Here is a 57,671-nt window from a genome sequence, read left to right as displayed (position 1 = left end):
TCATAAGATCTAAAACCGGCCAGAGAGGGGGCGTTATGAGATACAAGATGCTTGATTTGCTGAGGGTAGGGCTGCTATTTACCCTGATCGGGTTCAGCGGCATCGGGGTTGCCGGCACGGACAACCCCGATTTTGAACAACTCAAGAAGAATTACTATGATTCACATCCGGGCAAGGGATCGCACGGCGCCTATTGGGCGCCGATCCCGATCCAGAAATACTGGAATCCCAAGGACTTCTATAAACCGCCCAAAACCGTGCAGGGCGAATTCGGCCGCAACGACTGCATTAGCTGCCATGAAGCGGCTACGCCGGGCGCGTTCCATGCCTGGAAAAATAGCGTGCACGGCGATCTGGCCGCGATCCGGAACCTGCCCGACAGCGATGTGCGCGCCTACAAGAAGCAAAAGCTGGCCGAGGTAGAGGCCAACCTTGCCAAGCAGGGCCTTTTAAAGCAAGGCCAGCGGCTCGACCAGGTCGGCTGTATCGATTGCCACGGCGGCGTCGGCAAGGAAACCGTCAATCATGCAGAGAATCTGGTGATGCCGGACCGTGCCGCCTGCGGCACCTGCCATGTGGGCGAGTTTGCCGAAGCGGAATCCGAAAAAAACCAGGAATGGCCGCAGAAGCAGTGGGGCAAGGGTCATCCTTCCCATGCGGTCGACTGGGAGGCGAACGTCGAGAACACGGTTTGGGCAGCCATGCCTCAGCGCGAGGTCGCGCAAGGCTGCGACATGTGCCATTACCAGCAAAACAAGTGCGACGGCTGCCATACCCGGCATTCCTTTTCCGCCGCCGAAGCCCGGCAGCCGGAAGCCTGCTCCACCTGCCACAACGGAGTGGACCACAACGAGTTCGAAAATTTCATGATGTCCAAGCACGGTACTCAGTACCAAACGTTGGGCAAAGCCAAGTGGAATTTCGAAGTGCCCTTGAAAGACGCGATCGCCAAGGGTGGCTATACCGCGCCGACCTGCCAACTCTGCCATTTCGAATACCAGGGCGACTATTCGCATAATCTGGTGCGCAAAGTGCGCTGGGCTTTCAACCCGACCCCGGCGATTGCCGACAACCTGGGCCATTCCTGGTTCGAAGACCGCAAGACAGCCTGGGTCGATACCTGCAGCCTGTGCCATTCGGCCAGCTTCGCGAAGGCGTATCTGGATGCGGCCGACAAGGGGACGATTCAAGGTCTGCAAGTCGAGCAGGAAGCCAAAAAAGTGGTCACCCAGCTCTACGAGGACGGCCTTCTGGTCGGCCAGAAAACCAACCGGCCTGCGCCGCCTCTGCCTGAAAAAGACGCTCCGGCCGGATTCTTCCAACTGTTCTGGGCGAAGGGCAACAATCCGAGCCACATTGAACGCATCCATGCCGATATGTGGGAGCATGACGTGATCAAGCACTACAAAGGCATCTTCCACGCCAATCCGGGCGGCTTCACTTACACCGAAGGCTGGTCGAATCTGATGAAGGACTATAGCGAGATCATGGACGAAAATACCCGTCTGCGCGAATCTGCCGCTCAAGCGAAAATTGCGAAAGCCAATGTGAACAGCACCGCCACTGTGCCTGCGAGCGAATCGGGCGGCAGCGGGCTGGGCCTGACGGGGCTGCTGCTGATCGCGTTGGGCCTGGGCGTAGCGTATAAAATCTTCGGTCCTTTCGGCAAAAAATCCGAAGCCGACGAAGCGAGCGAAGAAGCGAAGTGATGCGGCGAACACTCCGGAAGGGATTTCTGTCGGCATTGAGCGTCGCGTTGCTGGCAACGGGCGGCACGCTGCTTTCCCGGCAATGGATCGGACCTGTCGAGCTCAAGGCGGAGAGCGGCCAAAGCGAAACGCCGCTCTCCGTCCGGCGCGCCCAGGAATCCGCTAACGCGGTGCAGGGACATTTTTCGGCGCAATCGGTGGAGCGTCATGCCTTCAGCCAGGACGGCAAGGCGCTGTTCGACCTGCTGGCCGTCCGGTACGCGGACCGCGACGGCGCTCGACAGAGCGCCGTCCTGTTTCCCAAGGAGGCGCAGGCCCTGGCTTCCACTCCGACCGGTATGCGTTACGAACTGTGGCAGGCTGCGGCCGAGGTGATCGCCCGCAAGGCGCCGGATGACGCCTTATTTCTGAGCTGGTGGGACGACGGCCAGCGTCTCCACTTTCTGGCCGGCAAGGAGGCCTGGCTGCGGAAGCCCGGCATGAAGACTTTTACGAACCCGGTCTGGAAGGCGCTAAAAGACACTCTGCCTTTGGCCTCGGACGAAGAAAGCAGGCACTTGGCGCAGATGGCGCGCTGGCTGACTATGGACAGCGACAAGGCGATTGCCGAGATCGCCGCGCATTTCGGCCCGTCGCGGCCCGTTTATCTGCTGGTCGACAATGATCTGCTGCTGCATCTGACCGAATTCGGCGCTTACGGCGGCGCGCCGTTGAAGTTCGAAGCGCAAAACATTCCCGTCGGCGACGACCTGCATGGAGACATTGCCCGGGTCAAGCGTTGGGCCGGCGAAACCGGAGACGGCAATTACCTGGCGCAGAAAGAGGGCACTTATTACCGCGTCTGGTCTACGCCCGATCCGAAAGTCAGAAATACGCTGCTGGTCCGGCTGCTTCCTTTCGTCGATTCGCTGAAACAACTGCCCGAGGGCGTCAGCCTGGTTTACCAGAGCCATTGGGGCGGTTTTCTGTCCGTTTATAAAATCGACGGCCTCCGCCCGCCGCCTTAGGCATTTCCGGTTCGGGTGCTCGCCATGCCGCCATGCCGTCATGCCGTCATAAGGTATCGTTATACATATCTCGGGCGCTTGGGTTGGAGCGACAGCGGAAACCCGACACAACCCTATCAAAAACAAAGTCAAGCGGAATTAGCGTAAGCCGTAACCCAACCTGCCCGGGGCGTTCTGGGCGGAATTTGGCTGTTTGCATATAACCGCAAGACGGGTTAAAGAATAGGGCAAAAACTCAATCGCCATAATGCGCGTAGATAGGGTTATCCGTGTCAAGCGTTATGAAAAGCAGCGTTGTAGGGCGTTTTCGCGATAGCAAAACGCCAACAGGCTTCAAAGTAGTGATGGCGGATTGCTTGGCGGCGAATCCGCCCTACAACGACAGCCGTAGAATGAGCGAATGTACCCGCTTCTACTGTACGAGTTTTAAAGATCTGAATAAGCCGTCGTTTTGCGGTTTTCTTTGGGGTTCAATCTCCAGGACTTCCACTTTGCAATAATTTTTGATGGATTTCAGTCCCAGTTCTTCCCGTGCGTGTATCTGATGAGTGACCGTGGCTCTCAGAGCCTCCAGGGCTTTTTCCGCCGTTGCTTCATGGGCTATGCAGCCGGGAATATCCGGACAATAAGCCGAAAAACGTTTGGTCAAGCCTTTATACGTCGGTTGTACGACTGCTACTAATCTCATTTTCAGGTTCTCTTCTTAATGTTGACAGTTACGGATCCCTTGTCCAAAGGGTATGGCGAGATGCTGCATTAAAAGCTAAAAGTCTACATTTATGAGATAGACGCTGTAAATGTCGGATAAATGATAATAAAAACGTAGAAAATGGTTAACATCCCTATCCATTCAAGGACTGACGTATCGGCATTTTTCCGGACGCACGATTACGCCGCCTTTAGCGGCAATTCATCATTCATAGAAAACCTGTCACCGTTGGCGGAATGAATCTCGCGGTTGTAAAACACTTCTCGACTCCGAAAGGCCGGCTGTGAACCTCCTCGGTTCAAGGTACGGAAGCAGCTTTCTGAAACCCTATGATCCCGGCTATTGCCCTTACGGCTTATGGGTAGAGACAGAGGCGATTCGGAGCCGAAACGTCCCGCCAGGCTCCATGAAGAAGCCAGCCGATGGGTTACGGCGTTACCGTGCAGGAGCCTGCGGCCGTCCGCGGGCCTCTATCCGGCAGCCGCCTTCCGAAATGGAAGTGAAGCAAGGTCAAAAAACTGCGTTACCGGTCGGGTAGCCTCCTGCCGAATCCCGACCCGGCTCCACTCGACCAGGCTACGGCCTGGCAGCGGCACCTTCTGTGGGTCAACGACCGGCTGTTGTCCGAATTGCTCGAAAAATTGGGCCGTTACCGCAGCGGGCGTATTTTTCTGCGCGATGACGGACTGGAAAAACTGCGTATTACCGGCGTGTTTGCACTGGATAATCCGGACAAAGTACCGGATTCGGTCTGCCGGGCGTTGGATCTGCGGCAAACCCGCGTCGGCCCGTGATGGGTGTGGCTGCAGCGTTAGAATGGGCTGACTCAGGCAGCCCATCGTTCGCGATCGGTACCTTGAGGGGGCCGCAGAGCGGTGGCGGATTGCCTTCGGAGAATCCATTCTACAAGTTGAAGGAAATGACTCTAGACCCGTCAACATTGCGAACCCGGGCCATTCCGGTCCCCCATCCTCTCGCAATGGAGAATTTAATGGTAAACCGCAAGCTCCGTAACTGTTTTTCAGCTGTAGGGTACTCTGTGCGTACCTTTTCAACCCTCATGGCACGCACAGCGTACCCTACAGCGAGGGATTACCCGACGCGCAACGCGTGTAGCGTTGTGTAGATAGGATGATTGCGCCATCAAATAGTGATGGAGTTCTGCCGTCTATGGTCATTCGGGTATCGACCCGGTATTTTCGCTGTAGCCAAACCTCAAACGATGTAATCGGCAGCCCGGCCAATACGGTGGTTGCCGTATAGGCCCACAGCAGAAGCAAACCGATACGCATGCCGGACAAGATAACGCCGCCTTACGAGATAACGGATATGGGTCGAAACCGGACGATTGTCGGCGAGAAACGGCCTATTGATGGCTATTTTCTTCCTTCGTCGCGGTTTTCGGGAGAATTGCCGGCCGATGACGACTCTAATCCGGCACATCAGCCAGTCATGGGAACTTACCGGATGAGGGGATCATGAGCAGAAAGTCAGAAGTGTTTAAACGCCACAACGGCATTATCGAGCTCAGCCGTAAAATTTCCACACGCATATCCGATGCGGAAGGCATTAAAGACCCGAAGGCCATCGCCGCGCTGGCGGAAGAAATCGAGAAGGAGACCCGGGCCGCGCTGGAACTCACAAGAGAGATTCTGGAAGAATACGAATTCGATGATTTCGGTCCTACCGAATAAACGGCATCAAAATCGATTTATCCACTTGAGGTCGTCTGATACGGTTTTATTCCGGTTGATAGCGGGCTTTTCGTTGCCGGGGAAATGGCATTGAGCGGAATAATCGCCTGGATTGGGTTTCTTTACCTCGCGGACTCGATCTGGAATGCGGTTTCGCTTCATGCCTGGCTTTATCTTTCTACCGCCATTGCGGCATTTTATAGTCGGCGAGGGATCAGGGAGGGTGTTTCTATGCAGCGTACCTTGAAATGGGTCGGGATTGTTTTTCTGGTCATCGTCGCCGCGGCCGCGCTGCTGCTGGCTTTCCTCGACTGGAACTGGCTGCGCGAGCCGATATCGTCCAGGATCGGCACTGCATTGAACCGGCGCTTTGCCATTCAGGGCGACCTGGACGTCGACATGGGCTGGGCGCCGCGCATTACCGTCGACAAAATCGATCTGGAGAATGCCGACTGGGGCAGTCAGCCGGAGATGCTGAGCGTGGACCGCCTGCAATTCAGCATCAGCCTGCCGGATTTATTGAAAGGCGATGTGGTACTGCCGGAGATCAGTGTATCCAGGCCCCGCGTGCTGCTGGAAAAGAACGCGAAGGGCCAAGGCAATTGGGAATTTGATACGGACAACAAAGAAGCCACCGACCGCACCGAATTTCCCAGAATCGGCCGCCTGACGCTCGAAGACTGCCAGCTCGATTACCGCGATCCGAACACCAGGACGGAGCTGGCAGTAAAGGCCTCGGCGGCGGGTGCCGCGAAAGAGCAGGGCGTGAACCTGCAAGGCCGGGGGCGCTTCCAGGGTGATCCTTTCAGCTTGAAGATGGAAGGCGGCTCGCTGCTGGAACTGTGGGAAAAGCACAAGCCTTATCCTGTCGATCTGAGGATGGTGGCCGGCGAGACTCGGGTAACGATCGAGGGGACCTTCGCCGACCCGGTGCAACTGAAGGAGCCCAATCTTCAGCTCGATCTGCAAGGCGGCAGTCTCGCCAAATTGACGCCTTTTATCGGTGTGCCGCTGGCCGAAACGCCGCCTTATCGATTCAGCGGCCGGGTGACGCGCGCCGGCGAGCGCTGGCTCATCCATGATCTGAAGGGAAAAATGGGCAGCAGCGATATGGCTGGCGACGTTGAATACAGCGCACCCGAAAAGCGGCCTTTTCTGAAAGCCGATATCAAGTCGCATCGGCTCGACTTCAAGGATCTGGCGGGTTTCATCGGCGTCGATCCAAAGGAAAAAAAAGAACAGGAACGCATCTTTCCCGATAATCCCTACGACCCGAAAGCGATCCGTTCCGCCGATGCGGACGTAAACTTTTATAGCGACAATATCATCACGCCGCATCTGCCGATAGACGCGTTCAAGACGCATCTGAAAATGGACCACGGCCGGATCGCGCTGGAACCGTTGAATTTCACGATCGATATCGGCCAGATCGCGTCCGTGATCAGGCTCGACGCGCGCAAGGACCTCATCGCCACGAAAGCGGACATCAAGATTCGCAAAGTGCCCCTGAAACGGCTTCTGGCCGAGACGCGGTTCGAGCCGGAAAGCGACGGCATGTTCTTCGGGCAGATTCTGCTCGACACGACCGGCAACTCGGTGGCGGACATGCTCGGACGCGGCAACGGCGACATCACTCTGCTGATGGATCAGGGGCGCGTCAGCAATCTGCTGATCGAGCTGGTGGGCCTGGATGTGGCCGAATCGCTGGGTTTTCTGCTGACCAAGGATAAAAGCACCCGGATACGCTGCATCATCGGCAATTTCAAGGTCACTGACGGTCGGATGAAAACCGCGCCGTTCGTGATCGACACCGTCGACACGAATATCAAGATCACAGGCCGGATCGACTTGGGCGAAGAGAACGCCGACCTGCGGCTGGATGCAAGCCCAAAAGATGTCAGTGTCTTGAGTGCTCGCGTACCCCTCTATGTGAAAGGGCGGCTTAAATCTCCGGATGTCTCGCCGGATAAGACCCGCCTGGCTGCCAAAGGCGCGGCTTCGGCCGTTTTGGGGGTATTGCTGACGCCGGTCGCCGCGATCATTCCCTGGATCGATTGGGGACTGGGTAAGGACAGTGCCTGTTATGCGATGATTAATCAGGCGATGGCCGACGACGCGGCGGCAAAGAAAAAAATGTCTCAGAGCACAACCGGCAGGAAATTGCCGGTAAAGCGCAAAGCCAAATGAGCGGTTGTTATGTGTCATTCAAAATGCCCGAACTGGAGCATTTTCATATCGTGTGCAAGGGGCGAATTTGTTCGCCTTCAAATCCGGTCCACGAGGCAATTCAGCTCTCATCCCTGTAGGAGCGGCTTCAGCCGCGATCAAAGTCTTATCGCGGCTGAAGCCGCTCCTACACAGGTTGCACGGCAAGGATGTTACGGCACAAGCGGACGATTAAGCTCGGTCCGCCAGGTGGCGGGATCGGGATTCGATTCCGGGCCTGAAACATAACGTTCCCATAAACAATCCTGCGGGTTCAGCCCCTCGGCGTCTATCCACGCGCAGAACTGGCCCCAGGCGGTGCCCAGCCCTTCATAACCGCCGCGGTACACCGTGCGGGCGACCTTGGCGGCCGGCAGTTTGCCCATCCTGACGCGGCCGGCCGGATTTAGGGGGCGGTCGACCGGAAAGCCTACCTCGAAGTCGAACGTATCGGTCGGTCTTCTCCTGTGGAACGAAAAACAGGGGCCGGCGGGAGAGAGGCCCTGAGCGGCGAGCGTGGACAGCACTTCGGCGATGGCGGAATCCATCGCCTCGACGATTTCCGCGCAGGAGACGACCAGATGAATCACTGCGGCGGGCTGTTCGTCCGTTTGTACGATTTGGGGAGTGTCGATCATGGTAAAGTCTCCGAGAAGTCAGGTTATATGGAATGTTTTATAAGCTTGCCATCAGCGCGTCAAGCCGATCGTCGCTTTTGACCGGCCTTTATGGAACTCCTTTGTTCGCGGGTTTCGCGATCAGTGTCGTAGAGTACGCACCGCGTACCCTACGCGGCTGTGCACAGTAGGCAACATCAATTGTTGGCTATACACTGGAACATAGCCCGTAAGGCGGAACACGATAGTGGTTCCGCCGGATGACATTTATATAATCAGAAAATAAGTTCGTTTATGGCAAATGTCAGAAGGTATTGGCCTAACCCGACACTCCAGCGGGTTCCGCTAACGCTCCTCCGCTGACGTTACAGGAGACAAAAAATGAATAGCGCACTCCGTTTTCGCGAAGCCTCGAAGCCGGATTTACCCGAGGTGCTGCAGCTCTATGCTCAGCCTGACCTTGACGATGGAAAAGTGCTTACCCCATTTGAAGCGGAACGCATCTTCGAGCGCATGGCGCGCTATCCCGATTACAAAATTTATGTCGCAGTCCAAGATACCCGCATCGTGGGCACATTCGCGCTGCTCATGATGGACAACCTGGGACACCTCGGCGCTCCATCGGCAATCATCGAAGATGTTGCGGTCCACCCTTCTTTTCAGGGGCAAGGCATCGGGAAGAACATGATGCGCCATGCAATCCGGCTTGCCGCCGAAAAGGGTTGTTACAAGGCGGTGCTGTCGTCAAATCTAAAACGCAATCGCGCGCATGCTTTCTACGAGTCACTGGATTTCGAGCGTCATGGCTTTAGTTTTCGCATCGCCCCCCGGCAAGACGCTCAAGAAGGACGCGCGATAGAACGGTAAAATCGCGCGCCTCTTGGCTTTATCATTAACAGAGTAAAGCCATGTCATTTTTCGTTCAACTCGATCAAATCGCCGCTTCGGTTCGCCTGTAGACGCCGCAGATGGAAGGCGACCAGCGCATCGTCCGGATAGGCGGCGCTCAGGCGTTGAAAGGCGGTAAGCGCATCCGGGCATTCCGAGCTCAACAGGCGATAAGCGGCTTCGTAGTCTTGCCGCGGCGCGCGAGGGGGCCGTCCGTCCGTTAACGGCTCGTAAACCTGTAACGGGATGGATTTTCCTTTCACGCGCAAGCATCCGATCGGGCGGGCGGGAATGTCGCGGCAGCCGGACCAGGTGGCTTCCGATACGCAGATCGTCGTGCCCAGGTATTTGTTGGCGCCTTCGAGCCGGGAGGCGGTGTTGACGGGGTCGCCGAGCGCGCGGTAATCGAAGATCGTGCTGCCGCCGAAATTGCCGACGATCACTTCGCCCGTATGCACGCCGAAGCGGGTTTGGCCGAACGCTATGTTTTGGGCGTTGAGCGCTTTCCGGTAATGTTCGGCGAAGCGCTGCATCGCGAGCGCGCAGTGCAGGGCGCGGCGTTGGTGGTCCGGTTGCTCTATGGGCGCGGAAAACATGATCGCGACCGCGTCGCCCACGATACGGTCCAGGGTGCCGTGGTGAGCAAACGCGATCGCGATCATCTCGTCCAGATAGCGGTTCAACGCACTTACCGCCGCTTCGGGGTCCATGCTTTCCATCAAGCCCGTAAAATCGGCCAGGTCGCTGAACACGAAGCTGCATGTCCGGCGGCGGCCGCCGAGTTCGAGTGCTTCCGGATGCGCGAGCAGATGTTCGACCCGGTTCGGTGAAATGTAGCGCGCGAAGGCCGCTTTGATCCAGCGCTGCCGGCGCTCGCTGTAAAGATGCCGGCAAATGCCGGCGGTCATGAATGTCCACAGTATAACCGCGCTGGGCAGCATCGGGTCGATCAGCAGGCGGTGAGCGGCATAAGCCTGCCAGGCGCCGGTCCACAGCGCGGCGAGGGCGAGCAAAAACAGGCCGAACGCGCGCAATGGGCCGGTATTCAAGGTGAACAGGCCGATGCCCAGGCTGCAGGCGATTGCGATCACCAGTTCCAATGCGCCGGACCAGGACGGCCGCAGCAAATAGTGGCCGCTCAACATTTGTTCGAGCGCTTGCGCATGGATGTCGATGCCGGGCAGGATATGGCCGAGCGGGCTGAAGCGCAAATCCATCAGGCCTTGCGCGGACGTGCCGACCAACAGGATCGCGTTTTGCAAGTCGGCAGGCGGCGCGCGGCCGGTCAAAACTTTCCAGGCCGGAAGATAGCGCATTGGTTCCGGCGGCGTGTAATGCAGCCAGATTTCTCCCCGCGCCGTGGTCGGCAGGACGAGCTTGCCGATCCGGATGGCGCCGATGCCGCCGCTGTTTTCGCTTTCGGCAACGAGCGTGATGTTTTGCGTTCGTTGCGCAATGCGCAGCGTTTCGGCGACGAGGGTCGGTACGATTTGGCCGCGATTATTCAAGAGCAGCGGAATTTTGCGGATGACTCCGTCGGCGTCGGGGGTGAAGTTCAAGGCGCCGTTGCCGGCGGCTGCCGCGGCGAGCGGCGGCAGGGGCGCCAGGATGCCGTCGATGTACGACAAACGTTCGGTTGCGAGCGGGTTGCCCAGTTCGATGAAGCGGGCCCGGATCGGCAGCGGATGCGCGTCGGCAGGGTTGGGGCCGGCCGCGGTAAAGCCGAGCACGACGCCGCTGCCTTTGAGGGCATCGGCCAATACCCGGTCATGGTCGGGCAAGTGCGCGAGGGTTTGGCGAAGGCTCTCGGAAACCGGCCAGAACTTCAGCATCGCTTGCGGGGAAGTACGGTCCGCTTCCGCGAACAGGATGTCGAAGGCGATCGCTTGCGGTTTGGCCGCTTTCAACAGGCCGATCAATTCGGCGATGCGCGTGCGCGGCCAAGGCCATTGGCCGAGCCTGGTCAGGCTGGCATCGTCGATATCGATGATTTTGACCGGCGAGATTTGGTAGTCGCGCGGTTTGAGGCGTTGAAACTGGTCGAACGTGGCGTTGCGCACGATTTGCGCAGGGACGGGGTCGGCCGCTTGCAAAGCCGCTGCGCATGAGACGGTCAGCAGCGTCGCCCAAACGCCGGCGCGCGTGTTAATGGGCGTTCCCGCCATGGCGGCTGCTCGATAAATGGCTTTTGAGACGTATCACGTTGGGGATGAAGCGGTCGCGGAGCATAAAAAGGGGTTGCGTATGTTCGATGAAGCGCACTTTGTCTTCGATACCCAACGGTTTGCCCATTCTTGCGCGAGTTTCTCCTGTAAATACAAGGCATGCTCGATCGTGAGGCCAAGCGAAGGCAACACGTCGGCCAGGCAAAGGGTCAATGCCGGCGTGGCGTTGTCGATGTTGTCCAATTCGGCCAGTTCCGGCGCATAGGCAGGGGCTTCGGGATGCGGTTCTTGCCGACGATGGTGGCGGCATTGCATTGGGTCAAGGCCGGCGGCCAGTAAATACGGTCGCGCCAGGTTAATCGAATGGCGTTCGAGCCGGAAGGGAATAGGGCTGCGGTTGTTGCCGTCGTGCCGGTAGTCATGGAACAGGGCGGCCAGGATGATTTCGATCGTGGTCTGCGGGGCGAGGTCGAGCGCCAGGCCGAGGTAACGGCAGCACCACATGACCTCGCAAACATGCTGCCTGTTATGGTAGGGCAGATCGAAGCGCGGGCCGTCGCGGTCGATGGCTTCGGCGAGGCGCAAACCGACTTGCCTGTGGACATTGTTGGGCGCGAGGGCGAGACAGTCGACGAGCGTCCGGAGAACCAAGCCGACTTTATTCGGCAAAGGGTCGATCGACCGGAAAAAATGCACGATTTCGACCGCGGCCGCATCGGTGCTTTGGCTGGAGTCGATGCGGAAAGGGGCGTGCGCGGTGTCCAAAAATTTTCCTTACTCAGTCGGTCGCCGGACGCAAAAAAACCGGGATGTCGATTTCATCGATTTGTTCGGGCGCCAGAAATTGTTCGGCAAATTTACGGTACGTGCCGGAGCGTAAAAATAATTCGAACAAGTCGGAGTCGATCTGCCGTTTCTGCTTCATGTTGTACAGAATATGCACGGCTTCAGACAGTTTGTAGGGCTTTTTATAGGGACGGTCGGCCGAAGTTAGCGCCTCGAAAATGTCGGCGATGGCCATGATGCGGGCCGGAATCGACAGCTCGGCGGCGGTGAGTTTACGAGGATAACCGCATCCGTCCAGGGTTTCGTGATGAGTGGTCGCATATTCCGGAACGCGTTTCAACGTGTCCGGAAACGGCATTTGTCCGAGCATTTTGATCGTTTCGATACTGTGTTCGTTGATTTTGTAACGATCTTCGGGGGTCAAGGTGCCTTTTCGAATACTCAGGTTATAGATTTCGCCGAAATTATACAAGTGTTCGGGGACGTCCATTTTGATGCCGAACCGGCTTTCGTCCTGTTTCGGGAAGGGCCTCGGGATGACATGATGGGGTTTGTCGCTCAGCAAACGCTCCTCGACCGGCAACGAGAGCGCGGCTTCGTCTTGCCGGCGCAGTTGTTCTTCGCGCGACAGGCCCAGGCAATCGTCGAAATGGCGTAGCCATGTTTTTTGTGCAATCCGGTTAATCCGTTCGATGTGGGCATCGTCCATCGTTTCTTTGCCGACGTTGCAGTCGGCGAGAAAGGCGAAATCGTCGAGCAATTCGGCCTTTTGTCGCGCGAAGCGAGTTTGCGCGCTTTCAGGGTCTTCACCCTGAAGGCATGCCTTCAGGCTTGCGATTTCGGCATCGCGCAGCAACACTTCGAAACGTAAGCGGATTTCGTGGATGCGGTTATAGAGCATGTCCAATTTGGTGGCTTTTTCGATCCTTAGCGTTCATGATAACTCCTAGAGTTTGCTAGTGTTATAGAGCATGTCCAATTTGGTGGCTTTTTCGATCACATATTCCGGCGTGGTGATCTTGCCGCAATCGTGCAGCCATGCGCCGACCCGGAACTCGAACCATTCGTCGTCGGAAGCAAAATTGAATTCGGCCAGGGGGCCTTCCGTTTCGAGACAGGCGGCTTCGGCGAGCATGAACGCCAGTTTCGGGACGCGCACGCAATGATGGCCGGTATGCGGGCTTTTGCTGTCCAAGGCGTTGGCAATGATGCGAATGATGTTTTCGGTGGCGTCTTTCTGGCTTTTTACCAACTGCAAATTATCCAGTGCGACGGCGGCTTGCGCTGCCAATGCTTCGACCAGTTCGACCGTATCGGCCGCAAAAGGTACGAATTCGCCGGTTGCGGCCGATTTGACGTTGAAAAATTGCAGGATGCCGATCACTTTGCCGCCGCGCGGCGCCATCGGTACGGTCAGTAAAGAAGTCGTGTGGTAACCGCTGCGCGCATCGAAATCGCGCGTGCCGCTGCAATCGAAGCGTCGCTCGCGATAGACGTCGTCGATGACGACCGTTTTATTGTACAGGGCGGCATAAGTGGACGCATAGGTGTCGTTCGGGCGGCCGGTCGCGGCGTCATAGAGCGCGATTTCGGTTAACGGCAGGTAATCGGCGCGGGTTCTTTCGGCAAAACGTAAAGTTTTGGTTTCGGTCATCAAATACATCGTGCCGCCGTCGCAGTTCAGCAAGCGTTGGCCTTCGACCAGAATGTGCCGCAATAATTCGGAGCGGTTCTTTTCCATCGCCATCATCAAACCGCTTTCGATCAGCATGTCCAGTTTCGAAGTGCGTTTCCGGATTTCCGCTTCCAAAAGATTTTGCAGATGGTTGTTGGTGTGCAGTATGTGGCCCAGGCGCAGGCAGTGTTGGATTCTCTGCGCGATGTCTTCATCGTCGCTTGCGGTGCAGAACCAATCGGTCGCGCCCGCGGCGAGTGCGGCATTGCGTTGCGCACGCGCGGCCGGGCCGTGTCCGATCAATATCGGCAAGGTGCTGGCCGGAAAGTGCTCTCTGATCGAGACGATCAGGTCTACGGCGGCATTCGGCATGCCGTCGGCCTCGATCAAGACCAGGTCGTAATGTTTGTCCAATAAGGCCGTGAAGATTTGCTCGGGCTGGCCGAGCACGGTGAAGTCGAGAGCGAGCGCGGCGATGGAGGGTGTTTGCTGCAGGCGAAGCGCGCGGCCGGCCTCGGCGCAATGCAGGACCGCAGGGCGTTTGGAAGAGGGGGTGCGATTGGGTTGAAGGTTCGAGTGCATCGATGACGGCATAGAACAAGGCGTGTCGAATTATCTGGCCGTGATTTCTACGCGCCGATTGCGCGGTTCGGCGGTGTTGTCGGGGGTGGGGACCAATAAGTTTTTTTCGCCGTGCGAATCGATGGTGATGTTGATGACCTGCGGCAGATTTTTTTTCAACAGCTCGGCGGTCGCTTTGGCTCTGCCCAGGCTCAACCGCTCGTTGTCTTGGGCGCTGCCTACGGTGTCGGTATGTCCGATGACCGAAATGTCGGGGGCCGGACGTTGCTTGATTTCGGTAAAAAATTTCGGAATTTCCGCCGCAGAGGCGGCAGTGAGTTCGGTTCCGCCTTGGTTGAAATACAGATTGAACGATACGGGTTTTTGGGGCGCCGAAGCCAGGGCGGCGCCGAAATCGCGCTCGATCCGCTGCGGATCGGCGACGAATGTTTTACCGGGCTGACCGCTGATTTCGATGCCTTCCGAGGCTTTGTCGAGCAAGGTCGTGCCGGCGGGCGTGGTTACCGAAACTTGGCCGACGCGGCCGTCGTCTTCGGCGAGCAGTACGACGTACGATTGCGAACAAGCCGCCAGAAAGAGGCTGAGCACGAGAGGGAGCGTCGAACGGAGCGGGGGCGCTGAGTACGTGGTCATCTGTTTCAGTCCTCGACTTTGACGGCAAAGCGCGTGCCTCTAACGCCGATAATACCGGTTGGCGTGTTGATCGATACCGCTTCCGGTTTGAGTTTGGCGATGATGCCGGAGAGGTAATGCAAAGTGCCTTTGGCAATGCGGGCGGCGAGCTTTAAACGATCCTGCGCCGGTTTGTAGAGATAGTCGTCGATGCTGACTTCGGTGTCGGGCCCGAACGACATGACCGTATTGTCTTTCAAGGTAATGCCCAGGCTGCCGTCGCTTCCGGTCGTTAGCGTGCTGCCTTGGTAAATGGGGGTTCCGGGTTGCGCGTCGACGGCGATTTGCCGGGTCGATACGAAAGCCTTGCCATGCGCGATTTTGACGTAGCCGATGGCGTCCGAATCTGCGCTCCAGCTTCTGAATGCGCACGACGACAGTAACAGGATAAGGACTAAAACCCGGCAAGAGGGTAATGGCATGCTCATTTCCTGAAGTATTTTTGAGAGTGACGCAACTCGAAAGCAGGTTGGATTCGACGCTATCTACCGGCGTCATTCGACCCGGCCGAAAATGCAGATTCAACCGAAATGCAACTCAAGTGATAATTTAATCATAATCAACATGACGATTCAAATCAGTGAACTGCATCTATCTTTCAAGGTAACGTCCCGGATGAGTCCTATCTCCGGGTGAAAATCCCGTACCTGCGTTATCCAGGGCGACGCGGAGGCGTGCTTTTTCGACGGCGAGCCGCCGTTCTTTATCGCGCCGCGCCAGCTCATTGGCCAGATCCAGCCATCCGGCCCCACTGCCCAGGCGTTCGCCGCTGGGGTCGATGATTGGGGCGGTCACCTGCAGGATGCGGCCGCCGAGTTTATTAAAATTGACGCAAAGAATACGGATCTAAAGTGAAAACGTCCTCGATGATTCCATAGGTTGACCGGCCACGAGGGCCGATGGCTTTACCGATCCGGCCGGGTGGTGCTTTAGCTCCGCATGGGCCGAGCCCTTTTTTGCAGATTGACCTTTCGAAATGTGCAAGCGGGCTGTTTCGAATATCCGGAGCCGGAATCGATCCTATCGGTGGAAACGGGATTGGGCATTTGAATCAGTAATGTTTCGGCCACGATCCCGTTGCGTTTTAGCGGAAGAAAGCCCGCCTTATTGTTCTACCGTCACGAATGCCAACTTGGTAATGCCGGCATGCTGAGCGGCGGCCATCACTTCCGCGACTTTCGAGTAGATCACGCCCTGGTCGGCGTAGAGATGGACGGCCGTCTCCGGGTTGTGCTGAAGTTCGGCGGTCAGTTCGGCTTCGAGCGTGGCGAGGTCGGCGAGCGGCTTCTTGTTCAGCGTGACCAGTCCCAGCGCGTCGATGCCGAGTTGCAGCGGCTGGTCCTTCACGTCCGGCGTCGTTTCGGCCGTTTTCGGCAGATTGACTTTGACCGATTGGGTCAGCAAGGGGGCGGTGACCAGCAAGATAATCACCAGCACCAGCATCACGTCGACCAGCGGCGTGACGTTGATTTCGCTGATCGCGTCCTGTTCTTCGGAAGATTGCGTATTGAAGGCCATGACGAATTATCCTTGTTTGGCTTCGGTGTTGAACACCAGATGCAGAAAGCTGCCGGCGAAATTGTCCAGCGCTTGCCGATGCTGTTTGGCGCGCCGTCCGAAAAAGTTATAGGCCAGTACCGCCGGCACTGCGACCGCAATGCCGATCGCGGTGGCGATCAACGCGTCGCCGATCGGCCCCGCCACTACGTCCAGGCTCGCCGAGCCGCTTTGGCTGATTTCGTGCAAGGCGTGCATGATGCCGAGTACGGTGCCGAACAGGCCGACGAACGGCGCCGTGCTGCCGATGCTGGCGAGCAGCGTCAGGCCGCTTTCGAGCGCGTGTTGTTCTTTCTGGGTTTGGATGCGCAGGGCCTGGCCGAGCAGTTCTTCCGGCGAGCCGTGGAATTTGAGCATCCGGCCGGAAGTCGCCTGCATTTCGTTGAGCCAGCCGAACCCGCGCTGGGCGATGCGTGCCTGCGGTCCGCGGGCTGTCATGATCGGCAGCGCTTTCGCGCTTTCGACGTCGGATGCTTCCCAGAACGCGTCGGTGAAGCGCCGGTTCTGATAGCCGTGGCGGGCGAACTGCCAGATTTTGAATACGATCAGCGACCAGGTGGCGATCGAAAACGCCAACAAAGTGTAAAGGGTGCCGTCGACGATGACGGTCGGGGCGATATGATTGGGCATTGAATCTCCTGCTATCAATTGTTTAACGTAAAAATGATCGGCACGATTACTGAGCTGGCGACCGGCGTGCTGCCGCGCATCGCCGGAACGAATTTCCACTTTTTGACTGCGGTGGCCGCCGATTCGTCGAGGATGTCATGGCCGCTGCTGCGGTAAACGTCGACACTGTCGCTGAGGCCTTCGGCGGATACCTGCACCTTCAGCAAGACTTGGCCTTCCCAGCCGCGGCTGCGGGCCAGGCGCGGATATTCCGGTTTCGGGTTGAAGCCGTAGTTGGCGCGGAAATTCGCGTCGGTAAAGGTTTCCGCGGGCGGTGCGGTGGATTTTGTCGGCGCAGGCGGAGCAGGCGGAGCCGGCGGCGCTGGCGGCGCTGGCGGGGTTTCGGCTGCCTCGGCTTCGGCTTCCGCCTGCTTGGATAAAGCCACCGCATCTTTCGGCAACGGTTTCTTCATGACCGGCTTTTTCTTTGCAACGGTTTTTTTCTTCGGCTTCGGTTTAGGCGGCTCCGGCGGTTTCGGCGGCGCGGGCGGAGCGGCATGGGGCTCCTGTTTCGGCGCGGCGACCAGCGAGACTTCCATCATCAACGGTTTGGCCTGGGCGATCGGTTCGGCCGGCGCGAACAGCCAATGCAGCGCCAACACGTGCAGCAGAAAAACCGCCAGCACGATTTCGCCGAACAGATAGCCGGGACGTTTTTCGCGGCGCAGGCGATCGAGCAGCGCTTGCCAGGAAGACAACGGATGGGAACTCGTCCCGCCCGGATACACGAAATCCGGTGTTGACGGTCCGCCATCCCGGCTATTGAAGAGTTGCATGAGAATTTTTTCCGTAGCGTGTGAAGTTGTTTTTGAGTTTGGCTTGTCCGAAATAAGACGTTTCAGAGCGCAAAATTCCCCACCTCTGCGTGCAAAAAATGCGGTATTTGCCACATCAGCCTCCGATTCGAGAAGGAAGCCCGATGGTTTTCGGTCTCAGGATGGGGCCAGAATGACTTTTGTTTATTGCCCAAAGCAAGCTTCGGACTTTTGGGTGCCACAGAAAAACCCAAGCCCTGGCGTTCAAAACTTGCTTTGGATCCCTCCTTTTTTCAAGGAAGTGGTTTATGGCGAAATCCTTATTTTTTTTCGAGTTTCTTTTTGGCGGCTTCGGCTTGCTGGCCGATGCTTTCGACCGTGGAGCGGTATTCGGCTTGCGCCGCGTTGGCGGTATCGGCGATGACCGAGTTGTCCGCGTTCGCTTCCTTGACCAGGCATTCGTAATACACCTTGGCCTGCTGTTGCCAGGCGTTGATTTTAGCGACGCTTTGGTTGAAGGCTTCGACGTTGGTTTGATTTATCGCCGGCACTTCGGGCTTGTTGCCGCAGTCGGCGAGCGACCATTTGCCGTTCGCGAGGGTGCCGGCGTTGACGTACAAAGGTGCCGCCAGGGCAAGGGTCAGAAAGCGAAAGGTGTTTTTTGTCATAGTTTTTTCCTGTTTTCAAGTTTTGCAGGTACGTTATGCGCACCATTTTTTAAGAAATCGTAGGATCGTAGGTTGGGCTGAGCGAAGCGAAGCCCAACGATGATCTTTGGCCACGCTGTTAGGCTTCCTGACGTCAGCCCAACCTACCGAGGGCAGATTTTTGATCGCCTGCGCCCGGGAACGGATCGGATCGCGCCGGCAGTTCGTGCAACATAAAGCATTACGGTTTAAAATCCGCCGCCCAGCGCCAGATACAGGTCGATCCGGTTGTTCAGCAATTGCCGGCGCGCGGTCAGGTGCGCGCTTTGCGCATTCAATGTGCTGCGGTAGCTGTCCAGCAGCGTCAGAATTTCGATCAGGCCGTGCTGATAGGAATAGATGGCGAGCTTGCGGCTGGCGTCGGTTTGCCGGACCGCTTCCTCCAGGGCTTGTTCCTGTTCGCGCAAGCGGTCTTCGGCGGCCAGGGTCTGTTCGACTTCGCGAAACGCGTTCAATGCGGCGCTCCGGTAGCCGTTCAGCAATTCCTCGACGCGCGCTTGCTGCAACTGAATTTCGCCGCGCAGCCGCCCGCCGGTGAAAATCGGCTGCACGAGGCCGAGCGCCAAATGCCAGGCCGCCGCGCGCGGATCGATCAATTCACTCAACGCGGCGCTGCCGGCGCCGCCGCTTGCGGTCAGCGCAAAGCGAGGCAGTAAAGCCTTGCGGGCGCTTTCCAGGCGTTTATCGACCGCGCAAAGGCGTTCAAAGGCGGCATTGAGGTCCGGCCGCCGTTCGACGAGAGCCGAAGGCATGCCGGCCGGCACCGCTTTCGGCAGCGCAGGCAGCGCTTCGCCAACGGCGAAGTGTCCGTCCGGATAGCGGCCCAATAAGACTTGCAACGCGCGGGTCAGGTTCTGCACGCGGGTGCGTTGTTCGGCAAGCTGGGCTTCGGCGTTCGCCAGATCGGTCAGGGCCAGGCGCAGGTCCAGGGCGTGGGTCAGGCCGCGCCGGAAGCGCCCGCGTAACAATTCGACCAAAGTGCGGCGGTCGCGCATCGATTGTTCGGCGACACGGACTTGCGCGTGGGCTTCGGTCAGTTCGATAAAGTTCTGCGCGGTGCGCGCGGCCAGCGACAGGCGTGCGGCTTGCCAATCGGAGACTGCGGCTTCGGCTTCCTGCCCCGAAGCAAGCTGCGCGGCGCGAATGCGGCCCCAGACGTCCAGTTCCCACGACAGATCGAAAAACGCCTCGAACGCGCCGGTTTCGGGCACGCCCCTGCCGGGATCGTCACGCCCGTAGCCTGTCTGGAAGGCCAGTTGCGGCCAGCGTCCGGCACCGTCGATGCGCATTTGCGCACGCGCAGCCTCGATGCGCGCCGCGGCCGCGCGCAGATCGAAGTTGCCGGCGAGTGCGGCGTTCACCGCTTGCGTGAGCCGGGGATCCGCAAATGTCTCCAGCCAATGGTTCGAAGCGGCGCCCTGCCGCTGCCGTTCGGCAGACCATTGGGCCGGCAGCGGAGGCAGCGAAGCCAGCCGTTCGCGTTCGGGCGGCGTCATGCAGCCCGGCAGCAGCAAGCCGCAGAGCGCGGCAAGGGCGGATTTCAAACGATGTAAACGGCGTTCGCGCCGAGCGACTTCCTTTTCGAGAATCATGGTAAAAATTAACAGGAGGATTGGCTTTGTTTCATTGCCGGTCTTCAATTACCGGCGCTCGAAATAATTTTCCGTTTCTTTACCGTAATCGTTTTGCGAGGGCTCGTAGGCGGATTGTTGAAGGTGTAACTGGACCTGTAATTCGGCAATTTGCCGATTGGCTTTTTCCACTTGAACGCGTAAATCGCCGATGATTTCCTGCAGATATTGAAAATGAATCTGAAAATAGCGGGCCGACGGAAACGGCGAATCGGGCGGAGGCGAATTTTTTGCGGCTGTACTCCTTTTCGTCTTCATAAAAAATACCTGAAAATACAAAGTGCTGTGACCTGAAAAGTCTTTTTTCCTAAAGCCTAAGCTGCGTCGGCACGGCGACACGAGAACTCATTATCCTTAGTAAGACGTTTGAGCAGTGAAAAAACCCCACCTTCAGGACAAAAAAATCGGGCCTGACGGTTCTGTAGTGGCCTAATAAAAACAGACACGCCGATAGGTTGATAAACGCTATCAACCAAAAACACGGAAACAAGACCATGATAAAAAACGTCGGGTATTCGACAGCGGTTGCAAATGGCAAGGGGTGCGGATGATCAAAGACCAGGGGCTGAGCGTCAGCCAGGTCTGTGAGGATATGAACCGCGGTGAAACCGCGGTCCGGCGCAGGGTAAAGCAGTTCGAATCCGAGCAAGCCACAGCCCGGTCCAGGAAAGCCGCTGACAGCAGAGCAACAGCGGATTCGTCAACGGGAAGCCGAAGTGCGCCAATTACGGATGGATAACGATATCTTAAAAAAAGCCTCCGTGGATTCAGCAGTTGCAACAGAAGGCCATCCCTGTGCGGCACAGTTGCCGGGTTTTAGCCGTCAGCCGTTCAGGCTACTATACCGCCAAGCAAAGGAGCCAACGTCCCGTGACGGTTTGCGCGATGGCAGTCCATCTAAAAAGCGCCTTCGCCGCCGGGGGGAGTTATGGCAGCCGACGGCTCTGCCGGGCACTGAGGGATCGTGGCATGCGGATGGGTCGTTATCGGGTACGTCGCCTGATGCGGGATTATCAGCTCAAGCCGGTATGGAAACGCAAGTTCGTGCATACCACCGACAGCCAACATAACCTGCCGGTGTTTGAGAACGTGCTGGATCGCCAGTTCACCCCGTCCGCGGCCAATCGAGCGTGGGTGTCGGATATCACCTATATCCGCACGGGGAGCGGCTGGCTCTACTTGGCCGCCGTGCTGGACTTGTACTCGCGCAAGGTCGTCGGCTGGGCGATGGCGCCTTCCATGCCGGCCGAGCCGGGGTGCGCGGCCTTGCAAATGGCCATTTGCCAACGCCGGCCGCCACCCGGCCTGATCGTCCATTCCGACCGCGGCAGCCAGTATGCCAGCCAGGACTATAGGAACTTACTCGACCGCCATGGCTTGATCGGCAGCATGAGCCGTCAGGGCAATTGTGGGATAATGCCGATGGAGCGGTTCTTTCTGAATCTCAAAATGGAACGGGTTTGGCGACAGGACTATGCCAATCACTCGGAAGCCATTCACGATGTGACCGACCATATCGTGGGCTTCTATAACAGCCAACGCTTGTTCCACATTGGGCTATCGGCCTCCCAATGCCTTTGAACGGGAAATGGCCGCATCACACCTACCGTTGTGTCTGACCACTACCGTTGACCTTTACGGGCGATTAAGCCCGACAGGTCCAATTGGCGGTTGAATTCGTTGAACAATGCCTCAGTCCATTTCTTTACCGCTACCTCGAATTTTTAGCGGTTCCCTTGAAAATATTAATTCGATCCGGCCTGCTGCATGTGCAGCCGTAAGCTCAGCGGGCGCATGTCTGTCCAGACTTCTTTGATATAGTCCAAGCATTCCTGTTTGAGACCTTTTAGGCCTACGGCCCGCCAACCGCCGGGAATTTCCTTATAGTCCGGCCAAATGGAATATTGCTCTTCGTCATTTACGACGACCTGATAAATCGTAGTGTCTTCCTCATCCCAACTCATCTTTTTCTCCGGGGGCGGGTGCAAAAGAAGCGAAGCGGATTGCTTCGCCAGTTAAAGTCTTCAATCCGGAAGACGACCTGAGCCGTCTTTGTCCTCAGTCGTTGCTGAAATCGGCCTGATGTATTTTAAATCGTTTGCGGCAATGCAATAGCGCCCGAGCGAGAAGCTTTTCAACAGCGCTGTCAGTAATATTCATCTCAATGGCAATTTCGGCATAGGTCATGCCGTAAACACGATTCAAAATAAATGCTTCCCTGGCTCGTTCAGGTAGGCCATCAACAATATTGGAAAAAATCGAAAGTTTTTCATTGACGATTGCCAGGTGCTCGGCCGAAGGCAGTTCATCCGAGACGGTCAAAGTGGGGTCGGCGTTATTTAGATGTTTCTCAATGACTTTGCGGTGTTTGATATGGTCATAAGCCAGGTTTTTAGCTGTTTGAAATAGGAAGCCTCGGGGGTGTTCGATGATCTGCTTGCGAGCTTCCCTGGAAAATATAATGAAGCATTCTTGCACGAGTTCTGCGGCGGTATCCGGGCAATCAACAATACGTGATAAATGAAGTTGTAGTTCAGATCGATGATTGATGTACACAGAGTCAAAATTCATGCTCAATTTCCTAATGATTGTTATGCTGGCTTGGTCGGCTGCATTGACATGGGTTGCAAAGTGCTATAGGGCTGGATTGTGTGGCCAGTGGTATGCAAATTTCATAATTTTACAGGGGTAAAAACGGGTATCGTTCAAACAGAGGCTTTGCATCAAGGTTAAATCAATGATTGATAATGCAAAAACCAAGCCAATTATTAATATTTTTTAATATCAATGAGTTGTATTCTCATTGGCGAGAGATCTGGATGTCGAACAGGTGTAATGCCATATCGGAGTGCGCCATATGACACAGTTTAATTGTCGTGATTGACTTGCCCTTCTGGGTTTGAATTGCATAAAAGTCGTTGTTATTCCGATGGCATCGGGTACTCTGCCGAATTAAAAAAGGTAGACTTTCAACGCGCGGGTGCGGCCAACGAATATGCTGAGGTTATTGTGCATTCAAAGCGTCTTCTATGTGACATGAATGTCAAACTTAATCATGAATGCATGTTCGGGTTTGTCTCCTTAGGTGCCGCAATCATAAAGAGTGGTCGGAACCTCCCGTTCCCTCTTTAAACTGAACGTTCGTTTTCGATAATGCAAAAATACTGGGTAGTTCGGCGCAATCACTATGAGGAGCAATGTCGTTAAGTTAAGCCGGTGCCTGGCGCGGAATAAGGGGGGAATGTACGGCTTATCAGTGGGAAGATGCCTTCGTCGCGATTGCAGGCACTCGAATCGCGACGAGGACGTCGCTCCTACAATACTTAGGATTTGGCTCCAAATAATTTCCCGAAATCGGTAGGCTCCAGATAAGCTGAAGTAAACGTTCGCTTCCCCCTTTGAAAAGGGGGGATAGAGGGGGATTTATTAAAAAATCTCCCCTAACCCCTCGGTAACTGCTTCCTGCGTTACTCTCGATCGCTTGTTCCCGACGCGATCTACCTTCCCCATCCGTGGGGTCGTACCTCCTGCATGAACGCCAGGGATGGCGTGAATGCAGAGATTGCACGACTGCATGGATGCAGGAGGTACGAGCCCAAGGAAGGGCGAGGTAGATCGCGTCGGGAACACGCGATCGAGGACAACGCAAGGAGCGGTTGTCGAGGAGCAAATCTCTGCCCATGCAGTCGTCTTTTTCAAAGCGGGAGACTGAACGCGTACGCGCTAAAAAGCGACGCAATGCGAATCGGTTGAAACCGGGAAGTTATTTCCGCCCAAATCCTTAAGTTAACGACATTGCTATGAGGGCGGTGTTTTTGTCTACAACGATTACTGCTTATCAACTGGTTTAGCTATATGACGGAGTCACTATGCTGCTATTTTTATGGCGCTCATCATGGATCACTATTGCGGGGGTGTTGCTGACGGGTGTTATCAGCGGCCTGAGTAATGCGGCATTGATTGCATTTATCAATACCCGTCTGGTTGGCCAAATGAATATCCCATACGCCATTGGGTGGTTTGCCGGATTGGCATTGACTGTATTGGTCAGTCGAACGGCATCTCTTTATTTGTTGAATCGATTCAGCACGCAATTGGTCCGGGATCTGCGGCTGCGTATCAGCCGGCTGATTTTGAGTGCGCCGTATCCAGATTTGCAAAAGATGGGGAAATCGGCGCTGCTCAGCCATCTGACTGAAGATGTCACCGCGATAGCAAGCGCCAGCGAGCTTTTTCCGGTGCTCTGCATCAACTTTGCGATTCTGGTTGGCTGCATGGCTTATTTGAGTTGGCTGTCCTGGCAATTGGCTCTCGTGCTTGCCGGCATCATTTTGTTTGGCGTGACGACTTTCAATTTTTTCAAAGAGATACCCCTCAGATCCGTCCGAATCGCACGCGGCGAATATGATGTGCTTGGCAGAGGTTTTACTGCGTTGACCGAAGGCGTTCGCGAATTGAAACTTCATCGCCGGAGAAGTGAAGCGTTTGTTTCCCAATCGCTTTCCAACAGCGCCGAAGCCTATCGGCGGCATTCTTTTCGCGCGGCTGCCGCTTACTTGTGGCTGAACCAATGGGTTCAATTACTCTATTATCTGACCATCGGCGCGATTTTGTATGCCTTCCCCCTTTGGCAAACGCTGAATCAAGAAATCATCAGCGGTTATGTTTTAGTGTTTTTATTCATGATGTCCCCTCTCACCATCGTGACGAACAGCTTACCGGCTTTCAGCCGCGCGAAAGTTTCGCTGGATAGGATTTTGCAGCTCGACGAGAAGCTTGTTGAACGAAGCCTTGACGAACGTCCGGCCGGATTTGCGGTACTACAGAAAAGCTTTACCTCATTGACGCTTACCGGCGTTACCCATAGCTTTCACCGGGAAAAGGAAAACCGGAATTTCACATTGGGGCCGATAAATCTTGAGTTTCATCCCGGCGAGCTCGTTTTTCTGGTAGGCGGCAACGGCAGTGGCAAGACGACATTGGCCATGCTGTCGATCGGCCTGTACCATCCCGCAAGCGGCAGGATTTCATGGAACGGTTGCCCTGTCGATGGGGGCAACCGGGATGCTTATATGCAGAACTTTTCGGTGATTTTCTCCGACTTTTATCTATTTGACGAGTTGTACGGCGTTGACGCGGAACAGCATCGAGGCGCCGTGGATGATTATTTACAGCGTTTACATCTCAATCATAAGGTAGAAATCATCGATGGCCGGTTTTCTTCGGTGAGCCTGTCCCAAGGGCAACGTAAGCGTCTGGCATTATTGGTGGCTTATTTAGAGGACCGGCCCTTCTATGTGTTTGACGAATGGGCTGCCGATCAAGACCCGGAATTTAAACATTTGTTCTATACCGAGTTGTTGCCGGCACTGAAGGCGCGCGGCAAAACGGTTCTGGCGATCACGCACGATGAAAAGTATTTCTATCTGGCCGATCGATGCATCAAGCTCGACGAAGGCAATATCGCTGCAATTGAATATCCTCAAGGATACGCCGGGCACGTCGCGGTAAACGCTGAACGGCCGCGTCCGGCTCAAACGGAAACTTCGATCTCGTGATGCAGGTAGACGGCAATGGTTAAACCGAAAAAATGGCTACGTATTGGGCTTGGCTCGATTGGATTACTCGTTGTCGCAGGCGGATTGGGCTATCGCGGGTGGCTGCAATCGCTGCCCATTCTAAACGGTGAATTCAAATTGGCCGGTCTGTCTTCGTCGGTCAGCGTGGACACGGATGCTCACGGCATTCCGCTCATCAATGCCAATAACCGCATCGATGCGGCGCGCGTACTGGGTTATGTGACGGCCCGCGATCGTTTGTTTCAAATGGATTTGATGCGGCGCAAGAGCGCCGGGCGATTGGCGGAGATATTCGGCGAAATGGCGCTAAAAAGCGACATACAGTCAAGAATCTACGGCTTTAATGTCAAAGCGCGGCAAATGTTGTCCAAGCAGCCGGCAATACATCGCCAATATTTAGAAGCTTATGCGGAGGGCGTCAACAGTTATCTCCGGCAAAATCCTGCTTTACCCTTTGAGTTTAAAGTACTCGGCTACCGGCCTGAGCCTTGGCTGGCTGAAGATTGCCTGCTGGTCGTGTTGGGGATGTTTGAAAACTTGACGGCCTGGGTTGAGCGCAGCGAGCGGATGCTCAGCATCATGGAGCGGACCCTGCCGCCCGAAGTACTGGCGTTTTTGACGCCGGACAGCGACCGGTTTACCGACGATTTGATGATGTTCACCCAATCCCTTAGGCCCCCGCAAGGCATCCCTATATCCGCTATGCAAACCTTGCTGGCAGGCGGTACATCTGATTCGAAAAGCCTGGCCAAGGCTCCGGAGGAAACCCTGGCCGGCTCCAATGCCTGGGCGGTGAGCGGCGGCAAAACAAGCGACGGCCGCGCGATACTGGCGAATGATATGCATTTGGGGATTAGCGTCCCCAACATTTGGTACCGCGTTGAACTTCAATATCCCGAGGTGCGGGCAGCCGGCCTGAATTTGCCGGGCACTCCCTTTCTTATTTCGGGCAGTAACCGGCATATTGCCTGGGGGATAACCAACCTCGGCGGCGACTTTCTGGATTTGGTCAAACTCGAAATCAATCCCGGCAACGCTCAGCAATACCGGATCGGCGATCGTTGGCAAAATTTCGACGAACGGCATGAAACGATCCCTATCAAAGGCTCGGAGCCCAAGGCATTGACGGTGAGAGAAACGCAATGGGGGCCGGTCGCGGAGCAACCGTTATTGGCGCAGCCGGTTGCCATTCATTGGGTGGCTTTGGATGCGGATGCGGTTAATGTCGGCATTATGGATTTGGAAGAGAGTAAAACCCTGGAAGCGTCTTTGGCTATTGTAAAGCGTGCAGGCGGACCGCAATTAAACGTGTTATTGGCGGATGAACATGGGCATATTGCCTGGACATTGACCGGCAAGATTCCCCGGCGTTTTGGCGGAGACGGGGCAATCAGCCGTTCGTGGGCCGATGGCAAAACAGGATGGCAAGGCTATATCCAACCCGATGAAATGCCCCAGTCCATCGATCCTGCCGAAGGTTTTTTGGTATCCGCCAATGATCGGCGATTTGCGGCCGATTTTCCGTATGTCATTGGCCATCAATACGCTAACGGCTACCGGGCGTACCGAATCAAGCAACGGCTCAAGCAAGCGGCGACCCATAGCGAATGGTCGTTGTTCACTCTTCAGCAAGATACGCAAACCGAATTTTATGACTATTACCAGCAGCTTGCATTAAAAGCCTTGTCACCGGACGTTTTAGCGCAAAAGCCCGAATTAACCGCGCTACGGGATTATTTGACAAGTTGGAACGGCAGGGCCGATATTGCAAGTTTGGGATTGCCGGTATTGGTGGAATTCCGCAAGCAACTGATTGATTCGGTTTTCACGCCATTCTTAAATGCCTGCAGGCAAGCCGACAAAAATTTTGCGTATCACTGGAATTATGTCGATACCCCCTTACAAACTTTGTTAAACGAAAAACCGGCGCTATTGTTGCCGGATGCCGCGCATCATAAGACGTGGGAGCAATTTATTTTGGCGCAATTGGAAACCGGCGCGGCCGCGGTGATGTCTCGTCATCCCGATGTCGGCCTGGCTGGTCTGACGTGGGGCAAGCAGAACATCGCCGATCACGCTCACCCTTTCTCCAAAGCGCTGCCTTTGCTTTCCCCCGCCTTGGATATGCCTCATCAGCCGCTGGCGGGATGCGGCGGGTTTTGTGTGCGAGTAACAGGTGCCGATTTCGGGGCGAGCGAGCGATTGGTCGTATCCCCGAATCATTTATCGGAAGGCATTTTACATATGCCGGGCGGACAATCCGGGCATCCGCTCTCAAGCCATTACAAGGATCAACAGGCTTTTTGGGTAGAGGGATTGCCCATGTCTTTGTTGACCGGCAAGTCCCGGCATAGACTGGTGTTGAGTCCGGAATAACCGGACCGGGTAAAGATAACATGAGCTAACGAACTCAGACTTCGATAGAATAACCCGTTGTTTTTTAAATTAGGTCAAGTAGTAGAGTATTTTGGAATCCGATCTGAATGACAATATAGACGAACAGGCTGTGGCGTGGTTTATCCGTTTGCGGGCTGATAACGTAAGTAACGAAGATAGGAAGTCTTTCGATCGGTGGCTTGAACAAGCCCCTGATCACCGTCGTGCGTTTGATGAAGTTTGCGCCATGTGGGGCGATACTGCATTGTTGAACAGCCTGAGAATCAATGCAAAATTACATCGCATTGCTCCCAAACCGCCTAAAAAGCGTTACCTCAATCCGAAAATAGCATTGGCCATTGCCGCTTGTTTGGTACTCGCTGTGCCGCTTGCCGGCCGAATGCGGATTCTATTGAGAGCGGACTATACGTCGGCAATGGGGGAGCGTAAAACCGTTCTATTAGAGGATGGGTCCACCGCGATGCTGAACACGGACAGTGCCATTGCCGTCAATATGAAAGACGGCAAGCGTTCCGTCGAGCTATTCAAGGGAGAAGTTTTTTTCGATGTTAAGCCCGACCCCAGCCGCCCGTTTTTGGTTCGCGCGGATCATTCGACGACGCGCGTATTGGGCACGCGGTTCTTTGTCAATCATCGCAAAGAAAGTGACGAGATTAAGGTGCTTTCCGGCCGTGTCGAAGTATCCGATAGTCAAATTTGGAAAGATCCTGTCGTTTTAGGCGAGGATGAGGCGGTCACCGTTTACGAGGCCTCATTGGGGCATCCGAGAAAATTGGATTCGAAACTCTCCACGTCATGGATTAACGGGTTTTTGGTGTACGAAAATGAAACGCTAGAGGCATTGGTTGAGGCCATCAATCGGTATCGTCCGGGAATGGTTTTCTTTAAAGATGCTTCATTACGGCAACTGAAAATCAACGGTCGCCTCAGCATCAGAGAGTCCCACGATATGCTGAAAGTGTTGCAAAGAACCATGGGCATCAAGATGACCTATGTAACCGACTGGGTCGTTATTATCGGCTAGGCCATGAACACGAGGCCGGCCAGGGAGGAAGCCCGTTCTTCGCCGGGTTTTCCGGGGCGAAGGACGAAAATGGCTGTAACAGGGCAGGTTTATTGTAGATTCAGTTGTAGGGTACGCTGTGCGTACCTTTTCACCTTCCAATAATGGTACGCACAGCGTACCCTACGGCAGTTTGTGCTCTTCGGAATGTAACTCAGGTTGGCAAAGGGGTATACGATAAGCGCTAGGCGGGGGAACGAGCGGGGAAAGCCATGATCGACAAAATCCAAATCCTAAGCGCTTAGTGCGGTATTTTCGCGACTAAATCGTCTTCTTTTAATACTTGTCTATGTTATTAAAAGATGAAGATTTTGGAGTTTTTATGAAAATCCGCCCATTTTGGGTGCGGGTTCATCGCTATACCGGTTTAGGGATGACCCTTTTCTTAGTCGTTGTAGGACTGACCGGCAGTTTACTGGCGTTTTACAAAGAGCTGGACGGCGCCATCAATCCCCATCTATATGTTGAAGCGCATGGCCGTAGGCCGCTCGATTTCGATACGCTCATTGAAAGTGCCGAGAGGCTCATCGCGCCGCAGGCGAGTGTGCAATCGTTATGGATGAATTCTGCGGCGGTACAATTTTCGGTATCTCCACGTCAAAATGAGCAAACGGATCGATCGTTCGAGTTGAATTACGATCAACTGATCTTTGATCCTTATACCGGCGCCGAATTGGGCCGGCGCCGTTGGGGCGTTATTTCCGAGGGCATGACCAATCTCATGCCTTTTATCTACAAGCTGCATTTCAACCTGGCGTTGGACGATGTCGGCATGTGGATTTTAGGCATCACCGCCTTGATCTGGACTATCGACTGTTTCGTCGGTTTCTACTTAACCTTGCCGGCCAAGGTATTTGCCGGTCAACGCAATCAATCGGCCGTTTCGCCGTTTTGGCAGCGCTGGCGTCGCGCCTGGCTGATCAAATGGCGCGGTTCTCCTTTTCGAATCAACTACGATTTACACCGGGCCGGCGGATTGTGGGTATGGTTGGCTTTATTGGTGTTCGCCTGGTCAAGCGTCTACATGAATCTGGGCGATACGGTTTATCAGAAAGTAATGCAATCCGTCAGCGACTATCATCAGCCCTGGGCCGATATCGAAGATTTACCTGAACCCTTGATTCATCCGGCAATCGATTTACGCGAGGCGTATCGCTTGGGTCATCAAGCCATGACCCGTGCCGCGGCCGAACACGGTTTCCAAATCGAAGCGCCCGTGGCAATTTGGATCAATCGCGCCAAAGGATTCTACGTCTATTGTGTCCGCAGCAGCCTGGATATTCAGGATCATGAAGGTCAAACGCGCGTTGTAATCGATGCCAATAGCGGACAGCAAAAAATGTTGCTGCTGCCTGCCGGCCAATATAACGGTAATACCGTGACCTCCTGGTTAACGGCCTTGCACATGGCTAACGTTTTCGGCTTGCCGTACAGGCTGTTCGTTTGCGTATTGGGCTTGGTCATTGTGATGTTGTCCGCGACAGGCGTCGTAATCTGGTTAAAGAAGCGCCGTTGATGTCGATTCCACGATTATCCTGTATGAATCCGGTAAAGAGCCTTCAGTAGCTGTAGGGTACGCTGTGCGTACCATTGGAGGGTGAAAAGGTACGCACAGCGTACCCTACAACTGAAAATAGCTGTTTTTTGCCATGTCCTTAATAACCGAATCAGTTTATGTCTGGCATGAGGCGGTGCCGTTTGAACGATAAACAACGCTTTATAAAAACACTTTTACCGGCTGCGGTGTTGCTGACGGCCGTGGGGGCGTCATGGGCAATGATCGAATTGCGCCCCAGCACGCTGCCCAAAGCGGCAGAGCCTGTCGTGCCGACTGTGCAAATCGTTCGCGCGGAACCGCAAACGCTGAAGCTGAATGTGATATCGCAAGGCGTGGTGGCGCCGCGCGAGGAGATCGATTTGATCGCCGAAGTGGGTGGTAAAGTATTGCAGGTGCATCCGGCGTTGGTCTCCGGCGGTTTTTTCGACATCGACGACGTTTTATTGATGATCGATCCGCGCGATTACGATTACGCCATCGTCACGGCCCAAGCCAAAATAGCCGAAGCCAGGCGTGTATTGACCAACGAACGTGCGCAAGTCGAACAAGCCGAGAGCGAATGGCAGGCGCTGGGCCAAGGCGAAGCCAGCGATTTGGCATTGCATAAACCCCAATTAGCCGAAGCCGAAGCAAAACTGCAGGCGGCCGAAGCGGATTTGGCCAAAGCAAAACTGGACCGCAGCCGTTGCGAGGTGCGCGCTCCTTTTGCCGGGCGCGTGTTGAGCAAACAAGTCGGGCGTGGCCAATTCTTGCCGGCGGGCAGCGTGATTGCCCGTATTTTTGCCAACGACGTCGCCGAAATCCGTTTGCCCATCGGCATCGATCAGCTGGCGTTTCTGGATTTGCCCCAGGGGAATAAAACAACCAAAAGCCGCTGGCCGAACGTGGTGCTCCATGCGGAAATCGGGGGCCGGTTACAGCATTGGCCGGGCCGCATCGTGCGCAGTGAAGCAGCCCTGGACAAGAGCAGCGGCCAATTATTTTTAATCGCACAGGTCGACCGGCCCGATCAAAGCGCGGCGGGCCGTGTTCCGCTGCTCAGCGGCTTATTCGTCCAGGCCGAGATTGAAGGCGCGACGCGCGACAAGGTATTTGCGTTACCGCGCACCGCCTTAAATACGCTGCAGCAAGTCAGATTGGTCGACAACGAACAGCGCCTGGAGCTCCGCCAGGTGGAAGTGCTGCGTACCGAAGCGGATAGAGCGATTATCAAATCCGGCCTCGCTTCCGGCGAACGGGTGGTGATTTCGGAAATGCCGATGCTGGTGGCCGGTATGCGTGTCGTCATTACCGAGCCTCAAGCGGCTAATACGCCATGAACAAACCGCTCACCCCAATGCAGGCGCATGAGCGGGTTTCCGGTTTGCTGGCCTGGTTTGCCGGCAATCCCGTGGCCGCCAATCTGCTGATGCTGTTGATTCTCACGGGTGGGGTTCTCGGCATGATTGAAGTCGACAAGGAAGTCTTTCCGCGCTTCAGTCCGCATCAGATCGAGGTAACGGCGATTTTTCCCGGCGCGGGCCCGTCGGAAGTCGAAGAATCCGTCTGCGTCCCGATCGAAGAAGCGGTGCATGACTTGTCGGGCATCAAACATCTGCACGGGGAAATCCGCGGCGACACCTGTACCTTGGGCGTCGAGATTCTGCCGGATCGCGACCGGGAGCAGATGATGGCGCTGTTGCGCGGGCGAGTCCAGTCGATTCAACGTTTGCCGAGACAATTGGAAAAAATCGACGTGTCGCCCGCCGATCGCAAAGGCGATGACGGCGTGATTTGGGTGGCTCTGCACGGCGAAACCGATGCATTCACGCTGCAGCAATTCGGCGACCGGATTCAACAGCAGCTGGCCGCCATTCCGGGGGTCAGCCGTGTCCGTAATTACGGTGAAATCGCTTACGAAATCGGTATCGAGGTGGCGCATGAACAACTGCGCAAATACCGGCTGACCTTGGACGATGTCGCCCAGGCCATCCGCAAGGCTTCCGTCGAGTTGCCGGGAGGCTTGGTCAAAAGTCCGGATGGCGAATTGTTATTACGCGTGCATAGCCGGGCCAAAGATGCCGAGGCCGTCGGCAGTTTGGTGATCAAGACGTTGCCCGATGGAAATCGCCTGAGGCTGGATCAGATTGCTGCGATCAAGGACGGGCTCGAAGAGCGTCTGTATACCTGGCGGCACAATGGGCAAACCGCGCAAGGCTGGGAAATACACACCGAACAGGACAGTGTCGCGGTGGCCAGGCAAGTCAAAGCCGCGGTTGAAACTTTACGCGCCAGTCTGCCTGAGGGTTTGCGCTTGATTACCTGGTGGGACGATTCGCAAGCGTATGACGAACGGATCGGCACGTTGTTGGAAGACGGCTTGAGCGGTTTTTTACTGGTCTGTCTGGTGTTGACGCTATTCCTGCGCTTGCGCGTGGCCTTATGGGCCGGTGTCGGTATTTTTACTTCAGTCCTCGGCGCTTTTTGGCTGATGCCGGTGCTGGATATTTCGTTGAATATGCTGTCGTTGTTCGGCTTCCTTTTGGCGATGGGGGTTTTGGTCGATGATGCCATCATCATCGGCGAAAGCGTGCATAGCCGGCAGGTCGAGGGCGGCGAAACGCCTTTGCAGGCAGCCATCAACGGCGTCAAGGCCGTTGCGTTACCGGTCACGTTGTCGGTATTGATTGTGCTGGTGGCGTTTTTGCCCGGTTTATATCTGCCGGGATGGGCAGGCCAGATGATGCGGCCGATTTGTCTGATCATGATTCTGACCTTGGTTTTTTCCCTGGTCGAAGCTTTATTGATATTGCCCTCGCATTTGGTGGCAGTTACCGAGTCGACTACTGAAACGACGCGTTTGCAACGTTTGCGCGCACGGCTCAATCGGGGCTTGGATCGTTTTGTCGAGTCGGTTTATCGGCCGTTACTGCATGCGGTTCTGAACTGGCGTTATTTGACGGTCGCTTTGTTTGCCGCCTTGTTGATCGTGTGCGCAGGTTTGGTGGCAAGCGACCGCGTGCGGCAATCCATCAATCCCGACGTCACCAAAGACAGTTTCTGGGTATCGATTCAACTGCCGCAGAGCGCGCCGTATAGCGAAGCTCAAGCACTGGCTACCCGCGTTGAAAACGCTTTGTTTGCGTTGCGGGATGAATTGGACGGTGTCCCCCAGGATAGTCAAAGCCGAAGCGCGGGCGTGAACGCCGCTCACGCCCATGACCGCAGCGTCATTGTCGGAGTCGAAACCATTATTTGGGAACATGGCGCAGGCATCTGGCTGGAATTGTCGGCGGAAGGCCGGCAACGCATCAAAGTGGAAGATTTTATCCGTGATTGGCGGCAACGCATCGGCGATATCGGGCGCGGTAAAGTGGATTTCATTTTCAAGGAAGGCGACGAGCCCTACGACATTGAATTGATGCTGGGAGCCGATCAATCGAACATCTTGGGGCCGGCCGTCGAACAGCTCAAGCAGCAAATCAAGGCCTTTCCAGGCGTATACGATGTCATCGATTCCGCGGAACCCGGCAAACCGGAAATCCATTTGACGCTGAAACCCGATGCGGAACGGCTGGGATTGCGCTTGGAATTATTGGCCGAACAAGTTCGCCAGGGTTATTACGGCGAGGAAGTGCATCGATTCATGCGCGGGCGAAAAGAAGTCAAGGTCATGGTGCGTTACCCGTTGAACGAACGGCGTTCGCTGGATCAATTAAAAGACCAGCCGATCCGCTTGCCGAACGGTATGAGTGCGCCTTTGTCCAATTTAGCCGATGTCGAGCTGGTTCAAGGGTATTCCCGTATTCACCGGGAAGACCGGCAGCGCGTGTTGAAAGTCCAGGCGCGCGTCGATCCGACGCAGGCCGATGCCAACGAACTCTATGCCGTGCTGGAAAAGGATGTTTTTCAAGCATTGGAAAATCGGTTTCCGGGGCTGAACATCGAAATCGGCCAACAACGCCAGGAACAAAAAGCGTTGTTGGCGGCGTTCAGCAAAAACACCGTCATTGCGCTGTTAGTCATTTATGCGCTGATCGCGGTGCCGTTTCGTTCCTACAGCAAACCCGTCATCTTTCTACTCGCGGCTCCCGTGGCCTGGAGCGGTGCGGTGCTGGCGCACTGGGCAACCGGTTTGCCGCTATCGATGGAGTCGCTGGTGGGCATGATCGCGGCCAGCGGCGTCGTGGTGAACGATAGCCTGGTGCTGTTGGATTACATCCGTCAACACGATGGTGACGAGCGCCCCGTCGAAGTTTTGATTACCGAAGCGTGTACCTCGCGTTTTCGACCCATTTTGTTGGCCTTTCTGACTAATTTTGCCGGTTTCCTACCCACCCTGCTGGAAACCAGTCCGCAGGCACAATTTCTGATCCCGATGACCTTGTCGTTATCGGCGGGCCTATTGATCGGCATGGCGGCCAGCCTGATTCTGACTCCCGCTTGCTATGCGATTTTGGGAGACTCGCCGAGGGAAAAATATCGATCCGCATGAAGTCTGAATGATGAGGGGATCGAATATACGACAAAAATATAGGAGAAAGCCGCATGCATAGTTCGTCCGAGGGAATCCGCAACGGAGAGCTTGCCACGTGCGGCGCATTATCGAGCGCTGAACAAGCTGTTCGGCGGCACGCTGAAGCCCTACGAGGAACTGCAAGCGGAATATCAAGCCGTCCAACGGCAAAACCGTTATTTTGGCTGATCAAGCACGTGCTTTATACCAACGTCTGGGACTTCAAGCTGGTGCCCTGGTATCCGCCAACCATCCCTGCGAAAGGCCGCTGGATTTGATGCGGCATATCGTCGAGGCCAGTTCCCGGCCCGGAGATATGGTGCTCGACACCTTCGACGGCAGCGGCTCGATGGCGATCGCTTGCCGGGCGTTGGGAAGGGGATTTGTGGGGTGTGAAAATGGGGAAAGAAGAGTTTGAGAGGGCGATGAGCAGATTGGCTACAAGGTAATTTGATGAACAAATAAGCGCCATTTGCTATCGAAAGATAAAATATTCTTTGTCATTTCCTGGTTTTAGATTACCATTAGCAGCGAATCCAGCCCTTAGCAGTAAGCATATTTAAATCATCTTTAATATGCCGACCCTCTGGGCTTTTTTTTGCCTTCTATTTTTATCAAGCCCATGAAGACAGCTATTTTAATTGACGGGGCATATTTTATTAAGCGGTTTCGCACCCTATTTCCGGAGCATGCTGCTGATGCTAAGAGGGCAGCCGATTTAGCCTTTCGGTGCGCATTGCTGCATTTGCGAGAGCGTAATAAAGAAAAGCATATAAACGCCCTTTACCGTATTTTTTTCTATGATTGCCCTCCGCTTGAGAAGAAAATGCATAATCCGATTAGCAAGAAATGCATTGATTTTGCTAAATCGAACGAGGCTGTATTTAGGCATGCGTTGCATCACGAACTGCGAAGAAAACGCAAAATGGCCTTGCGTCTTGGAAGGATTGGACCTGATGTTACCTGGGGCTTTAAGCCTGGAATTACTGAACGGTTGCTAAAACGCGAGATCACGATAGAGCAATTGACCGAGGATAATTTAATTCCCAACTTCCGGCAGAAAGGAGTCGATATGCGAATCGGATTGGACATCACCTCTATAGCCCTTAAAAAACAGGCTGAACGGATCGTTCTGGTATCCGGCGATGCCGATTTTGTTCCCGCAGCCAAATTTGCCCGTCGGGAAGGGATTGACTTTATTTTGGACCCCATGTGGCAAAGCATCCCGGACGATTTATTCGAACACATCGATGGATTGCATTCGACTTGCCCGAGGCCTAAGAAAAAATCGGTCAATCAAGGTAGAATGCCTAACGCTTAAGGCGAATTCGTCGATAGGTAACCCGCTATGATTCAGGAGAATGGCGGTTTACTGCACGAAACCGTCCTACGCTCTACGGCTCTGCCCCCCCAGCCAGCCAGCTACTTAAAATTTTCCAAACCCCAAACCGACGGACGGAAGCTTCTGGGATTATGCTGTGATTGCCTGCCTGTTCCAGAAAGTTGGTGCTTCTGTCCGCGGCATATTCGGCCGGCCGTTAAATTTAAACCCAGAAGGTTCAACTTTTATGAATTATTGTGGGGTTTTATACTGTTCCGATCAGTTCATAACTAAGTAGATGCTATTGCGTTATAAAACTCAGGATAAAAAATGATGATCAGCTTTTAATACGTGTGAATGGGTAAATCGTTGAAAACTAATAATACTGATAACCAGAAAGATATTCAGCCACGCTTAGCAATCTGTACGGCATTACCGAAGGAATTAGCTGCTTGCCTAGCAATATTCGATTCGACAACTCCCTTGAATTCAGATTGTCCAGATGATGCTAATCAGTATTGGTGGGGGAGTTTACCGAGCCGTGGCGGTGGAAAACCTCATCAGGTTTTGGTGACATCGCTTGTAAAAATGGGCAACAATGTTGCTGCCACGGCGATAGCGAATCTTATACGTAGTTTCCCGACTGTTGAATGTATTTTGATGGTCGGTATTGCTGGAGGAGTGCCAGACCCTAAGAAAGTTGAAAGCCATGTTCGTCTCGGCGATGTGGTTGTTACCAACGAAAAAGGCATTCTCCAGTATGACAATAATAAACGAGATTCAAACCTAATTGAGGTCCGCGATAACTCTCCTAAACCTGGCGCTTTTTTAATAGCAGCGGCTAAAGCATTGGAAGCTGAAAGATTGTTAGGGAAACATCCTTGGCAGGATCATATTGCCCGATGCAATCACCTAGAAGATTATCAACGACCGTCTTCAAATACAGATGTATTACGTGACTCAAGTGATAAGAAAAAACGTATCAAACATCCAATTGATCCGTGGCGTAATAGACATCCAAACAGTCCCAAGATTCATCTAGCAGCTATCGGTTCTGCAAATACCCTACTGAAGGACGCAATTTTTCGCGATCAATTACGGGATAAACATGGTGTTCGCGCTATAGAGATGGAAGGATCGGGAACGGCAGATGCATCTTGGAGCGCAGGACGTGAATACATCGTAATACGAGGTATTTGTGATTATTGTGATGAGCAGAAAAACGATATTTGGCAAAACCATGCAGCATTGGTAGCCGCAGCTTATGCTAGGTCATTGATCGAAAATTTATCCTATCATCCACCAAGGCAGCGCGCCGATAGAAATCCGTTTGTGGCATCAGAAGGAGCCAGCTCGTCTGTTGAAAGAACAATTATTGTTTCTTCCAATTTATCGGATGATATTGAGCAATTGCTTGTCGATTTAGGAGAAGCCAAGGCAGAAAAAACTGGAATCAATTCGCTCAATGCGAGGGCGTGGCGATGCCGAAGAGGCCTGGCAAGCATTGTCAGCCGAGCTTGCTGCTTTGGCTGGCACTCGAATACCACAGGAAATACAAGCGAATTATTATTATCATGCGGCCCGTTGGGCACAAGAAGACGAAAAACCTCCTGAAGAATGCCGCCGCTACTATCAAACTGCTCGCCGCCTAAATCCAGAATTGGACGATCGGACCTATCGGGCATTTGAAGCGGTTTCTGAAAATCGATTTGATGATGCCATTGCTATCCTTTCCCCGCTGGATTCGGAGCCAGTGGCAATTAATCTTCTTAAATGTCTATTAGATTTCAATCGTGGAGCCGAAGCAGACGAGTTTATAAAGAAGCTCGAAATACCCATCACCGACGAAATACGGCGTTTTCAAGCGCTTTGCCGTTTAGCGGCTGGCAACATTGATGGTGCCTGGCTGGTTCTCGAACCTACTCTGCCCAGGCAGGAAAATAGTACCCTTTTCCAATTGACTGCTGCTTACATTGCGTTTTGGCAAGCAGTGCCTGCTGGATTTCATAATCTTGGCGATCTTCCTCCGCACTTTTTCCAACCAAGAATGTTTTCGCTTGACGCTAACCAGAAGCGACGCATGCAAGATGCTTTAAATTTTTTGGAACATGCTTTAACGCTGGTAACTTCCAGTACAAAGAAAGAAATAGGTCGAGCTGTTATAGATGCGTATCTTGCGGTTTGCGTTAATTTGTCGGAAAAACATAATGATGCTATTGAAAAGGCGAAACTGGCTCTTATAGAAAATTCAGTTGCTCCTTCTCCTATTTTATGTCTTATTTGGTTGGCTGCCGATTACCAATGGATTCATACCCTTGAAGCCCTTTCCACCGCTTGTACAAAGCCCTATCCACCAATCTGGCAGATCGAACTACTTGTAGAGATACTATTGCATACAAACCAAGCCGAATCTGCTTGGCAATATCTTTCGCGGTATGAACATCGCTTTTCAACACTTGATGAAAAAGTGCGCTGGTTTGATCAAGCGGTTCATTCTCACGGTATATTAGGTCGTCTATCCGAATTGGAGAACCGAATAAAAAGTTTAGATGGAAGTGTTGTGCAGCGTAGGATTGCCGCTGGGTACTGGATACAACGAGGGGAAGTAGACAAGGCGCTTATGATCGCAGAAGGTTTGGCTAAATCTCCAGGCACAATGCTAGATCATCTTAATCTTGTCAGACTTCAACGCCAGAAACGTATGTGGCAGGAATTGACTATTTCTGCTAACTGCTGTTTAAGCCTGTTCAAGGAAACTCCGGCAGATATTGTTATTGCGCTTGCACAAGCATGGCTGGCGCTGGAATCACCGACCGATGCGTTAAATGTTTTGGAGAAAAACAAGCATATTTTCGAAAGCGATAACAAAATCAACGATTACTATGGCGGCTGTTTGGCAGCCTATTTAGCTACTGAGCAGCATGAGCAAGCTTGGGAAACGAGTGAATATCTTTGGACACAGAATCCTGATGAATCTTTATTGATGCAGCGTGCCCAGCTTCAGATAAAGATGGCGAATATCCCATCAGCGTTAGAAATTTTAAAGCGTGGCGTTGAACAGGGATATGAGACACCGCAGATATTGATAAACCTTGCACATTACTCCTTAACTCAAAACCGAGAAGAAGCATTCGATTGGGCAAAGCGGGCTGTTGAGCGTTTTCCCAATGATCCACAACTACTCCTCAATGCTATGCATATCGGCTTTAATGCCGGTCATAGCGATTGGGCGTCAATGCAAATGGCCGTTCTGCAACGTGATTATTCCGACACGGGCTTATTTTGGAAAGCAAAGCTGCCGAACTTGTTGGAGTACATGCATGAACAACAAGAACGAAGTGCTGAAAACTGGAATAAATTCATTGAAGGGGGCTTACCTATCCATCTTTTGCTGGATATGGAACGACGTACATTAGGAGCCGAGTTTTATTTGCACTGGCATCACAATCGTGACATACCTGTTGGCAAGCATGTTCCTTTTCCACTTGCTTATGGCGGTAGGCCTTACGAACCTTTACCTCGAAATTGGGAAGGCCGAAATTTAACGATGGATTATTCGGCCTGTTTGATGGCTCATTTGCTTAAACTCTTTCCCTCTCTCGAAAGCGCCTTTGAGCACATCTATGTTCCTCCTTCTCTGTTCACTGTGATATTGGATGAAATTCAACGTCTGGAGCAAATACAGCCGGATAGGATCGAACGGTCAGAAACCTTGCTTGATCGCTTAGGATCACTGCCAATCACTCTCTTGCCTCAACCTGTATTGGAAACAGGAGACTTCGAAGGTTTGCAGCTTATGGATCGGGTTAATTGGTGCCTAGCCGAAAAAAATGATTTGTGGATTGTAGATGATCAGTTTGCAACTGAAACCTTTGAGTCTGGGATTATCCCCGATAAATTAGAAGCTCTGAGGTTAAGGGAGGCAGAAGTTTTAACAATTTTGCGCGATAAGGGCGAATTGCTATTAGAAGAAAACCTGCTTAAGCAATTAACTAAGCATCCTGTTGATCCTCGAAAAATAGAGCAATTAAGAATTAAAACCGGTTTGCTGGTAGACCGGCCTTTCCTTGAATTGCTGATTGAATTAGATGGATTAGAAGCTGCCAGCAAAGTTTTTAATTTGTATTGTATTGAAGGTATCCGTGAACAGCTAAACCGCGATATTGAGAGCTATCGTTATCGGAAAAAAGTAAAGGACTGGTTAGATTCTTTGCTTACCGAATTTAAACGTTTTAAATCGAAAAACAAAATAAAATTACTGCCGCTTTATAAAAGACCTTCGAAACAGCATAGTGGCCAGCCGTTAAGCTACGAACTGGAAGAAATTTTCCTAGGTATGGAAGATATAGATTGGCCTGTTTGGATCGACGACCGCATGCTGAGCAGTTATCCTTCGGTTTCCCGGCAAGCACCTATTGTCGGTGTCCATGACGTATTAGGTGCGCTTCATTCACGTAAGAAAATCAGTGATGGCAAATTCCTTGAGTGTTTTCGGAATTTATATCGTGCAGGCGTAAGTTGCCGCCTTCCGTCTGTTTCTTATCTGTTGGAAGAATTAGCACAACTTAAGCTTGCCCCGAACTCAAACGAGCTATTCGAAAATTCCTCTTTGGCAATCCTTCGTCAAACGCTTTCATCATTATTCAGGACTAATTCCATACTGAGTAAGACGCCATTTCGTGCTGAGTTAATGCCAGAAGAAAACGAATTCCGGTTTCAACTCCATCGCTTTATCGATGCTGCAATGGTAGCGGTATGGACTTCCGATAAATTTGATGCGACCCAACGTATCGCAATCGCAGATTGGCTTTATTATCAGTTTTTGCCGCAACGTGGGCGCGCAGTGTCGTGGGAAGCCTGTATAACTGATCCGATACAGGGTTTGGCAACAGAACAAAGCTTCAGGATGAGCCTTGCATGGCAGTTTTTAGCTCAACCGCAGACAATTAGTGCGTATTATCGCTGGCTTTTTGCGCATATAGAGCCCACCTGGAGAAATTGCCCACAACTGCGCGAAACTGCATTATCCCGCTTTGCGGAATTGGTTATCAAATTGTTGAATGATTTTCATAAACATGAGAGAGAAGCAAGGCTGATTGATATATTTGTGAGTCCACTGAAGTTTCTTCCAAGTGATGTTCTGAATCAATTGCTCGACCATCCTAATCTGGAACCTCGTTTAAAAAAACATTTCATCGATGTCGTTCATATTGATTCGCTCAATTTATCCTTTTCGGTAGATGATTGGAGAAAATTAGCAGAAGATTGTATTAAACTCGGTCCAGATAAACAGTTATTCATAACACGGAAAGGAAGAAAGATTGCTTTAGAGTTTAAACCCAGAAGTGGAGTAGGCGATGCAATTCTCGTATCGAGCCAAACTATAAACGGTACAGATGTCAGAGTAAGCATGCTGGGGCCATTTGAACGTTTGGAACATCCTGAACAGATCCATCGTATTGAATGGTTAGAAGATATGGTTAGGGCGGAGCTTTTGGATAAAGAGCTTGCTGAGCATTATCGCCCAATGCTGAGCAGTGACGAATTCAGCACCACTGCCGCTGCCTTACGTCAACGTTGCGAACGGTGCAGCAGCTTTTTCTTCACTTTTGCCGGGTTAGTGCTCGAAATATCGGAACTTCCCGAGCACGATTGGGCTTGGATTTTGCCTATTTATAGCGAAATATTCGAATTCGAGTCTTCAATTGATCTCTCAAATGCTTCCAATATGGTTGAGTGGTTGTTTGGAACTTGCAGCGATATTTATGTAAGGAAGAAACATTTTGCCACTTTTGCTGCTTTGCCGTTTGGTCCTCCTTGGAATTTGGTTACAGTAATCGAACAGGCTTTATCTGAAAGCAGAATTTCGGTTGATAGTTTAATTCCGATAATTGGAGAGCTTGCCGATTCGAGTTCCAATCCTATTACTCTTCAAAACCTTCTGGCCGCCTGCCTTCAATTATTTAGTTCAGAGGCTTTGGTTATAGCGGAATCCTTAACCAAAACTTTGCTGGCATTGGAGCCCAATCCTAAAAAGAATGTGGAGTTCGATCTCTATATACAGCTTTTACATCTCGCATGGAATCATTTCCAGAACGAAGAAGAATTTAAGAAATACGATTATGAGCAACGCATGGTATGGTCATATGTCTATACTGATCGCATGATGGATAGCCTTAACAGGGAAAAATTGCAGAATCCTAATTATTTGGCTAGTGCTTCGAAAAATCTGGAAGTTATATTGGCAGCCATGCAAACCCGAAGAAATCCGTTTGAAAGTAATCTCGACGATACTGAAGATGCCACTTTACCATCGGCGGCTTCATGGTGGAGAACGGTAATCGGAGGAACATTAAGTATACTGGAGAGAAATACTGATGCCTTACAAGGTTTTCAACAAGCTGTTTTGGATTTAATACAACCATTGTTAGAAGCTTGCTTTAAGTTTGATCACGCCAAACTTCGGGGGCTCGAATTTCTTGAATTTGCCGATTACCTGAATAACTCGAAAAACAGTCCCATTAATAGCCAAGGCTGGACAATTGCGAAGAAGCTACAGACGCAGCTGAATCATGAACAACTTCTTTCTGCATCGCTTCCTATACAATTCTGGCTATCTATTGCCAAAGAGCTTGACGTCAATGTATTAGGAGGGTACTTCATGATTTTGGCACGCTTTCCCGTGCCAGAGGAATTGGTTGAATCATTAATCAATTTACTTAATGTTCTGATTGATGAAAACATACTCAATGAAAAAAATAAAAATTTATTTTTTGGAATAGCTGAAGTGCTTGGCCGATTAGGAGATGAAGAAGCTTTAAAATTGCGTGAGCGTCTTATGGATATTTCGATAAAGGGGCTTACTGATGACTCTACGCTTTGGTCGATAGTAGTGGAACTGGTAATCAAACTTAAACGTAACGAAAGCTATGAACAAAAAATCAATGCTTTTATTGCTATGGCAAAACGAATAGTTGAAATATTGCCAGAAGAAGCTTATGAGTGCGGTAGTTTTTATGGGTTTCTTCGGAATATTGAAGCTTATTTGCCCCCAAAGGTTTGGCCGGAACTATGGGCTTTATAGTCAAATCGCAAGAAGAAATAGAAGGCTATTATTTTGTACTGTTGTTGAAACAAAAATAGGTTACGCAAAGTACACTACCAACCAAAGCTAATGTTGGAAGTAGCTCATAAGAATAGAAAAGGCTTCTTGAAGAGGAGGCACTAGAGACTGGCGCACCCGAAAAGATTCGAACCTCTCACCTCAGCCTCCGGAGCGTGTCCAGGGGAGTTTTTCAACTTTTTCAAACACGCTGAAACCCCTTTGACTCAATAGTTTAATCAACTTGAAAGTGGCTCAACGTGTTTAAAAGCGTCCGGTTTTGTTTGGCGTGGCGTATTATTTGGTGTATTTTTTCAGACCTCAGCCTCTGACGGCTGTTTGTTTTTTCGGGCCGGTTTATGATCACCAGGCATAAAAAAGCCGGGTTGCCCCGGCTTCAAAGCTGCTGAAAAATACGGTAGAAATCTTTCTTTTTCAAGCCGGCTTGTTCAGCCATGCTTTTGATCAATGTTTGCGAAAAAGGGGCTTTCGGGCAATCCACGGTGACTTTATACAGCCTGCCGTTTTCCATCTTGACCCATTGCTCATGCGAGGTGCCTTTTGAAGGCCGGGCGACAAATCCGAGATAAGCGAGAATTTTCTTAACGTCCTTGCACGTCAGCGGGGGATAATCGCCGCTCATGCCGGGCGTAAAGGCATCGTTTCATCAAAAATGCGCTGATGGGTATGGCACAGGGCGATTTTCAGCCGAATAAAATGAAATCTTAGCCAGGCGGACAGCGGGGCGCTTCTCGACAGTAATTGCGCGGCATACGCTTTGTCTTCGCCTGCCAGCGCATCATAGACATAATCGTTTATCATCGCTTCCAGCTTGGTTTTGACTTCTTCGAATGAGTCGCCTTGAGCGGCCAAATTGAAGTTGATGCATACAGCAACCCAGCAATTTTCTTCTTGCTCGGCATAGCATTTCAAAATCAGTTGTTTGGGGTCCATGGCTTGCTCGCGGTTTTAGTAATTTATTACTAGACCAGTATACCAGACCGGTATATAAAGACCGCGCAAAAAAGCCGGGTTGTCCCCAGGGCAATCGCGCTATGTCCGTTTTTTTCCGAAGATCAGTTCGGCACGGTAACGGTCGCTCAAACAAGCCCGTAGCTTTCGTCGGCGTAGGCTGTCTTTACTGGGTCCGTTGTTATTCAACAGATTCAACGCCGCGCGCCGGATTAACGCCAAGTTTTCCGGCGAATGATCTTTTCGGGCCCGGTTGTCGTCTTCCCTGAACTGCACATCCAATACCCAATGCTGCTGGTTTTCAATGGCCCAATGCTGGCGTACACTCTCGGCAAACCGTTCCAGATCGATGAATGAACACAGATAATACCGGGTTTCGACGGACGTTTTATCGCCGATAATGCGTGTCGATTCCACCCGGCCGACAGCGGCTAAGCCTTTCCATTCCGACTTCTGTTCGAGCCAGTCGATCTGTGCGCTTAAATGGCAGCGGCGAATTTCAATGCGCCCATGGTCTTTATCCACGGTTTCATGCATAGGCAGGTGTCCGGCCATCGCTTCGGTATCGAGCCAAAGCCTGACGTCGCCGCACAAATCCTTGTGATTGTCCTTCAGTGCCAGCAGGTAATCAGCTTGGGCATCAATAATCGTTTGGGCGATGCGCTTCTGACAGCCCATCGCGTCAATCGAGACCAGCGCACCGGTCATGTCCAGCATCGATAACAGATCGGGAATCGCCGTAATCTCGTTGGTTTTCTCGCCGACCGCCTGTTGCGTCAACACCCAGCGCGCTTTGGCCGCATACGCACTCAGCAAATGTACGGCCTTGTCGCCGACGCGACTGCCGCGCAACGTCTTGCCGTCCAAACAGATTTGTTCGCCCGACAGACTCGGCAACGCCGTATGAACCCAGCTTAAAAAGGCTTCCTGAAAGGCATTAGGATCAATCCTCCCCAACACATCGCTTAAGGTGTCGTGCGATGGAATACCGTTCGGTAACTCCAGAAACTCACGCAGCCACGCCTCTTTCTCTTCGGCGAATGCTTCCATGCCCACCCAGTCTTCTATGCCACTCAGCACGGCGCATAACACGATCATTAAAATATCGCTCAGCTTGTGCAACTTGTTTTTCGTCTCGCGGCGTGGATCTTTGAGGTCCTCGAAATACGGCATTGGATTGGGTGGCATCCTTGTTTTCTCTGCAAAGGGCTTATTTTATACGCTTGCTCATGTCAATAGGGAGATAGCGCGATTGCCCTGGGGTTGTCCCGGCTTTGATGGATTGGCGATCGATTCTTACATCTTCCCGTGTTCGGCGAACGAATGTACTGCGTTCTTGCCAATAATGAAGTGATCCAGCACGATAGTATGGGTGAGGTACGAAGCCCATCCTATGGGGCTGCCAAACCTACGCCCCTCTTTCACCGCCACCAGCCAAACCCTGGGCCAAATTCACTTCTTTTCGCCCACGCGATTTTTGCGAAAAGTTGATCTTGAAAAGGGAGGGTATGAGAGAAACGCCGGTTCGAATTGGCGATAAGAAGATAAAGAAGGGAAGGGGAACAGCCACTTTACAGCCATTCAATAATTTTTGCGCTGTAAGTTTTTTGATAGATAAGAAGATTTTTGGCGCGCCCGAGAGGATTCGAACCTCTGACCTCAGCCTCCGGAGGGCTGCGCTCTATCCAGCTGAGCTACGGGCGCTTTGAGCCGACTATTATAACCAAATTCTAAAATAATTACGACAACATTGTTTTCAGATGGGCGAGGCTGGCCCGGCCGCGCTCTTTGACCGTTTCGGGATCGAGCTGTTTTTTGTTGGCCCATTCGAGGTCGTCTGGGGGCAGCTCGCTCAGAAAACGGCTCGGTTCGCATTCCTCGACTTCGCCGTAGCGCTTGCGGTGCGTGCAATAGCTAAAGGTTAGCGTGCGCTGGGCGCGGGTGATGCCGACGTAGGCGAGGCGGCGTTCTTCCTCGATGTTGTCGGTGTCGATGCTGTTCTGGTGCGGCAGCAGGTTTTCTTCCATGCCGATCAGGAACACGTGCGGAAATTCGAGGCCCTTTGCCGCGTGCAAAGTCATCAGGCTGACCTGGTCACCGGCTTCTTCTTCGCGGTTGCGTTCGAGCATGTCCATCAACATGATCTTCGAGACGATGTCGGACAGCTTGGCGTTGCCCGATTCTTCCTTTTCGGCCATGCGCTTGAGCCAGTCGAGCAGTTCGTAGACGTTCTTCAGCTTGCGCTCGGCGGCGTCGCGGCTGCCGGTGTTTTCCTGCAGCCATTGCTTGTAGCCGATCTGGTCGATCATCTGTTCGAGCACCGCGAACTGGTCGCCGCGTTCGGCCCGGTCGGCGGTATCGACGATCCAGTCGCGGAAGCGTTCGAGGCGGTGGACGGCGTTGTCCTGAAGCTTCTGCTTCAGGCCGAATTCGCCGCTGGCCGCGAACAGGCTGATGTGACGCTCGTTCGCGTAGGCGCCGAGTTTTTCGAGCGTAGCGGGGCCGATTTCACGGCGTGGGGTGTTGATGATGCGCAGGTAGGCCGCGTCATCGTCCGGGTTCACCAGCAGGCGCAGGTAGGCCAGGATGTCCTTGATTTCGGTATAGGCGAAGAACGAGGTGCTGCCGCTGATGAAGTAGGGCACGTTGTTTTCGCGCAGGCACCGCTCGAACAACCGCGACTGGTGGTTGCCGCGGTACAGGATCGCATAGTCGCCGTACGAGCCGCCGGTCTTGAAGCGGTGGTGCACGATTTCGGAGACGACCTGCTGCGCTTCGGTGATCTCGTCCTTGTGGCTCAGTACGCGCAGCGGGTCGCCGTAGCCGAGCTGGCTCCACAGCCGTTTTTCGAATACGTGCGGATTGTTCGCGATCAGCCGGTTCGCGACTTTCAGGATGCGGCCGGTCGAGCGGTAGTTCTGTTCGAGTTTGATTACCTGCAGGCGCGGATAGTCCTTCTGCAATTGCGCCAGGTTTTCCGGCTGCGCGCCGCGCCAGGCGTAGATCGACTGATCGTCGTCGCCGACCACGGTGAAGCGGCCGAGATTGCCGGCGAGCTGGCGGACCAGTTCGTACTGGGTCGAGTTGGTGTCCTGGTATTCGTCGACCAGCAGGTAGCGGATCTTGTTCTGCCATTTCTCGCGGATCGCCGGATGCTGCTGGAACAGCAGCACCGGGATTAGGATCAGGTCGTCGAAATCGGCCGCGTTATAGGCTTTCAGGCTCTGGATGTAGTCCGCGTAGAGCAGGGCGGCGTGATGCTGTTCCTGGGTAGCGCGCGAAAGCGCCTGTTCGGGCGTCACGAACGCGTTTTTCCATTGGCCGATCTGCCAGGCATAGCGCTCGTACTGGTCCGGATCGAAGCTAAGGGAACTGTGCGCGATCAGGTTGCGCAGCAGGGTCTGTTTGTCCTGTTCGTCGAACAGCGTCAGGCCGGGCTTGTAGCCGAGGGTTTTGGCTTCGGCGCGCAGGATGTCGAGCCCGAGCGAATGGAAGGTCGAGACGCGCAGGCCGCGCAATTGATTGTCGTCGAGCAGGCGGGATACGCGATTTTTCATTTCGCGCGCGGCCTTGTTCGTAAAGGTGACCGCCGCGATATGGCGCGCGGGCGTGCCTTGTTTGACCAAGTAGGCGATCTTTTCGGTAATCACGCGGGTCTTGCCGCTGCCGGCGCCGGCCAGCACCAGCAGGGGGCGGTCGATGGCCTTGACGGCGGCTTGTTGCTCTGGGTTTAGCTTGTTCATGGATCGGTTGGTTGGTGGCATTTCCGTCCGCTCGCAAAGCCGGCAGCCTGCCGATGGGCGGGACGCCATTGTAGAGGTTCGGGCGCTCGGAAAAAAGTCCGGAAAGTAAAAAATCCGCCTTCACCTGCGGAACGGGGGCAGGCGGGCGAGGATCGGGAATTTAGTGGCGCTGAATAGGCTGAAAACGTTCTTTTTAGGTGAAACAATGCCATTACTGTGAGAATTCGCGTAATTGTAGGGTGGATGCGCTGCCGCTTATCCACCCTACGCATAGCTTCGCGGGCGAATTTTCTTATCATTCTTGAATGGCGTCGTTGGCGCGAATATTGCTGGCCTATTTTCTAAACTCTTCTTTAAGTTGCGCGTTCACCGCCATGCCGAATTTCTTGATAGTCGAATGCGGAGTCGATAATACTCCCTTGGAAAGTGCCCTGCTTGAGGGCGGCTCCGAAACGGTCTCGATTCAATATGGGCCGTCGTTCATTGCGCAGGTCAAGGAAATAAGGCCGGACGCGGTCATTTTCAATCTTGAATCGCCTTCCGAGGCGCTGCTGGCCGACCTGCTCGCGCTGAGCCGGCAGGCGCCGCTGCCGGTGATTATGTTTGCGGCCGACGGCAGCAATGCGACGATCCATAAAGCGATTCAGTCCGAGATCACGTCTTATGAGGTGAATGGTCTGGATGGGAATCGACTTCCCGGCATCATCCAAGTGGCCCTGGTCCGGTTCAAGCATCAACAGACGCTCAAACAGGCGCTGCAGGAAGCGAAAATCCAGCTCGAAGACAGGAAGCAGATCGACCGCGCCAAGGCGATTTTGATCAATACGCGAAACTTTACCGAGAACGAAGCCTACCACACCCTCCGAAAACTGGCGATGGACCGGAATATCACGCTGGGCCAGATGGCCCGGAACGTGATTGCGATGGCGGAATTGCTGAAATAGAACGCTGATTTTTATCGACCCGCCATGAAAACGTTTATCAAAGTGATCGAAATCTGGATTCCCGACAAAGAACGGACGCAGTTGGAGTTCGGCTCGGGGTTGTACGGCAGCCTGACCGATTTCAAGCGCATCAGCGAAAAGCAGCGTTTCGCTTACGACGAAGGGCTGCCGGGCAAAGCCTGGGCCGCGGGTCATCCGATCATGCTGAGCCGGTTTGAAGATTCCTATTTCAAGCGCACCGCCGCGGCGCAAAAAGCGGGTTTGACCTGCGGCATCGCCATGCCGATTTTCTCCGGCGATTTTTTGTTGGCTATCGTGGTGTTTCTCTGCGGGGACGATCGGGAGCAGGCCGGAGCGATCGAGGTTTGGTGCAACGACCCGGCTGTTCTGGAAACCCTTCAGTTGCTGGACGGTTATTATGGCTCCTTAGGGCAATTCGAAGCTGTATCCCGACAAATCCGGCTTGCCAAGGGGCAGGGCATACCGGGCATGGCCTGGCAGGCGGGGATGCCGGTTCTGGCCGAGGATATCGGCCTGGCGGCCGGGTTTCCCCGCGCGGAGGAAGCGCAAAAATCGGGCGTTGCCACCGGTCTGGGCATTCCGTTCATCCACGGCGAGGAGCAGGTTTATGCGATCACTTTTCTTTCGGCGAACGCGACGCCGATCGCCAAGCGCATCCAGATATGGGTTCCGGACCACGAGCGCGAACAGTTGGTCTGCCGGCAAAGCTACAGCAAAAACAGCAACAATCTGGCGGAAATCTTCGAAACGTTGACGGTCGACAAGGGCGCAGGCGCCTTGGGCCGGGTCTGGCTGACCGGCATGCCGTCGATCAGCGGCAATCAGGAAGACGCTTATAATGTCGAACTGGACGATCTCAGCAGCATGCTTGCGATTCCGGTGATCGAGCAAGGGCGGCTGAAGGCGATCGTGACGTTTCTGTTTTGAAGTTTTCCTGCCAGGGATATTCCGCGAGCCGAAAACCTTCGTTCTCATGCTTAGGCATAGGAACGGTTAGGCATGAATCCTCGACTTTCGCCGTCCGACAGCCGCTCGATTCGCCGAGCACGGCGCGCATTGGCGCCGGACCGGCTGGCCTTTTTCCCTCTTATCCGCTGCGGATTATTCAATCCGCCCCGCACCATTCGAACACTCGGCCTGCACTATATTGGTTCGGTTGCCAGCGCAATTATCTGAATTTGGCGATTAATTCCCGCCTCCCTCCGCTGTGGTGCGGTTTTTGCTTCGCGTTGGAACGCATGTTCCTGCATGCCTAAACCGGTTCTCGATTGAACTGCTCATAATCACTTTCGGATGTAGAGAAAATTATGTCTTATTTAGTCCCTTCGGAGTTTGTCGCAAAAATGGTGGATGCGGGTGAATCCAAAATTTTCATGTCGACTCGGGATACGGTCATACGAGCTTATATGGCCGGCGCCATCCTTGCATTGGCCGCCGTGTTCGCGGTTTCGATGACCGTCCAGACAGGCTCCGGGCTCATCGGCGCCCTGTTGTTTCCCGTCGGGTTTTCGATGCTGTATCTGTTGGGCTTCGATCTGTTGACCGGCGTTTTCGTATTGACGCCGCTGGCGCTGATCGATAAACGGCCGGGCGTCACGATCGGCGGCGTGTTAAGGAATTGGGGCCTGGTTTTTGTCGGCAATTTCATGGGAGCGTTTACGGTGGCGGTGATGATGTCGATCGTGTTCACGTTCGGATTTTCGACCGAACCCAATGAAGTGGGGCAAAAAATTGCCGGCATCGGCGAGGCGCGCACGCTCGGTTACGCGAAATACGGCGCGGCCGGCATGCTGACGCTGTTCATCCGAGGCATGCTGTGCAACTGGATGGTCTCGACCGGCGTAGTCGGGGCGATGATTTCCACGACGGTCAGCGGCAAGGTGATCGCGATGTGGATGCCGGTCATGCTGTTCTTTGCGATGACTTTCGAGCATTCCATCGTCAATATGTTCCTGTTTCCCTCCGGCCTGATCATGGGCGGAAAATTTTCGATCATGGATTATTTCATCTGGAATGAAATTCCGACCGTGCTCGGCAACCTGGTCGGCGGGCTGGCCTTTACCGGCCTGACTTTATATTCCACGCATATAAAAACGGCGCCCAAGCGTTCCATTGTCTGATTTGAGCACCACCTTAAAGCTTCGGCCGGTTTTCCCGGCCGAAGCACTTTCTTTATCCCTAAAAATATACTGAATGCCCGGTCAATTAAAAGTCGCCATAGGGCAATATTCCGACAAGGGCCGCAAGGCAATCAATCAGGATTTTCACGGCTCCCATATTCCGAAAGAACCTCAATTGCATTTTAAAGGAATTGCCGTTGCGCTGGCCGACGGGATCAGCAGCAGCGACGTGAGCCATATCGCCAGCGAAGCGGCCGTGACGGGATTCCTGGAGGATTATTATTGCACTTCGGAAGCCTGGTCCGTCCGAAAATCCGCGCAGCGGGTCCTGCAGGCGGCCAATTCGTGGCTGCATGCCCAGACCCGGCAAAGTCCGTACCGCTACGATAAGGACAGAGGATACGTTTGCACCTTGAGCGCGATGGTGATCAAGTCGACCACCGCGCATATTTTTCATGTGGGCGATTCGCGCATCTATCGATTACGCGGCCATGCGTTGGAACAATTGACCCACGATCATCGGTATTGGGTTTCGCAGGACGAAAGTTATCTGGGCCGCGCGCTGGGAATCAATCCGCAGATCGAGATCGACTATCGCGCCCTGCAGGTCGAAGCCGGCGATACTTTTTTATTTGCGACGGATGGCGTTTACGAATATGCCGGCCCCGGTTTCGTCGTCGAGGCGTTCAAAACGCATGCGAACGATCCGGATGCGGCGGCGAAAGCGATCGTGGAGGAAGCTTACCGGCAAGGCAGTCCGGATAATTTGACCGCCTTGGTCGTCCGGGTCGAAGATTTGCCCGGCCAGGATGCCGACGCGCTTTACCGGCAGCTGACCGAGCTGCCTTTTCCTCCGCCTTTGGATGCCCGCATGGTTTTCGACGGCTACAAAATCGTCAGGGAAATCCACGCCAGCAGCCGCAGCCATGTTTATCTGGCGGTGGATAACGAAACCGGCGCGTCCGTCATACTGAAAACGCCGTCGATCGATCTTCGCGGCGACCCCGCTTACCTGGAAAGGTTTCTGACCGAAGAGTGGATCGCGCGGCGCATCAACAGCGCCTACGTGTTGAAACCCTGCGTCCGGACGCGGCAGCGCAACTCTCTCTATCTGGCGACCGAATTTGTCGACGGCAAGACATTGACACAGTGGATGATCGACAATCCGAAGCCGGACATGGAAACCGTGCGCGGGATTGTGGAACAAATCGCCAAGGGCCTGCGCGCTTTTCACCGGCTGGAAATGCTGCATCAGGATCTGCGGCCGGACAATATCATGATCGACACGACCGGCACGGTCAGGATCATCGATTTCGGCTCGACGAAAGTGGCCGGTCTGATGGAGATCGCCACGCCGATTCAGCGCAACGAACTGCTCGGAACCGCGCAATATACCGCGCCGGAATATTTTCTGGGCGAAAGCGGGACGACCCGCTCGGACATTTTTTCGCTGGGCGTAATCACCTATCAGCTGTTGTCGGGGAAACTGCCTTACGGAACCGAAGTTTCCAGGGCCAGAACCCGCGCCGCGCAAAAGAAGTTAGGCTATCGCTCGGTGCTGGACGACGATCGCGAGATTCCGGCCTGGATCGACGATGTGCTCAGGAAAGCGGTGCATCCGAATCCGTATCGGCGCTACGAGGAGTTATCCGAATTTATCTACGATCTTCGCCACCCGAACCGGGCGTTTCTGAATAAAACCCGGCCGCCGCTGATCGAACGTCATCCGGTGGCTTTTTGGAAAAGCGTTGCTTTGATTCTGGCCATTACGGTTGTCGCCTTGTTGTTCAAGTTAACTTGTTGTTCAAGTTAAAAAGCGAGGACTCTAAAAATGAAAACCGCACCCGCACAAACGCCGTCGTCCGGCAAGGCCGAATCGCTGCTGACCAACGAGCAAATGACCGGCCCGAGCATTACGGCGAAAGTGAAAAAACAGCTGACCTGGACGGCGATAGTGGAACGGGTCGGCGTCGATGAAGTCTGGCTGGCTTCGGCCTGCCTGGGCATGAGCGGCCTTAACTTGGTGCAATGTGGTAGGTTTTCTGCACGTTCATTGGGCAATCTCTCCGGTCCCGTGCGTCGGCTCATCCCTGCGAATGACTTGTTCAAATATATGAAAAATAATAAAAAGTAAAGAAAAGAGGAGTCTTTTCGGTATTGGCATAAATAATGCTTTTATCCAAGTGAAGACTCTAACGGTGGGGTCAAAATTTTGTGCTTAAAGAAGAGCGATCTGATGGCGTCAACTTGCGGCATCGGCATTGCCGATGCTCCGACGGGAAGACGCTTTATGCCTTAAATTTTACCCCAAGACGAATTTTATGAAACAAGGAAAATTTACCTCGGCTCCATTGTCGGTTGCTCTTTCCAGGGCAGCGGCGGCGGCCGTATTCATATTCAGCACGTCGGCCGTTGCGGTAACGGAAAATCTGGAGCAGGACTCTCTCAAGTTCGGCTTCATCAAACTGACCGATATGGCGCCGCTCGCGGTCGCGTTCGAAAAAGGCTTTTTCGAGGACGAGGGTTTGTCCGTTCAGCTGGAAGCGCAAGCCAACTGGAAAGTGCTGCTGGACCGCGTGATCAGCGGCGAACTGGACGGCGCGCACATGCTGGCCGGCCAGCCTCTGGGCGCGACGATCGGTTTCGGCACCCATGCCGACGTGATCACCGCATTCAGCATGGATTTGAACGGCAATGCGATTACCGTTTCGAACGAAATCTGGAAAAAAATGAGGCCGAACATTCCGGAGAAAGGCGGAAAGCCCGTCCATCCGGTCAAGGCCGATGCGTTGAAGCCGGTGGTCGACGAATTTAAAAAAGCGGGCAAGCCGTTCAATATGGCGATGGTTTTCCCCGTTTCGACCCATAATTACGAGTTGCGTTACTGGCTGGCGGCCGGCGGCATCAAACCCGGTTATTATTCGCCTCCTCAGGATACTTCCGGCCAGATCGATGCCGACGCGCTGCTGTCGGTAACGCCGCCGCCGCAAATGCCGGCAACGCTGGATGCGGGAACGATCGTCGGCTACTGCGTCGGCGAGCCGTGGAACCAGCAGGCGGTATTCAAGGGCATCGGCGTGCCGGTGATCAGCGATTACGAAATCTGGAAAAACAATCCGGAAAAAGTGTTCGGCGTGACCAAGGCATGGGCGGACAAGCATCCGAACACCCATTTGGCGGTCATCAAAGCGTTGATTCGCGCGGCGATATGGCTCGATGAAGAGAATAACAAGAATCGGAAAGAAGCGGTCGAAATGCTGTCGCAAAGCCAGTATGTCGGCGCCGATTTCGATGTGATCGCGAACAGCATGACCGGTACGTTCGAGTACGAAAAAGGCGATAAACGGCCTTTGTCCGATTTCAATGTGTTTTTCCGTTACCACGCAACTTATCCCTATTACAGCGATGCGATCTGGTATCTGACCCAAATGCGCCGCTGGGGTCAAATCAACGAAGAAAAATCGGACGTCTGGTTCCTGGAAACGGCGAAAAAGGTTTACCGTCCCGATATCTATATGGCGGCAGCCAAGGCGTTGATCGCCGAAGGCAAAGCCAGGGCAGCGGATTTTCCGGGCGACGGCGAGACCGGCATCAAGCCGCCCAGCGCGGATTTTATCGACGGGATTACGTTCGATGCGGCGAAGCCGAACGAATACCTGACCAAATTCCCCATTGGTCTAAAAGGCAAGCAAAAGGTGGCCGGCGGCAAGATCGCCGAGTAATGGCCCGGAAGCTTGATTAAGGATTAACCCTTCTTGTTCTAGATGTGCCTCTGATGTGTACAACGGATGTCGAGTGAGTGCAAGGACGCACATTTTTTTCGGCACGATTCCCTCAAGACACCATTTTTCAGGACCCCCCGGTAACGGGCGCGGGCAGACTATGACTAACAAATTGATCAAATTTTTGAATATTGCCGGTTTGACCTGGTTTATTCCGATGGTGAAAATTGCCTCGGGAGAAAATCCCGCGCAGCAACTGCGCCAGTTGTGGCTGATGATGGGCGTGCCGTTCATCGCCTTCCTGCTGTTTTTGGGGCTGTGGAGTTTTTCCGCGGCGCGCGTGAATACCAGTCTCGGCGCGATTCCGGGACCCGTTGCGGTCTGGCAGGAGGCCGGCGGGCTGATGGACGAGCATCATGCGCAGCGCGAGAAAGAACGCCAGTATTACGAGCGCCAGGAAGCCCGGATCGAGCAGGCGCTGGCCGAACATCCCGACCAGCCGCCGCCGAAAGCGCGTCCTTATAACGGCAAAGGCACCTATCTGGATCAGATCGGCACCAGTCTGGCGACCGTCTTCACCGGCTTCTTGCTGGCGACGCTGGTCGCGGTGCCGGTCGGTTTACTGTGCGGCATGAGCCCGACCATCAATACGGCGATCAATCCGCTGATCCAAATCTTCAAGCCGGTGTCGCCTTTGGCCTGGCTGCCGATCGTGACTCTGGTCGTTAGTGCGGTCTACGTTACCACCGACGATTCCTGGTTCGAAAAATCGTTCCTGACTTCCGCGATCACCGTAACCCTGTGTTCGCTGTGGCCGACGCTGATCAATACGGCGGTCGGCGTTTCCTCGATCGACAAAGACTTGGTCAATGTCGGCAAGGTGCTCCGCCTGAACTGGAGCACGCAGATCAAGAAGATCATCCTGCCTTCCGCGGTGCCTTACATTTTTACCGGCATGCGGCTGTCGTTGGGGGTGGGCTGGATGGTGCTGATCGCGGCCGAAATGCTGGCGCAGAATCCGGGGCTCGGCAAGTTCGTCTGGGACGAGTTTCAGAATGGCAGTTCCAACTCGCTGGGCCGGATCATGGTGGCGGTGTTTACGATCGGGATCATCGGCTTCATCCTCGACCGGATCATGCAGTCGCTGCAAAAAGTCTTTTCTTTCGGACGCTAAAAGGAGGCCGGCAATGATTTCAGCCCAATTAAAGTCGAGCAATGCCGACGTTTCGGATCACCCGAAGGACAATGTGGTAGAACTGCCTACGAAAACCAAGGCTTCCGAACCGAAGGGTTCCAAAGAGACAGCCGTCAAGACGCTGCTTGAATTGAAGGATGTCTGCAAATCCTACGGCGAAGGAGCGCAGAAAGCTTCGATATTGAAGGACATCAATCTGACGATTCGGGAAGGCGAATTCATCGCGATCGTCGGTTTTTCCGGCAGCGGCAAGACGACGCTGGTGTCGACCATCGCCGGCCTGTACGGCGTCGACGGCGGCGACGTGTTGAAGCAGGGCCAGCCGATCACGGCGCCCGGGCCGGACCGCGGCGTGGTGTTTCAGAATTATTCCCTGATGCCCTGGCTGACCGTGTATGAAAACGTCGCCTTGGCGGTCGATCAGATTTTTAGGGATTGGACGCCTGCGCAGCGCCAGGCGCATACCGAGAAATACGTGCGGATGGTGAATCTTGGCGCCGCGATGGACAAAATGCCGGCCGAACTTTCAGGCGGCATGCGCCAGCGGGTCAATGTCGCACGGGCTCTGGCCGCGAATCCGGACATTTTGCTGCTCGATGAACCGTTGAGCGCGCTGGATGCGCTGACCCGCGGCAATCTGCAGGACGAGATCCTGCAGATTTGGGAGCAGGACAAGAAAACGGTGGTCCTGATCACCAACGATGTCGACGAGGCGATCTACATGGCCGACCGGGTCATTCCGCTGAATCCGGGGCCGGATGCGACGTTCGGCCCTGCGTTCAAGATCGACATCGAACGGCCGCGCGACCGGACCGCGCTGAACCATAACGAGGAATTCAAGCGCCTGCGCGCCGACATCACCCGCTATCTGATGCAGGTGGGGCTCGAAAAGAACCGGCAGGACAATGCGGACCGCGTGGTGCTGCCGAATGTCCGCCCGAACACTAGCAACGACTGGAAAACGGACACATCGGCTCTGAAACCGCCGCAGGACGATCTGGGCCGGCCACGTTACCTGGAGTTTTCGCAAGTCTCGAAAATCTACCCGACGCCGGACGGCAACAGCACCGTCAAGGTGGTCGACGGTTTCGACATGAAGCTGAAAAAAGGCGAGTTCATTTCGATCATCGGCCATCGGGCTGCGGCAAGTCGACCGTGCTGTCGATGACTGCCGGGCTGAACGACATTTCGGAAGGCGGCATCGTGCTGGATAACCGGGAGATCGACGGCGCCGGTCCCGACCGCGGGGTGGTGTTTCAGGCACCCAGCCTGTTTCCCTGGCTGACCGCGTTCGAAAACGTCACGCTGGGCGTCGACAAGGTCTATCCGCATGCGACCCAGGCCGAACGCGACGATATCGTCGAATACTACCTGACGCGTGTGGGCCTCGGCGATTCGCTGCATAAAAAAG

The 57,671-nt window shown here is 53.9% G+C and carries 44 protein-coding genes, 1 tRNA gene and 2 pseudogenes (1 of these 47 running past the window's edge); 25 read left to right on the top strand and 22 right to left on the bottom strand.

Features of this window, described 5'->3' with window-relative positions; genetic code table 11:
- Nucleotides 1-35: 35 nt before the first annotated feature.
- Together CC94_RS0100505 and haoB are read left to right on the top strand one after the other, a co-directional pair.
- A complete protein-coding gene (locus CC94_RS0100505) occupies nucleotides 36-1,709 on the top strand; it encodes a multiheme c-type cytochrome (RefSeq protein ID WP_031429465.1) in 1,674 nt (557 codons plus the stop codon).
- The gene (gene haoB, locus CC94_RS0100500; protein ID WP_031429463.1) at nucleotides 1,709-2,716 is read left to right on the top strand and encodes a hydroxylamine oxidation protein HaoB; all 1,008 of its coding nucleotides are present in this window, start codon (nucleotides 1,709-1,711) and stop codon (nucleotides 2,714-2,716) included. The genes CC94_RS0100505 and haoB overlap by 1 nt, the downstream gene beginning before the upstream one ends.
- A gap of 412 nt (nucleotides 2,717-3,128) precedes the next feature.
- Here haoB and CC94_RS0100495 read toward each other — a convergent pair whose 3' ends face one another.
- Nucleotides 3,129-3,404: a type II toxin-antitoxin system HicB family antitoxin gene (locus CC94_RS0100495; protein ID WP_005373063.1), complete on the bottom strand. Its 276-nt coding sequence runs from the start codon at nucleotides 3,402-3,404 to the stop codon at nucleotides 3,129-3,131.
- Between the two features lie 641 nt (nucleotides 3,405-4,045).
- Here CC94_RS0100495 and CC94_RS23485 point away from each other — a divergent pair.
- The 3 genes from CC94_RS23485 to CC94_RS0100480 all read left to right on the top strand — a co-directional run bounded on the left by CC94_RS23485 (nucleotide 4,046) and on the right by CC94_RS0100480 (nucleotide 7,306).
- Nucleotides 4,046-4,219 (top strand): FecR family protein, encoded by a 174-nt coding sequence (locus tag CC94_RS23485; protein ID WP_157203339.1) that lies wholly within the window; start codon nucleotides 4,046-4,048, stop codon nucleotides 4,217-4,219.
- A 684-nt stretch (nucleotides 4,220-4,903) separates the two neighbouring features.
- Nucleotides 4,904-5,119, top strand: coding sequence for a hypothetical protein (locus CC94_RS0100485; protein ID WP_005373060.1), 216 nt, complete (start codon nucleotides 4,904-4,906; stop codon nucleotides 5,117-5,119).
- A 231-nt stretch (nucleotides 5,120-5,350) separates the two neighbouring features.
- Entirely contained in the window at nucleotides 5,351-7,306 is a 1,956-nt protein-coding gene (locus tag CC94_RS0100480) for an AsmA family protein (protein ID WP_005373059.1), read from the top strand.
- A 191-nt stretch (nucleotides 7,307-7,497) separates the two neighbouring features.
- Here the strand turns inward: CC94_RS0100480 and CC94_RS0100475 are convergent, their stop codons facing one another.
- Nucleotides 7,498-7,962: a GyrI-like domain-containing protein gene (locus CC94_RS0100475; protein ID WP_005373058.1), complete on the bottom strand. Its 465-nt coding sequence runs from the start codon at nucleotides 7,960-7,962 to the stop codon at nucleotides 7,498-7,500.
- A gap of 360 nt (nucleotides 7,963-8,322) precedes the next feature.
- Here CC94_RS0100475 and CC94_RS0100470 point away from each other — a divergent pair, with 360 nt between their 5' ends.
- Nucleotides 8,323-8,808, top strand: a complete 486-nt coding sequence (locus tag CC94_RS0100470; protein ID WP_005373057.1) for a GNAT family N-acetyltransferase — start codon at nucleotides 8,323-8,325, stop codon at nucleotides 8,806-8,808.
- A 44-nt stretch (nucleotides 8,809-8,852) separates the two neighbouring features.
- On the opposite strand, the gene CC94_RS0100465 is transcribed toward CC94_RS0100470, so the two are convergent.
- From CC94_RS0100465 to CC94_RS0100410, 13 genes are all read right to left on the bottom strand, one after another.
- Nucleotides 8,853-10,994 (bottom strand): CHASE2 domain-containing protein, encoded by a 2,142-nt coding sequence (locus tag CC94_RS0100465; RefSeq protein ID WP_005373055.1) that lies wholly within the window; start codon nucleotides 10,992-10,994, stop codon nucleotides 8,853-8,855.
- Nucleotides 10,995-11,027: 33 nt separating this feature from the next.
- On the bottom strand, nucleotides 11,028-11,759 hold the full coding sequence (locus CC94_RS0100460) for an HD domain-containing protein (protein ID WP_005373052.1): 732 nt from the start codon (nucleotides 11,757-11,759) through the stop codon (nucleotides 11,028-11,030).
- Between the two features lie 13 nt (nucleotides 11,760-11,772).
- Nucleotides 11,773-12,681, bottom strand: a complete 909-nt coding sequence (locus tag CC94_RS24455; protein ID WP_051040385.1) for an HD-GYP domain-containing protein — start codon at nucleotides 12,679-12,681, stop codon at nucleotides 11,773-11,775.
- Between the two features lie 45 nt (nucleotides 12,682-12,726).
- Nucleotides 12,727-14,037, bottom strand: coding sequence for a GAF domain-containing protein (locus CC94_RS24450; RefSeq protein WP_051040384.1), 1,311 nt, complete (start codon nucleotides 14,035-14,037; stop codon nucleotides 12,727-12,729).
- Between the two features lie 30 nt (nucleotides 14,038-14,067).
- Entirely contained in the window at nucleotides 14,068-14,670 is a 603-nt protein-coding gene (locus CC94_RS0100450) for an OmpA family protein (RefSeq protein ID WP_005373051.1), read from the bottom strand.
- Between the two features lie 5 nt (nucleotides 14,671-14,675).
- On the bottom strand, nucleotides 14,676-15,131 hold the full coding sequence (locus tag CC94_RS0100445) for a FecR family protein (RefSeq protein ID WP_005373049.1): 456 nt from the start codon (nucleotides 15,129-15,131) through the stop codon (nucleotides 14,676-14,678).
- 169 nt (nucleotides 15,132-15,300) lie between these two features.
- Nucleotides 15,301-15,504 carry a hypothetical protein gene (locus CC94_RS23480; protein ID WP_157203338.1) on the bottom strand — a complete coding sequence of 68 codons (204 nt, stop codon included), beginning with the start codon at nucleotides 15,502-15,504 and terminating at the stop codon, nucleotides 15,301-15,303.
- Between the two features lie 309 nt (nucleotides 15,505-15,813).
- Nucleotides 15,814-16,227 (bottom strand): ExbD/TolR family protein, encoded by a 414-nt coding sequence (locus tag CC94_RS0100435; protein WP_005373048.1) that lies wholly within the window; start codon nucleotides 16,225-16,227, stop codon nucleotides 15,814-15,816.
- A gap of 6 nt (nucleotides 16,228-16,233) precedes the next feature.
- Entirely contained in the window at nucleotides 16,234-16,896 is a 663-nt protein-coding gene (locus CC94_RS0100430) for a MotA/TolQ/ExbB proton channel family protein (RefSeq protein WP_031429459.1), read from the bottom strand.
- Nucleotides 16,897-16,910: 14 nt separating this feature from the next.
- Entirely contained in the window at nucleotides 16,911-17,711 is an 801-nt protein-coding gene (locus CC94_RS0100425) for an energy transducer TonB (protein ID WP_005373045.1), read from the bottom strand.
- Between the two features lie 299 nt (nucleotides 17,712-18,010).
- Nucleotides 18,011-18,358 (bottom strand): hypothetical protein, encoded by a 348-nt coding sequence (locus tag CC94_RS0100420; protein WP_005373044.1) that lies wholly within the window; start codon nucleotides 18,356-18,358, stop codon nucleotides 18,011-18,013.
- A gap of 227 nt (nucleotides 18,359-18,585) precedes the next feature.
- The gene (locus CC94_RS0100415; protein WP_245619682.1) at nucleotides 18,586-19,989 is read right to left on the bottom strand and encodes an efflux transporter outer membrane subunit; all 1,404 of its coding nucleotides are present in this window, start codon (nucleotides 19,987-19,989) and stop codon (nucleotides 18,586-18,588) included.
- Between the two features lie 48 nt (nucleotides 19,990-20,037).
- Nucleotides 20,038-20,286, bottom strand: coding sequence for a hypothetical protein (locus tag CC94_RS0100410; RefSeq protein ID WP_005373042.1), 249 nt, complete (start codon nucleotides 20,284-20,286; stop codon nucleotides 20,038-20,040).
- Between the two features lie 232 nt (nucleotides 20,287-20,518).
- On the opposite strand from CC94_RS0100410, the pseudogene CC94_RS21030 reads away from it, so the two are divergent.
- Nucleotides 20,519-21,703: pseudogene (locus tag CC94_RS21030) on the top strand (IS3 family transposase); the annotation flags it as partial.
- 70 nt (nucleotides 21,704-21,773) lie between these two features.
- Here CC94_RS21030 and CC94_RS0100395 read toward each other — a convergent pair.
- Entirely contained in the window at nucleotides 21,774-21,992 is a 219-nt protein-coding gene (locus tag CC94_RS0100395; protein WP_031429453.1) for an MbtH family protein, read from the bottom strand.
- 94 nt (nucleotides 21,993-22,086) lie between these two features.
- On the bottom strand, nucleotides 22,087-22,599 hold the full coding sequence (locus CC94_RS0100390; RefSeq protein WP_031429451.1) for an RNA polymerase sigma factor: 513 nt from the start codon (nucleotides 22,597-22,599) through the stop codon (nucleotides 22,087-22,089).
- Nucleotides 22,600-23,897: 1,298 nt separating this feature from the next.
- Here CC94_RS0100390 and CC94_RS0100385 point away from each other — a divergent pair.
- From CC94_RS0100385 to CC94_RS0100340, 10 genes are all read left to right on the top strand, one after another.
- Nucleotides 23,898-25,586: a cyclic peptide export ABC transporter gene (locus CC94_RS0100385; protein WP_031429450.1), complete on the top strand. Its 1,689-nt coding sequence runs from the start codon at nucleotides 23,898-23,900 to the stop codon at nucleotides 25,584-25,586.
- Between the two features lie 15 nt (nucleotides 25,587-25,601).
- Nucleotides 25,602-27,983: a penicillin acylase family protein gene (locus tag CC94_RS0100380; protein ID WP_031429448.1), complete on the top strand. Its 2,382-nt coding sequence runs from the start codon at nucleotides 25,602-25,604 to the stop codon at nucleotides 27,981-27,983.
- Nucleotides 27,984-28,074: 91 nt separating this feature from the next.
- Complete coding sequence (locus CC94_RS0100375; RefSeq protein ID WP_031429447.1) at nucleotides 28,075-29,028, top strand: FecR family protein; 954 nt, start codon at nucleotides 28,075-28,077, stop codon at nucleotides 29,026-29,028.
- Nucleotides 29,029-29,356: 328 nt separating this feature from the next.
- On the top strand, nucleotides 29,357-30,583 hold the full coding sequence (locus tag CC94_RS0100370; protein ID WP_245619681.1) for a PepSY-associated TM helix domain-containing protein: 1,227 nt from the start codon (nucleotides 29,357-29,359) through the stop codon (nucleotides 30,581-30,583).
- Between the two features lie 158 nt (nucleotides 30,584-30,741).
- A complete protein-coding gene (locus CC94_RS0100365; protein WP_084675271.1) occupies nucleotides 30,742-31,944 on the top strand; it encodes an efflux RND transporter periplasmic adaptor subunit in 1,203 nt (400 codons plus the stop codon).
- On the top strand, nucleotides 31,941-35,099 hold the full coding sequence (locus CC94_RS0100360; RefSeq protein WP_031429441.1) for an efflux RND transporter permease subunit: 3,159 nt from the start codon (nucleotides 31,941-31,943) through the stop codon (nucleotides 35,097-35,099). Before CC94_RS0100365 ends, CC94_RS0100360 begins: the two co-directional genes overlap by 4 nt.
- A 202-nt stretch (nucleotides 35,100-35,301) precedes the next feature.
- Complete coding sequence (locus tag CC94_RS22700; protein WP_169740935.1) at nucleotides 35,302-35,538, top strand: DNA methyltransferase; 237 nt, start codon at nucleotides 35,302-35,304, stop codon at nucleotides 35,536-35,538.
- Between the two features lie 204 nt (nucleotides 35,539-35,742).
- Nucleotides 35,743-36,441 carry an NYN domain-containing protein gene (locus CC94_RS0100350; protein WP_031429439.1) on the top strand — a complete coding sequence of 233 codons (699 nt, stop codon included), beginning with the start codon at nucleotides 35,743-35,745 and terminating at the stop codon, nucleotides 36,439-36,441.
- A 369-nt stretch (nucleotides 36,442-36,810) separates the two neighbouring features.
- Entirely contained in the window at nucleotides 36,811-38,055 is a 1,245-nt protein-coding gene (locus tag CC94_RS25370; protein ID WP_425411941.1) for a 5'-methylthioadenosine/S-adenosylhomocysteine nucleosidase family protein, read from the top strand.
- 433 nt (nucleotides 38,056-38,488) lie between these two features.
- Nucleotides 38,489-43,525, top strand: a complete 5,037-nt coding sequence (locus CC94_RS0100340; protein WP_425357671.1) for a tetratricopeptide repeat protein — start codon at nucleotides 38,489-38,491, stop codon at nucleotides 43,523-43,525.
- A gap of 415 nt (nucleotides 43,526-43,940) precedes the next feature.
- Here CC94_RS0100340 and CC94_RS0100335 read toward each other — a convergent pair whose 3' ends face one another.
- The 5 genes from CC94_RS0100335 to rep form a co-directional block, all read right to left on the bottom strand.
- The gene (locus tag CC94_RS0100335) at nucleotides 43,941-44,186 is read right to left on the bottom strand and encodes a type II toxin-antitoxin system HicA family toxin (RefSeq protein WP_031429438.1); all 246 of its coding nucleotides are present in this window, start codon (nucleotides 44,184-44,186) and stop codon (nucleotides 43,941-43,943) included.
- Complete coding sequence (locus tag CC94_RS0100330; protein WP_005373020.1) at nucleotides 44,183-44,497, bottom strand: hypothetical protein; 315 nt, start codon at nucleotides 44,495-44,497, stop codon at nucleotides 44,183-44,185. Before CC94_RS0100330 ends, CC94_RS0100335 begins: the two co-directional genes overlap by 4 nt.
- 99 nt (nucleotides 44,498-44,596) lie before the next feature.
- Entirely contained in the window at nucleotides 44,597-45,703 is a 1,107-nt protein-coding gene (locus tag CC94_RS0100325) for an ISAs1 family transposase (protein ID WP_005373018.1), read from the bottom strand.
- A 439-nt stretch (nucleotides 45,704-46,142) separates the two neighbouring features.
- Nucleotides 46,143-46,219 (bottom strand) — tRNA-Arg (locus CC94_RS0100320).
- A 35-nt stretch (nucleotides 46,220-46,254) separates the two neighbouring features.
- Entirely contained in the window at nucleotides 46,255-48,258 is a 2,004-nt protein-coding gene (gene rep / locus CC94_RS0100315; protein WP_005373016.1) for a DNA helicase Rep, read from the bottom strand.
- 419 nt (nucleotides 48,259-48,677) lie between these two features.
- Here rep and CC94_RS0100310 point away from each other — a divergent pair, with 419 nt between their 5' ends.
- The 8 genes and pseudogenes from CC94_RS0100310 to CC94_RS21020 form a co-directional block, all read left to right on the top strand.
- On the top strand, nucleotides 48,678-49,202 hold the full coding sequence (locus tag CC94_RS0100310) for an ANTAR domain-containing response regulator (protein WP_245549369.1): 525 nt from the start codon (nucleotides 48,678-48,680) through the stop codon (nucleotides 49,200-49,202).
- Between the two features lie 24 nt (nucleotides 49,203-49,226).
- On the top strand, nucleotides 49,227-50,150 hold the full coding sequence (locus CC94_RS0100305) for a GAF domain-containing protein (protein ID WP_005373013.1): 924 nt from the start codon (nucleotides 49,227-49,229) through the stop codon (nucleotides 50,148-50,150).
- A gap of 380 nt (nucleotides 50,151-50,530) precedes the next feature.
- On the top strand, nucleotides 50,531-51,343 hold the full coding sequence (locus CC94_RS0100300) for a formate/nitrite transporter family protein (protein WP_005373012.1): 813 nt from the start codon (nucleotides 50,531-50,533) through the stop codon (nucleotides 51,341-51,343).
- Between the two features lie 73 nt (nucleotides 51,344-51,416).
- Complete coding sequence (locus CC94_RS0100295; RefSeq protein WP_031429436.1) at nucleotides 51,417-53,156, top strand: bifunctional protein-serine/threonine kinase/phosphatase; 1,740 nt, start codon at nucleotides 51,417-51,419, stop codon at nucleotides 53,154-53,156.
- 18 nt (nucleotides 53,157-53,174) lie between these two features.
- Nucleotides 53,175-53,477 carry a hypothetical protein gene (locus CC94_RS24445; protein ID WP_031429435.1) on the top strand — a complete coding sequence of 101 codons (303 nt, stop codon included), beginning with the start codon at nucleotides 53,175-53,177 and terminating at the stop codon, nucleotides 53,475-53,477.
- 187 nt (nucleotides 53,478-53,664) lie between these two features.
- The gene (locus tag CC94_RS0100285) at nucleotides 53,665-55,065 is read left to right on the top strand and encodes a CmpA/NrtA family ABC transporter substrate-binding protein (protein ID WP_031429434.1); all 1,401 of its coding nucleotides are present in this window, start codon (nucleotides 53,665-53,667) and stop codon (nucleotides 55,063-55,065) included.
- A gap of 160 nt (nucleotides 55,066-55,225) precedes the next feature.
- On the top strand, nucleotides 55,226-56,239 hold the full coding sequence (locus tag CC94_RS0100280) for an ABC transporter permease (protein ID WP_031429433.1): 1,014 nt from the start codon (nucleotides 55,226-55,228) through the stop codon (nucleotides 56,237-56,239).
- A gap of 13 nt (nucleotides 56,240-56,252) precedes the next feature.
- Nucleotides 56,253-57,671: pseudogene (locus CC94_RS21020) on the top strand (ABC transporter ATP-binding protein) (it continues 380 nt past the right edge of the window).

Origin of the sequence: Methylomicrobium agile (genome assembly GCF_000733855.1) — a bacterium.
Lineage (GTDB): Bacteria > Pseudomonadota > Gammaproteobacteria > Methylococcales > Methylomonadaceae > Methylomicrobium > Methylomicrobium agile.
This window is presented reverse-complemented; position numbering and strand designations above follow the sequence as displayed.

Excerpts from the sequence above, each read along its gene's own strand:
- CC94_RS0100330 (WP_005373020.1), bottom strand. The coding sequence starts at position 44,497 with ATGGACCCCAAACAACTGATTTTGAAATGCTATGCCGAGCAAGAAGAA.
- CC94_RS0100420 (WP_005373044.1), bottom strand. The coding sequence starts at position 18,358 with ATGACAAAAAACACCTTTCGCTTTCTGACCCTTGCCCTGGCGGCACCT.
- CC94_RS0100365 (WP_084675271.1), top strand. The coding sequence starts at position 30,742 with ATGTCTGGCATGAGGCGGTGCCGTTTGAACGATAAACAACGCTTTATA.
- CC94_RS0100380 (WP_031429448.1), top strand. The coding sequence starts at position 25,602 with ATGGTTAAACCGAAAAAATGGCTACGTATTGGGCTTGGCTCGATTGGA.
- CC94_RS0100430 (WP_031429459.1), bottom strand. The coding sequence starts at position 16,896 with ATGCCCAATCATATCGCCCCGACCGTCATCGTCGACGGCACCCTTTAC.
- CC94_RS0100385 (WP_031429450.1), top strand. The coding sequence starts at position 23,898 with ATGCTGCTATTTTTATGGCGCTCATCATGGATCACTATTGCGGGGGTG.
- CC94_RS0100415 (WP_245619682.1), bottom strand. The coding sequence starts at position 19,989 with ATGATTCTCGAAAAGGAAGTCGCTCGGCGCGAACGCCGTTTACATCGT.
- CC94_RS0100285 (WP_031429434.1), top strand. The coding sequence starts at position 53,665 with ATGAAACAAGGAAAATTTACCTCGGCTCCATTGTCGGTTGCTCTTTCC.
- haoB (WP_031429463.1), top strand. The coding sequence starts at position 1,709 with ATGCGGCGAACACTCCGGAAGGGATTTCTGTCGGCATTGAGCGTCGCG.
- CC94_RS0100305 (WP_005373013.1), top strand. The coding sequence starts at position 49,227 with ATGAAAACGTTTATCAAAGTGATCGAAATCTGGATTCCCGACAAAGAA.
- CC94_RS0100505 (WP_031429465.1), top strand. The coding sequence starts at position 36 with ATGAGATACAAGATGCTTGATTTGCTGAGGGTAGGGCTGCTATTTACC.
- CC94_RS0100280 (WP_031429433.1), top strand. The coding sequence starts at position 55,226 with ATGACTAACAAATTGATCAAATTTTTGAATATTGCCGGTTTGACCTGG.
- CC94_RS0100295 (WP_031429436.1), top strand. The coding sequence starts at position 51,417 with ATGCCCGGTCAATTAAAAGTCGCCATAGGGCAATATTCCGACAAGGGC.
- CC94_RS0100340 (WP_425357671.1), top strand. The coding sequence starts at position 38,489 with ATGTTTTCGCTTGACGCTAACCAGAAGCGACGCATGCAAGATGCTTTA.
- rep (WP_005373016.1), bottom strand. The coding sequence starts at position 48,258 with ATGAACAAGCTAAACCCAGAGCAACAAGCCGCCGTCAAGGCCATCGAC.
- CC94_RS0100350 (WP_031429439.1), top strand. The coding sequence starts at position 35,743 with ATGAAGACAGCTATTTTAATTGACGGGGCATATTTTATTAAGCGGTTT.
- CC94_RS0100475 (WP_005373058.1), bottom strand. The coding sequence starts at position 7,962 with ATGATCGACACTCCCCAAATCGTACAAACGGACGAACAGCCCGCCGCA.
- CC94_RS0100465 (WP_005373055.1), bottom strand. The coding sequence starts at position 10,994 with ATGGCGGGAACGCCCATTAACACGCGCGCCGGCGTTTGGGCGACGCTG.
- CC94_RS0100435 (WP_005373048.1), bottom strand. The coding sequence starts at position 16,227 with ATGGCCTTCAATACGCAATCTTCCGAAGAACAGGACGCGATCAGCGAA.
- CC94_RS0100395 (WP_031429453.1), bottom strand. The coding sequence starts at position 21,992 with ATGAGTTGGGATGAGGAAGACACTACGATTTATCAGGTCGTCGTAAAT.
- CC94_RS0100470 (WP_005373057.1), top strand. The coding sequence starts at position 8,323 with ATGAATAGCGCACTCCGTTTTCGCGAAGCCTCGAAGCCGGATTTACCC.
- CC94_RS0100495 (WP_005373063.1), bottom strand. The coding sequence starts at position 3,404 with ATGAGATTAGTAGCAGTCGTACAACCGACGTATAAAGGCTTGACCAAA.
- CC94_RS0100445 (WP_005373049.1), bottom strand. The coding sequence starts at position 15,131 with ATGCCATTACCCTCTTGCCGGGTTTTAGTCCTTATCCTGTTACTGTCG.
- CC94_RS0100480 (WP_005373059.1), top strand. The coding sequence starts at position 5,351 with ATGCAGCGTACCTTGAAATGGGTCGGGATTGTTTTTCTGGTCATCGTC.
- CC94_RS0100410 (WP_005373042.1), bottom strand. The coding sequence starts at position 20,286 with ATGAAGACGAAAAGGAGTACAGCCGCAAAAAATTCGCCTCCGCCCGAT.
- CC94_RS24445 (WP_031429435.1), top strand. The coding sequence starts at position 53,175 with ATGAAAACCGCACCCGCACAAACGCCGTCGTCCGGCAAGGCCGAATCG.
- CC94_RS0100390 (WP_031429451.1), bottom strand. The coding sequence starts at position 22,599 with ATGAATTTTGACTCTGTGTACATCAATCATCGATCTGAACTACAACTT.
- CC94_RS24450 (WP_051040384.1), bottom strand. The coding sequence starts at position 14,037 with ATGCACTCGAACCTTCAACCCAATCGCACCCCCTCTTCCAAACGCCCT.
- CC94_RS0100425 (WP_005373045.1), bottom strand. The coding sequence starts at position 17,711 with ATGCAACTCTTCAATAGCCGGGATGGCGGACCGTCAACACCGGATTTC.
- CC94_RS24455 (WP_051040385.1), bottom strand. The coding sequence starts at position 12,681 with ATGCTCTATAACCGCATCCACGAAATCCGCTTACGTTTCGAAGTGTTG.
- CC94_RS0100360 (WP_031429441.1), top strand. The coding sequence starts at position 31,941 with ATGAACAAACCGCTCACCCCAATGCAGGCGCATGAGCGGGTTTCCGGT.
- CC94_RS0100485 (WP_005373060.1), top strand. The coding sequence starts at position 4,904 with ATGAGCAGAAAGTCAGAAGTGTTTAAACGCCACAACGGCATTATCGAG.
- CC94_RS0100370 (WP_245619681.1), top strand. The coding sequence starts at position 29,357 with ATGTTATTAAAAGATGAAGATTTTGGAGTTTTTATGAAAATCCGCCCA.
- CC94_RS0100300 (WP_005373012.1), top strand. The coding sequence starts at position 50,531 with ATGTCTTATTTAGTCCCTTCGGAGTTTGTCGCAAAAATGGTGGATGCG.
- CC94_RS0100325 (WP_005373018.1), bottom strand. The coding sequence starts at position 45,703 with ATGCCACCCAATCCAATGCCGTATTTCGAGGACCTCAAAGATCCACGC.
- CC94_RS0100450 (WP_005373051.1), bottom strand. The coding sequence starts at position 14,670 with ATGACCACGTACTCAGCGCCCCCGCTCCGTTCGACGCTCCCTCTCGTG.
- CC94_RS0100335 (WP_031429438.1), bottom strand. The coding sequence starts at position 44,186 with ATGAGCGGCGATTATCCCCCGCTGACGTGCAAGGACGTTAAGAAAATT.